The organism is Hymenobacter sp. H14-R3, assembly GCF_030063445.1.
GTDB lineage: Bacteria > Bacteroidota > Bacteroidia > Cytophagales > Hymenobacteraceae > Hymenobacter.
Window position 1 is genome coordinate 111994 of sequence record NZ_JASITD010000007.1, and the last position, 55607, is coordinate 167600.

Annotated in this window: 54 protein-coding genes (2 of these 54 only partly in view); 27 read left to right on the forward strand and 27 right to left on the reverse strand. The window is 61.1% G+C overall.

Annotated features, from left to right (window positions below; translation table 11 throughout):
- A protein-coding gene (locus QMK33_RS08825; RefSeq protein WP_283564213.1) for a DUF4126 domain-containing protein crosses the window boundary here: on the reverse strand, positions 1–253 show its 5' portion. 383 nt of this gene lie to the left of the window's left edge; the window shows 253 of its 636 coding nt (coding positions 1–253); its start codon is at positions 251–253; its stop codon lies beyond the left edge, outside the window.
- 64 nt (positions 254–317) lie between these two features.
- Here QMK33_RS08825 and QMK33_RS08830 point away from each other — a divergent pair, with 64 nt between their 5' ends.
- From QMK33_RS08830 to QMK33_RS08840, 3 genes are all read left to right on the forward strand, one after another.
- Positions 318–755, forward strand: coding sequence for a PaaI family thioesterase (locus QMK33_RS08830; RefSeq protein ID WP_283564214.1), 438 nt, complete (start codon positions 318–320; stop codon positions 753–755).
- Positions 756–903: 148 nt separating this feature from the next.
- Complete coding sequence (locus QMK33_RS08835; protein WP_283564215.1) at positions 904–2346, forward strand: ATP-dependent DNA helicase; 1443 nt, start codon at positions 904–906, stop codon at positions 2344–2346.
- 176 nt (positions 2347–2522) lie between these two features.
- The gene (locus QMK33_RS08840) at positions 2523–2951 is read left to right on the forward strand and encodes a DUF1573 domain-containing protein (protein WP_283564216.1); all 429 of its coding nucleotides are present in this window, start codon (positions 2523–2525) and stop codon (positions 2949–2951) included.
- A gap of 95 nt (positions 2952–3046) precedes the next feature.
- Here the strand turns inward: QMK33_RS08840 and QMK33_RS08845 are convergent, their stop codons facing one another.
- Positions 3047–3433 (reverse strand): DUF423 domain-containing protein, encoded by a 387-nt coding sequence (locus tag QMK33_RS08845; RefSeq protein ID WP_283564290.1) that lies wholly within the window; start codon positions 3431–3433, stop codon positions 3047–3049.
- Positions 3434–3511: 78 nt separating this feature from the next.
- Complete coding sequence (locus QMK33_RS08850; RefSeq protein WP_283564217.1) at positions 3512–4033, reverse strand: cytidine deaminase; 522 nt, start codon at positions 4031–4033, stop codon at positions 3512–3514.
- Between the two features lie 174 nt (positions 4034–4207).
- On the opposite strand from QMK33_RS08850, the gene QMK33_RS08855 reads away from it, so the two are divergent.
- Genes QMK33_RS08855 through QMK33_RS08870 form a run of 4 tightly spaced genes read left to right on the forward strand, consistent with a single transcriptional unit; the run spans position 4208 to position 8952 of the window.
- Positions 4208–5566, forward strand: a complete 1359-nt coding sequence (locus QMK33_RS08855; protein ID WP_283564218.1) for a saccharopine dehydrogenase C-terminal domain-containing protein — start codon at positions 4208–4210, stop codon at positions 5564–5566.
- Between the two features lie 12 nt (positions 5567–5578).
- Entirely contained in the window at positions 5579–6553 is a 975-nt protein-coding gene (locus QMK33_RS08860; protein WP_283564219.1) for a hypothetical protein, read from the forward strand.
- A gap of 1 nt (position 6554) precedes the next feature.
- The gene (locus QMK33_RS08865) at positions 6555–7250 is read left to right on the forward strand and encodes an ATP-binding cassette domain-containing protein (RefSeq protein ID WP_283564220.1); all 696 of its coding nucleotides are present in this window, start codon (positions 6555–6557) and stop codon (positions 7248–7250) included.
- Positions 7251–7305: 55 nt separating this feature from the next.
- Positions 7306–8952 carry an AMP-binding protein gene (locus QMK33_RS08870; RefSeq protein ID WP_283564221.1) on the forward strand — a complete coding sequence of 549 codons (1647 nt, stop codon included), beginning with the start codon at positions 7306–7308 and terminating at the stop codon, positions 8950–8952.
- 88 nt (positions 8953–9040) lie between these two features.
- Here QMK33_RS08870 and QMK33_RS08875 read toward each other — a convergent pair whose 3' ends face one another.
- From QMK33_RS08875 to QMK33_RS08905, 7 genes are all read right to left on the reverse strand, one after another.
- Positions 9041–9508 carry an SUKH-3 domain-containing protein gene (locus QMK33_RS08875; protein WP_283564222.1) on the reverse strand — a complete coding sequence of 156 codons (468 nt, stop codon included), beginning with the start codon at positions 9506–9508 and terminating at the stop codon, positions 9041–9043.
- A gap of 33 nt (positions 9509–9541) precedes the next feature.
- Positions 9542–10285: a tRNA1(Val) (adenine(37)-N6)-methyltransferase gene (locus QMK33_RS08880; protein WP_283564223.1), complete on the reverse strand. Its 744-nt coding sequence runs from the start codon at positions 10283–10285 to the stop codon at positions 9542–9544.
- A gap of 328 nt (positions 10286–10613) precedes the next feature.
- Complete coding sequence (locus QMK33_RS08885; protein ID WP_283564224.1) at positions 10614–10931, reverse strand: hypothetical protein; 318 nt, start codon at positions 10929–10931, stop codon at positions 10614–10616.
- A gap of 80 nt (positions 10932–11011) precedes the next feature.
- Positions 11012–11599 (reverse strand): hypothetical protein, encoded by a 588-nt coding sequence (locus QMK33_RS08890; protein ID WP_283564225.1) that lies wholly within the window; start codon positions 11597–11599, stop codon positions 11012–11014.
- Positions 11600–11644: 45 nt separating this feature from the next.
- On the reverse strand, positions 11645–12100 hold the full coding sequence (locus QMK33_RS08895) for a ribonuclease H family protein (RefSeq protein WP_283564226.1): 456 nt from the start codon (positions 12098–12100) through the stop codon (positions 11645–11647).
- A gap of 129 nt (positions 12101–12229) precedes the next feature.
- Positions 12230–13330 (reverse strand): aminotransferase class V-fold PLP-dependent enzyme, encoded by a 1101-nt coding sequence (locus QMK33_RS08900; protein ID WP_283564227.1) that lies wholly within the window; start codon positions 13328–13330, stop codon positions 12230–12232.
- Positions 13331–13438: 108 nt separating this feature from the next.
- The gene (locus tag QMK33_RS08905) at positions 13439–13918 is read right to left on the reverse strand and encodes a type II 3-dehydroquinate dehydratase (protein WP_283564228.1); all 480 of its coding nucleotides are present in this window, start codon (positions 13916–13918) and stop codon (positions 13439–13441) included.
- Positions 13919–14134: 216 nt separating this feature from the next.
- On the opposite strand from QMK33_RS08905, the gene xerD reads away from it, so the two are divergent.
- From xerD to QMK33_RS08925, 4 genes are all read left to right on the forward strand, one after another.
- Positions 14135–15034: a site-specific tyrosine recombinase XerD gene (gene xerD / locus QMK33_RS08910; RefSeq protein ID WP_283564229.1), complete on the forward strand. Its 900-nt coding sequence runs from the start codon at positions 14135–14137 to the stop codon at positions 15032–15034.
- A gap of 69 nt (positions 15035–15103) precedes the next feature.
- Entirely contained in the window at positions 15104–16351 is a 1248-nt protein-coding gene (locus QMK33_RS08915; protein WP_283564230.1) for a tol-pal system protein YbgF, read from the forward strand.
- Positions 16352–16411: 60 nt separating this feature from the next.
- A complete protein-coding gene (locus QMK33_RS08920) occupies positions 16412–16702 on the forward strand; it encodes a hypothetical protein (protein WP_283564231.1) in 291 nt (96 codons plus the stop codon).
- Between the two features lie 94 nt (positions 16703–16796).
- Positions 16797–18524, forward strand: coding sequence for a DUF6044 family protein (locus tag QMK33_RS08925; RefSeq protein ID WP_283564232.1), 1728 nt, complete (start codon positions 16797–16799; stop codon positions 18522–18524).
- A gap of 32 nt (positions 18525–18556) precedes the next feature.
- On the opposite strand, the gene QMK33_RS08930 is transcribed toward QMK33_RS08925, so the two are convergent.
- Entirely contained in the window at positions 18557–18991 is a 435-nt protein-coding gene (locus tag QMK33_RS08930) for a hypothetical protein (RefSeq protein WP_283564233.1), read from the reverse strand.
- Between the two features lie 148 nt (positions 18992–19139).
- Between QMK33_RS08930 and QMK33_RS08935 the strand changes: the two genes are divergently transcribed.
- The 7 genes from QMK33_RS08935 to QMK33_RS08965 all read left to right on the forward strand — a co-directional run bounded on the left by QMK33_RS08935 (position 19140) and on the right by QMK33_RS08965 (position 28458).
- Positions 19140–22133: an FtsK/SpoIIIE family DNA translocase gene (locus QMK33_RS08935; protein ID WP_283564234.1), complete on the forward strand. Its 2994-nt coding sequence runs from the start codon at positions 19140–19142 to the stop codon at positions 22131–22133.
- A gap of 156 nt (positions 22134–22289) precedes the next feature.
- Complete coding sequence (gene lolA1 / locus QMK33_RS08940; protein ID WP_283564235.1) at positions 22290–22934, forward strand: outer membrane lipoprotein periplasmic chaperone LolA1; 645 nt, start codon at positions 22290–22292, stop codon at positions 22932–22934.
- Positions 22935–23142: 208 nt separating this feature from the next.
- Complete coding sequence (locus QMK33_RS08945; RefSeq protein ID WP_283564236.1) at positions 23143–24459, forward strand: DUF2851 family protein; 1317 nt, start codon at positions 23143–23145, stop codon at positions 24457–24459.
- Positions 24456–25742, forward strand: a complete 1287-nt coding sequence (locus QMK33_RS08950; protein WP_283564237.1) for a hypothetical protein — start codon at positions 24456–24458, stop codon at positions 25740–25742. Before QMK33_RS08945 ends, QMK33_RS08950 begins: the two co-directional genes overlap by 4 nt.
- Before the next feature lie 84 nt (positions 25743–25826).
- Positions 25827–26459 (forward strand): DapH/DapD/GlmU-related protein, encoded by a 633-nt coding sequence (locus QMK33_RS08955; protein ID WP_283564238.1) that lies wholly within the window; start codon positions 25827–25829, stop codon positions 26457–26459.
- Positions 26460–26554: 95 nt separating this feature from the next.
- Positions 26555–27496, forward strand: coding sequence for an oxygen-dependent tRNA uridine(34) hydroxylase TrhO (gene trhO / locus QMK33_RS08960; RefSeq protein WP_283564239.1), 942 nt, complete (start codon positions 26555–26557; stop codon positions 27494–27496).
- Positions 27497–27588: 92 nt separating this feature from the next.
- Positions 27589–28458, forward strand: coding sequence for a nucleoside phosphorylase (locus tag QMK33_RS08965; RefSeq protein ID WP_283564240.1), 870 nt, complete (start codon positions 27589–27591; stop codon positions 28456–28458).
- A gap of 255 nt (positions 28459–28713) precedes the next feature.
- Here the strand turns inward: QMK33_RS08965 and QMK33_RS08970 are convergent, their stop codons facing one another.
- Both QMK33_RS08970 and QMK33_RS08975 read right to left on the reverse strand, forming a co-directional pair.
- Positions 28714–29019: a hypothetical protein gene (locus QMK33_RS08970; RefSeq protein ID WP_283564241.1), complete on the reverse strand. Its 306-nt coding sequence runs from the start codon at positions 29017–29019 to the stop codon at positions 28714–28716.
- Positions 29020–29119: 100 nt separating this feature from the next.
- Positions 29120–30136 (reverse strand): acyl-CoA reductase, encoded by a 1017-nt coding sequence (locus QMK33_RS08975; RefSeq protein WP_283564242.1) that lies wholly within the window; start codon positions 30134–30136, stop codon positions 29120–29122.
- Between the two features lie 132 nt (positions 30137–30268).
- Here QMK33_RS08975 and QMK33_RS08980 point away from each other — a divergent pair, with 132 nt between their 5' ends.
- Positions 30269–30619, forward strand: coding sequence for a 4Fe-4S binding protein (locus QMK33_RS08980; protein WP_068333075.1), 351 nt, complete (start codon positions 30269–30271; stop codon positions 30617–30619).
- Between the two features lie 144 nt (positions 30620–30763).
- On the opposite strand, the gene aat is transcribed toward QMK33_RS08980, so the two are convergent.
- Positions 30764–31426 (reverse strand): leucyl/phenylalanyl-tRNA--protein transferase, encoded by a 663-nt coding sequence (gene aat / locus QMK33_RS08985; RefSeq protein WP_283564243.1) that lies wholly within the window; start codon positions 31424–31426, stop codon positions 30764–30766.
- A 502-nt stretch (positions 31427–31928) separates the two neighbouring features.
- Positions 31929–32186 carry a hypothetical protein gene (locus QMK33_RS08990; RefSeq protein WP_283564244.1) on the reverse strand — a complete coding sequence of 86 codons (258 nt, stop codon included), beginning with the start codon at positions 32184–32186 and terminating at the stop codon, positions 31929–31931.
- 110 nt (positions 32187–32296) lie between these two features.
- On the opposite strand from QMK33_RS08990, the gene QMK33_RS08995 reads away from it, so the two are divergent.
- From QMK33_RS08995 to QMK33_RS09005, 3 genes are all read left to right on the forward strand, one after another.
- Entirely contained in the window at positions 32297–34927 is a 2631-nt protein-coding gene (locus QMK33_RS08995; RefSeq protein WP_283564245.1) for a valine--tRNA ligase, read from the forward strand.
- A 93-nt stretch (positions 34928–35020) separates the two neighbouring features.
- Positions 35021–35824 (forward strand): alpha/beta hydrolase, encoded by an 804-nt coding sequence (locus QMK33_RS09000; RefSeq protein ID WP_283564246.1) that lies wholly within the window; start codon positions 35021–35023, stop codon positions 35822–35824.
- 71 nt (positions 35825–35895) lie between these two features.
- Positions 35896–38034 carry a S9 family peptidase gene (locus QMK33_RS09005; RefSeq protein ID WP_502867054.1) on the forward strand — a complete coding sequence of 713 codons (2139 nt, stop codon included), beginning with the start codon at positions 35896–35898 and terminating at the stop codon, positions 38032–38034.
- A gap of 70 nt (positions 38035–38104) precedes the next feature.
- On the opposite strand, the gene QMK33_RS09010 is transcribed toward QMK33_RS09005, so the two are convergent.
- Entirely contained in the window at positions 38105–38317 is a 213-nt protein-coding gene (locus QMK33_RS09010; protein WP_283564247.1) for a hypothetical protein, read from the reverse strand.
- A gap of 137 nt (positions 38318–38454) precedes the next feature.
- Positions 38455–39933: a dihydrolipoamide acetyltransferase family protein gene (locus tag QMK33_RS09015; RefSeq protein ID WP_283564248.1), complete on the reverse strand. Its 1479-nt coding sequence runs from the start codon at positions 39931–39933 to the stop codon at positions 38455–38457.
- Between the two features lie 635 nt (positions 39934–40568).
- On the opposite strand from QMK33_RS09015, the gene QMK33_RS09020 reads away from it, so the two are divergent.
- Positions 40569–41018, forward strand: coding sequence for a DUF4890 domain-containing protein (locus QMK33_RS09020; protein ID WP_283564249.1), 450 nt, complete (start codon positions 40569–40571; stop codon positions 41016–41018).
- Between the two features lie 184 nt (positions 41019–41202).
- On the forward strand, positions 41203–42036 hold the full coding sequence (locus QMK33_RS09025; RefSeq protein WP_283564250.1) for an IS982 family transposase: 834 nt from the start codon (positions 41203–41205) through the stop codon (positions 42034–42036).
- Between the two features lie 40 nt (positions 42037–42076).
- On the opposite strand, the gene QMK33_RS09030 is transcribed toward QMK33_RS09025, so the two are convergent.
- A complete protein-coding gene (locus tag QMK33_RS09030) occupies positions 42077–42367 on the reverse strand; it encodes a hypothetical protein (RefSeq protein ID WP_283564251.1) in 291 nt (96 codons plus the stop codon).
- 289 nt (positions 42368–42656) lie between these two features.
- Here QMK33_RS09030 and QMK33_RS09035 point away from each other — a divergent pair, with 289 nt between their 5' ends.
- The 3 genes from QMK33_RS09035 to QMK33_RS09045 all read left to right on the forward strand — a co-directional run bounded on the left by QMK33_RS09035 (position 42657) and on the right by QMK33_RS09045 (position 45583).
- Positions 42657–43370, forward strand: coding sequence for a hypothetical protein (locus QMK33_RS09035; protein WP_283564252.1), 714 nt, complete (start codon positions 42657–42659; stop codon positions 43368–43370).
- Positions 43371–43474: 104 nt separating this feature from the next.
- Positions 43475–45286, forward strand: coding sequence for an ABC transporter ATP-binding protein (locus QMK33_RS09040; protein ID WP_283564253.1), 1812 nt, complete (start codon positions 43475–43477; stop codon positions 45284–45286).
- 36 nt (positions 45287–45322) lie between these two features.
- Positions 45323–45583, forward strand: a complete 261-nt coding sequence (locus QMK33_RS09045) for a hypothetical protein (RefSeq protein WP_283564254.1) — start codon at positions 45323–45325, stop codon at positions 45581–45583.
- A gap of 388 nt (positions 45584–45971) precedes the next feature.
- Here QMK33_RS09045 and QMK33_RS09050 read toward each other — a convergent pair whose 3' ends face one another.
- From QMK33_RS09050 to paaD, 9 genes are all read right to left on the reverse strand, one after another.
- Complete coding sequence (locus QMK33_RS09050; RefSeq protein WP_283564255.1) at positions 45972–47135, reverse strand: TFIIB-type zinc ribbon-containing protein; 1164 nt, start codon at positions 47133–47135, stop codon at positions 45972–45974.
- A gap of 19 nt (positions 47136–47154) precedes the next feature.
- Positions 47155–48165, reverse strand: coding sequence for an SPFH domain-containing protein (locus QMK33_RS09055; protein WP_283564256.1), 1011 nt, complete (start codon positions 48163–48165; stop codon positions 47155–47157).
- A gap of 88 nt (positions 48166–48253) precedes the next feature.
- Positions 48254–49012, reverse strand: a complete 759-nt coding sequence (locus tag QMK33_RS09060; RefSeq protein ID WP_283564257.1) for an enoyl-CoA hydratase/isomerase family protein — start codon at positions 49010–49012, stop codon at positions 48254–48256.
- A gap of 133 nt (positions 49013–49145) precedes the next feature.
- The gene (paaZ, locus tag QMK33_RS09065; protein ID WP_283564258.1) at positions 49146–51209 is read right to left on the reverse strand and encodes a phenylacetic acid degradation bifunctional protein PaaZ; all 2064 of its coding nucleotides are present in this window, start codon (positions 51207–51209) and stop codon (positions 49146–49148) included.
- Positions 51210–51304: 95 nt separating this feature from the next.
- Positions 51305–52513: a 3-oxoadipyl-CoA thiolase gene (gene pcaF, locus QMK33_RS09070; protein WP_283564259.1), complete on the reverse strand. Its 1209-nt coding sequence runs from the start codon at positions 52511–52513 to the stop codon at positions 51305–51307.
- Positions 52514–52719: 206 nt separating this feature from the next.
- The gene (locus QMK33_RS09075; protein WP_283564260.1) at positions 52720–53160 is read right to left on the reverse strand and encodes a PaaI family thioesterase; all 441 of its coding nucleotides are present in this window, start codon (positions 53158–53160) and stop codon (positions 52720–52722) included.
- The gene (locus QMK33_RS09080) at positions 53157–54317 is read right to left on the reverse strand and encodes a 3-hydroxyacyl-CoA dehydrogenase NAD-binding domain-containing protein (RefSeq protein ID WP_283564261.1); all 1161 of its coding nucleotides are present in this window, start codon (positions 54315–54317) and stop codon (positions 53157–53159) included. Before QMK33_RS09080 ends, QMK33_RS09075 begins: the two co-directional genes overlap by 4 nt.
- Positions 54318–54422: 105 nt before the next feature.
- Positions 54423–55205 carry an enoyl-CoA hydratase-related protein gene (locus QMK33_RS09085; protein WP_283564262.1) on the reverse strand — a complete coding sequence of 261 codons (783 nt, stop codon included), beginning with the start codon at positions 55203–55205 and terminating at the stop codon, positions 54423–54425.
- A 129-nt stretch (positions 55206–55334) separates the two neighbouring features.
- Positions 55335–55607, reverse strand: partial view of a 1,2-phenylacetyl-CoA epoxidase subunit PaaD gene (gene paaD, locus QMK33_RS09090; protein WP_283564263.1) — the 3' portion only. It continues 270 nt past the right edge of the window; only the last 273 of its 543 coding nucleotides appear in the window; its start codon lies beyond the right edge, outside the window; the stop codon is at positions 55335–55337.

The following is a 55607-nucleotide window of genomic DNA, read 5'->3' on the forward strand; positions in this document are numbered from 1 at the left end:
TAAGCGTGTCGAGCAGGTGGTCAAACAGCGGCACGTAGTAGCCCGCCAGTTCGGCCACGGTGGCGGTGGCCAGCATCAGCAGGGCCGGCCAGGTGCTTAGCCAGTCGAACCCCGGCGAGGGGGGCAGCCAACCCATCCGGTGCGCCACGCTGGCCGCCAGCAGCGGCACAAACACCCGAAAGCCGCTGCACGCGGCCAGCCCCAGGCCCAGCGCGCCGGCCACGAGGTACTGCATTGTCGATACGTGTTCCATGGCAAAGGCCGCGAGGTAAAAGTGCGCCCGGAAGGTACACCCGGCCGGTATCTTTGAAGCACCTATGACTACCACCACCCCCGAACCTACCGCCGACCTCGAAACCCGCATTCGCGAAAAGCTGAAGCGCCAGTACTTTATGCACCTCATCGGGGCCGACCTCACCCGCATCGAGCCCGGCCGCATTGAGGCCGAGCTGGCGCTGGGCCAGCAGCACCAGCAGCAGCGCGGCTTTGCCCACGGCGGCCTGGTGGCCACCATGGCCGACCTGGCGGCGGGCTTCGCCGCCCTCACGCTCGTGCCCGAGGGCTGCGGGGTGGTTACGTCCGACCTGAAAATCAGTTACTTGAACCCCGGGGTGGGCTCCCGAATTAAAGCCATTGGCTGGGTGTTGAAAGCTGGGCGGCGGCTGCACTTCTGCGAGGCCGAGGTGTGGTGCGACAACGTGCTCATTGCCAAGGCCTCGGCCACAATGGCGGTGATTGAGCCCCCTGTTAGCTAACTTCCCCACTGCGTCAGCCAGTCCTGAATTTCCTAAAACTGTTGTGCTGAGCTTGCTTTCTTAACAGGAAGAAGCTGTCCTTATAAACAGCTGATTATCAAGTTTATAAGCTGTTGCGGGCCTTTAGCATAGCCATCCTTGTTACTTCGTGCTCACTACCAGATTCCCTTCCGTCCGCGACTACTTTCCCTTCGAGCCCACCGAGGACCAGGCCGAGCTATTCGTGCAGCTCGACGAGTTTTTGCGCGACCAGCTGCCGGGCCGCAAGGTGTTTGTGCTGCGCGGCTATGCGGGCACCGGCAAAACCACCGTGGTAAGCGCCCTGGTGCAGTGGCTGGCGCGCATGCAGCGCCGCTACACCCTCATGGCGCCCACCGGCCGCGCCGCCAAGGTGATGAGCGCCTACGCGGGCGTGCCGGCCAGCACCATCCACAAAAAAATATACCGCCAAACCAGCGGCGCGCCTAGCGAGCGCCTCAGCTTTCAGCGCCAGCCCAACCGCACCGAGGAAACGCTCTTCATTGTGGATGAGGCCTCTATGATTTCCGATGAGAAAGCCTTCGGCGAGAATGGCTTGCTCGACGACCTCATGGGCTTCGTGTTTGAGAAGAGCACCAACCGGCTACTGCTCATCGGCGATACGGCGCAGCTGCCGCCGGTGGGCCAGCTGCTGAGCCCCGCCCTCGACCCCGAGCTGCTGGCCCACCGCTTCCGCGCCCGCGTCGATGGCGTGGAGCTGCGCCAGGTAATGCGCCAGGCCGAGGCCTCGGGTATCTTGGTGAATGCCACTGAGTTGCGCGAGGAACTGCGGCAGGAGGCGCCCAATATCCAGCTGCACACCAAGGGCTTCAACGACATGTTTAAGATGGGCGGCGACAAGCTGGAGGATGGCCTGCGCTGGGCCTACCGCCACTTCGGGCACGAAAACACGACCATCATCTGCCGCTCCAACCGCAACGCCAACCAGTATAACCAGCTGATTAGGCGCACGTTGTTTGAGGCTGAGGAGGAGATTGAGGCCGGCGACTACATCATGGTGGTGCGCAACAACTACTTCTGGCTGCCCAAGGAGTCGGAAATCGGCTTCCTGGCTAATGGTGACTTCCTGGAAATCAAGAAGATAATCCGGCGCGAAGAAGTGTTTGGCTGCCGCTTTGCCCAGGCCCGCGTGCGGCTGGTGGATTACCCCGACGAGCCCGAGCTGGAGGTAAAGCTGCTGCTCGACACGCTGCACACCGAAACCCCGTCGCTGCCGCGCGACCAGAACGAGAAGCTCTACCAGGAAATACTGGCCGACTACGCCCACCTCGAAAAAAAAGCCGAGCGCAACGCCGAAATGCGCAAAGACCCGTACCTCAATGCGTTGCAAATAAAATTTGCCTACGCCCTCACCTGCCACAAGGCGCAGGGCGGCCAGTGGCAGGCCGTGTTCGTGGACCACGGCTTCATCAAGCCCGACGAGCCGGTGGGCGGCGAGTTTGCGCGCTGGCTCTACACGGCCATCACGCGGGCGTCGGAGCGGCTGTTTTTGCTCAACTTTCAGCGCCGGCTGCTGGCCAGCGGCGAAATAGTGGAGGAGGACGAAGCGTAGCGCCCCCACCTATTTTGCACCCGCGCGGAATTGAATGCCCCGCAACGGCGTTTGCCCCGCGGCGGCCGGCTTCATCCGGCGCCCAGCCTCACCGCGCTAGTTTGGCCGCAGATTTGCCTAAGCCGACTCAGCGCGTAAATTTGTTTTCTCCCCCATAACCTAATTTTTACACTGTCATGACGAAGATGCTTTTGCTGGCCCTGTGCCTCACGTTTGCGGGCACCGCAGCCCACGCCCAGGCCATGAAGCCTGCCAAATCGGCTGTGAAAGCGGCCGGCCCCCAGGTCGAGTTTATGGAAGTGAAGTACGATTTCGGCACCATTAAGCAGGGCGATATCGTGGACCACGTGTTCAAATTCAAAAACACCGGCACCCAGCCGCTGGTGATTTCCAACATCGGCGTAAGCTGCGGCTGCACCACGCCTTCGTGGACCAAGGAGCCCGTGCAGCCCGGCAAAACCGGCACCATCTCGGCCAAGTTTAACTCGGCTGGCAAAATGGGCATGCAAACCAAAGTGCTGACCATTGACTCGAACTCGGCTGGTGGCAGCACCACCGTTTCGCTGGTAGGCGAGGTGAAAGAAGCCGCTACGGCCTCGAAGTAAGCTCTTAAAACCCACGTAAAAAGGGGGCGCTGACCAATTGGTTAGCGCCCCCTTTTTACGTGGGTTTCATACATAATTAACTGATTGGCAGTTGATTATGCTTGCAGCTTGCTGATGGCCATTAGCAGCCACAGCCAGCCGGCAATCAGCAGGAGCCCGCCCAGCGGGGCCACCGCCCCAAACTTGGTAATGCCCGTGAAGCAGATGGCGTAGAGCGAGCCGCTAAACACCACAATGCCGCCCAGCCACAGGGTGGCCACGGTGCCCAGCGGGCCGCGCAGCTCGGGCCGGGCCACGGCCAGCACGCCCACCGCCAGCAGCGCCAGCGTGTGAAAAAACTGGTAGCGCACCGCCGTTTCGAAGGTTTCGAAGCGGCCGCTGGCTTCGAGCATGGGCCGCAGGCCGTGCGCCCCAAAAGCGCCGATGCCCACGGTGATGGCACCCAGCAGGGCCGCAAGCTGAAGAATGAGACGAGGATTCATGAAAAAGGGAGTAATAGGGGAAATTACCCCAAAGAACGTCATGCGCAGCATGACGTTCTCTCTCATAAAATAGTACTGCTATGCCCGCGCCGGCAAGTCGGTGGCCGAGAAGTGAAACGGCAGCAAATCGGCCAGGCTGTCGAAGCGCAGCACGGTGCCGCTGAGGCTGGGCAGTAGCAGCCAGATGGGCTCGCCCTGGCGCATTTCGTACTCCAGCATCACCTGGCGGCAGGCCCCGCAGGGCAGGGCCGGCGAAAAATCGCCCTCGGCCGGCCGGCCGGCCACCGACATGCCCACGATGCGCGGCGGCGGCGAGGGCCGGCTGCCCGCCAGCCCAAACAAGGCCGTGCGCTCGGCGCACAGGCCCGAGGGGTAGGCCGCGTTTTCCTGGTTGGTGCCCTGCACGAGGCTGCCATCGGCCAGCAGCAGCGCGGCCCCCACGTGAAAGTGCGAGTACGGCGCGTAGGAGTGGGCGGTGGCGGCGCGGGCGGCGTCCCACACCTGGCGCTCGGCGGGATTGAGCAGGTCGGGGGTGGCGAGCTCGTGGTAGCGCAGCGTGAGCTGGCGGAGCGTGGGAGAGTCGGTAACTAGAGCGGCCATGCGGCGGGAAAGGGAAATGGGGCGACAAAGAAAGGCAGGAATGAGGGAATTAGAAGTTAGAAGGAAGAAGGAGAAATCTGCGAGGAGGAATTAGGAAAAGGCGGAATGAGTAGATGTGTAGATTTCGCCTTACAAATCCTTCATTCCAAATTCCGGATTTCTACTTTTGCCCGCATGACTCTACCCACCCGTTTGCTACTGCTAGGGGCCGGCCGCTCGGCTTCGGCGCTCGTTCAGTACCTGTTGCGCCACGCGCCAGCCGAGCGCTGGTTTTTGACCGTGGCCGATGCCCAGCCCGCCCACCTGGCCCCGGTGCTGGCCGCCCACTCGCAGTATGCCCGCGCCGTGCCCTTCGATGCCCGTGCCCCCGCCCAGCTGCGCGAGCTGGTGAGCGAGGCCGACTTGGTTATCTCGATGCTGCCCGCCGCCCTGCACCTGGCCGTGGCCCAGGCCTGCCTGGAGTTTGGCTGCCACCTGGCCACGGCCAGCTACGTGAGCCCCGAGGTGCAGGCCCTGCACCAGCCCGCCGCCGCGGCCGGTCTGGTTTTCCTGATGGAATGCGGCCTCGACCCCGGCCTCGACCACATGTCGGCCATGCAAACCATCGCCGACTTGCAGGCCGCGGGCGGCCGCATCACCACCTTTAAGTCGTATTGCGGCGGGCTGGTGGCCCCCGAGAGCGAAGGCGACAACCCCTGGCGCTACAAATTCAGCTGGAACCCGCGCAACGTAATCGTGGCGGGCCAGGGCGGCCCGGCGCAGTATTTGCAAGATGGTGATTTACAGTTCATTCCGTACGAGGAGCTGTTTGGCCGGGCCGAGGTGATGGCAGTGCCCGGCCACGGCCACTTCGAGGGCTACGCCAACCGCAACTCGCTCACCTACCGCGCTGCCTACGGCCTGCACGATGTGCAAACCATGCTGCGCGGCACCCTGCGCCGCCCCGGCTACTGCGGGGCCTGGCAAGTGCTCGTCACGCTGGGCCTCACCGACGATACTACGCCGCTGGCTAATTCGGCCGCCCTGCCGTGGCGCCAGCTGGTAGCCGACTGCTTCCCCGAAGAAGAAATAACCGGCGACCTAGCCGCCCACCTGGCCCGCCGCCTGGGCCTCGACCCCCACGGCCCCGAGCTGGAGCGCCTGGTGTGGCTCGGCCTCTTCACCGAGCGCCCCGTGGGCCTGGCCAATGCCACCAAAGCGCAATTGCTGGAGCACTTGCTGGTCGAAAAATGGCAGCTCGGCCCCCACGACCGCGACCAGGTAGTAATGCAGCATCAGTTTGAGTATAAGTTGAATAACGAAAGCCGCCGCCGCACGGCCTCGCTCGTCGTAACTGGGGTCGATGCTACCCACACCGCCATGGCCCAAACCGTGGGCCTGCCGCTGGGAATGGCCGTGCGCCGGCTGCTGCGCGGTGAGGTGGCCGGCCGCGGCGTAGTTATTCCCACCACACCCGGCCTTTACGAACCCATTTTGCAGGAGCTGGCCGCCGACTACGGGCTGGTGTTTGAGGAACAAGACGAAGCAATTTAGGAAAATCTGAGCATGTCAAGTTCTTCACCCGTAGCTGCTTACCTACGCCTGCGCTTCATACTGCTGGGCCGGCTGCTGCGCGAAATAGGCTGGCTGCGGCTGGGGCTGGCCGGGCCGTTGCTAGCGCTGGGACTGCTGCAAACCCTTGATACTTTGTCTCGGCAGCCGCACGGCCTGTGGGCGGTGCCGCTGCTGGTGGGCTGGTCGGTGCTGGGCGCCCACCGGCAGCGGGCCGATGCCCAGTGGCTGGCCACCGCCGCGCCCGGCCACCGGCCCTGGCTGGCCGCCGAGTACGCCCTACTGGCGTTGCCGCTGGCGCTGGGGCTGCTGGGGCTGCGCGCCTACGGCCCGGCGGCCGCGCTGCTGGGGCTGGCCGCGCTGGTAGCCTGGGCGCCGCCCGCGCGCGCGCCGGCCGCTACTCGGCACCGCTGGCGCAGCCCGTTTCGCAGTGAGGCGTTTGAGTGGGTGGGGGGCGCGCGGGCCACGAAAGCCTTGTGGCTGTGGCCGTTGCTGGTGGGGCTGGCGGCGTGGCAGCGGGCGTCGGCGCTGGCGCCCATTGCGGCGCTGGTGGCTTGGCTACTGGTGGTGCTGGCCTGCTACGGCACGCCCGAGCCCGTGACCATGCTGGCGCTGGCGGCCCGCACGCCGCGGCAGTTTTTGCGGCGGCGGCTGGCGCTGGGGCTGGGCTACGCGGCGGCCACGGCGCTGCCCTTCTGGCTACTGCTGGGGGCGGGGCCAGCGGGCGGGGGCCCGGCGCTGGGCGTGGCGCTGTTCTGGCTGGCGCTGGTGGGTATGGTTATCCTCACCAAGTATGCGTTCTATCCCGTGGCCAGTCATATTCGCCTCACGCAGGGGGTGGTGCTGGCGATAGGCCTGCTGGGGGCGTGGCACCCGGCCTACCCGCCGCTTATGCTGACCATCGCGGCGGGGCTGGGGTGGCAAAGCCAGCGCCGTTTGCGGCAAGTGCTGGGCGATAGTGTTTTGTAATATGCTGGAAATAAACGATATCCACAAAGCCTACGGCCAGCATGAGGTGCTGCGCGGCGTGAGCCTGGCGCTGCGGCCCGGCACCATTCACGGACTAGTGGGGGCCAATGGGGCCGGCAAGACTACGCTCATCAACTGCCTCTACGGGCTGGAAAGCGGCTTTACGGGCACCGTGTGCGACACGGCGGCCCCGCGCCCGGTGCGCGAAACCACGGGCCTGCTGCCCTACGAGCCGTACTTCTACCCCCGCATTACGGGGCGCGAGTACGTGGCCTTTTGCCTGCAAGCGCGCCGCCAGCCCGTGCCCGACCTGCGCGCCTGGAATGCGGTGCTGGAGCTGCCCCTCGACCAGTTTGCCACCGAGTACTCGGCGGGTATGAAGAAAAAGCTGGCCCTGCTGGCGCTGCTCGTACAAGGATTCGACTACCTTATTCTGGATGAACCCTTTAACGGCCTCGACCTGGAAGCCAATCTCTTGCTCAAGGAAATTCTCAAGCGGCTGCGCGACCAGGGCACCGGTATTCTGCTGACGTCGCACATCCTGGGCACGCTCACCGAAGTGGCCGACGAGGCCACCGTGCTGGTGGGCGGCCTGGTGCAGCGCCACTACACCGCTGCCGAGTTTGGCACCCTCGAAGCCGACTTGCTGGCCGCCCTGCACGGCGAAAAGCTGGCCCAGCTGCGCGCGCTGCTGTAGCGGCCGCTGGGCCAGGGCAGTACCTTGGCGTTGTCTTTAGCCACCGCCCTGCCCCATGAATTCACCCGCCCTATCATACCTCAGTGGCCCCAGCCGCACGCCGCTGCTGGGCGAAACCATTGGTGAAAACCTGCGCCGCACCGTGGGCCTGTATCCCCAGCACGAGGCGCTGGTGGTGGCGCACCAGGGCTACCGGGCCACCTACCAGCAGCTGTGGGCCCAGACTACCCAGCTGGCCAAAGGGTTGCTGGCGCTGGGCGTGGCCGCCGGCGAGCGCGTGGGCCTGTGGGCCCCCAACCGCGCCGAGTGGGTCGTCACGCAGTTTGGGGCGGCGCGGGCGGGCGCGGTGCTGGTTAACATCAACCCCGCTTACCGGGCCGAGGAGCTAAAATACGCCCTCAACCAATCGGGCTGCCGGGTGCTGCTGCTGGCCGCCCGGTTTCGCCAAACCGACTACGTGCAGCTGCTGGCCAGCGTGCGCGCCGAGTGCCCGGCCCTGGCGCACGTCATCGTGCTCGAAGAGGGCTGGGAGGGCCTGCTGGCCAGTGGCGCGGCCGTGCCCGATGCGGCGCTGGCCGCCTGCGAGGCCGCTCTGCAATTCGACGACCCCATCAATATCCAGTACACCAGCGGCACCACCGGCTTCCCGAAGGGGGCCACGCTCTCGCACCATAACATCCTGAACAACGGCTACTTCATTGGCCAGGCGCTGCGCTACACGGCCGCCGACCGGGTGTGCATTCCGGTGCCGTTTTACCACTGCTTCGGCATGGTGATTGGCAACTTGGCCTGCGTGGCGCACGGGGCCTGCATGGTGGTGCCGGCCGAGGCGTTTGATGCCCTGGCCACCCTGCGCACGGTGCAGGCCGAGCGCTGCACCTCGCTCTACGGCGTGCCCACCATGTTTATCGCCGAGCTGGCACATCCGGAGTTCAACTCCTTCGATTACAGCTCCTTGCGCACGGGCGTAATGGCCGGCTCGCCCTGCCCCGAGGAGGTGATGAAGCAGGTGCAAACCCGCCTCCACATGCGCGAAGTCACCATTTGCTACGGCATGACCGAAACCTCGCCCGTATCGGCCCAAAGCTACCTCGACGACCCGCTGGCCAAGCGTGTGAGCACCGTGGGCCACGTGCACCCGCACCTGGAGCTGAAAGTGATTGACCCCGACACCGGCCACCTCGTGCCGCGGGGCACGCCCGGCGAGCTCTGCACCCGCGGCTACTCCGTGATGCTGGGCTATTGGAACAACCCCACCGCCACGGCCGCTGCCATCGACGCGGCCCGCTGGATGCACACCGGCGACCTGGCCACCATCGACGCCGAGGGCTACCTCAACATTGTGGGCCGCATCAAGGACGTTATTTTGCGCGGCGGCGACAACATTTACCCCCGCGAAGTGGAGGAGTTTCTCTACACCCACCCGGCCGTGGCCGATGTGCAGGTAATTGGCGTGCCCAGCCTGCGCTACGGCGAGGAGGTAATGGCCTGGGTGAAGCTCAAAGAAGGCCAATATGCTACTGGTGAGGATATTATGGTCTTCTGCCAAAACCGCATCGCCACCAATAAAATCCCGGTTTTCTGGAAGTTCGTGGACGGCTTTCCGATGACGGTGACCGGCAAAATCCAGAAGTACCTCATGCGCGAGCAGGCCGTGGCCGAGCTGGGCCTGCAAGCCGCCGCCGCCATCAAAACGGCGTAGCGCCGTACTGCGCTAAATCATGAATTTCAAACGAATATCTAATTGGTATGATGATTTCCAGCATCCTGATTAAACGGAATTTATCATCCTATTCCCATTCAAGGGTTTGTTCATTTAGCGTTTTCCCTCTGATTCCTAGTAAAATATTGCTTACACCTTCTGCAAACGAGTCGCCCGCGTAATGCAAATTATCCCCAACTTTATACATGCAAAAGTTCTCATCTATGCATAGCATGAGTGATTCGGTTGGGATGAAGCCAAGAGGATAAAGCTTCTTAGCAATCAGTGAAGCGTAATAATAAATAATGCCGTCTTCGCTACTTTCAAAATCAGCGTCCATCGGGTCAAAATCAATACTGAATCGCGAGAGTGTAATACCCGGCCCATTAGAGCGGAGATATAAGCCGCCAAACTCATTGAGAATAAGCATGATAGCATCAGAATATACTACGTCGTGCGGCAAGGGGAAAGTGCCGGCAGCGTTGCGCCCCTTGTACCAGCCCGCCTGCTCCAAAATTGCCTGCACAGTAGGCGAAAAAGAAAGCTGATTATCCATGGTAAAAGGCTGATTTAGTGACTGAAGCCCAGGTTAAAAGGCCAGGTAAAACCCCGCCAGCAACGCCCGAAAGTCTGCCGAATACGCCCCATCGGCGTCCTGAATCACCAACTCGCGCTGCGGCACCGCCGCCGGGGCCACGTGCCCAAACTCGCTGATGCAGCGCGTAATGCGCCCGCCCGGCCGGTGCCGCACGGCCAGCTGCGCCCGCAGTGGCAACTGGCCCGCAAGGGCCTCTTGCACAAAGTGTTGCATCTCGGGCGGCGGCAGCAGCACCGTAAGGGTGCCGCCCGGCCGCAGGTGCGCTGCCGCAAAGGCCACAATAGCGCCAAACGTGAGCGAGGCCGCGCCCGCGTGGCGCGCCGTGGCGCGGGCCGCATCGGGCGGGGCCAGGCTGCGCCGAAAAAACGGCGGATTACAGATAATGTGGCTGAACCGAAGGTCAGTGCCAACTACTGCCGGGGGCTGCGTGGCCGCGTAGGCCGCCAGGCTCAGTGGCCGCACGGCCATGCGGCTGGCCCAGGGGCTGGCCGCCACGTTGGCCGCCGCCTGGGCCGCCGCAAGTGGGTCAATCTCAATGGCTTCAATTGTAGCGGCCGGGGCACGCTGGGCGGCCATGAGAGCCAGCAGGCCGGTGCCGGTGCCCAGGTCGAGCACGCGGGTGGCCCCGGTGAGGTCGGTGGCCACGCCGAGCAGGCAGGCGTCGGTGCTCACCTTTTGGGCGCAGTGGCTTTGGGCGATGCGAAACTGCTGAAACTGAAAGTAGTCGTTGGGCAATTAGAAGCTAAGTATAATTTTTGTAAAATTCGGTTTTGCTGAAAATCGCAGGCTAATCAGTAAGCTGCCTTTCCAGGGCGGTGCCGATTGTTAGGGTAATCATGCTGGCAACCCAGAGGTAGTAACCATTCTCCAAAGAGGCTATTTTCGAGTATTCGCCGGATTCACTGGTTGCAATGGAATCTAGCAAGCAAAAGCTTAGGGCTAAGTACCCGTCGCTAATTAGTTTGTGTTATTAACACTTACCCGTTTTGTAGTCAAATAGTTGGTTATCAGCATGTAGCATCAAATTTTTGGAACGAACTCCGCTCGCTTTATCATAAACTAATTAGCGTCGGGTACTTATGAGGGTAGCAACAATACTTAAGTAAAACCCAGATGACTTCTGATTGAGTAAGAAAATAATTGCAATAAAAAATAGCGGATTAGCCAGCCAAATTAAAGTAGCGATTGCATTACCTTCTAAAATAGCCGACCAGCCGAAGAAAACCAGCATCTTGCTATCAGCCCAGGCATCGTAATCAATGCGGTCTATATAAAATGCTTGCTGAAAAAGCGAAGAAACGAATAGCCCACCACTCAACAAGATAACAGCTTTCTGCAAGACTGTTAGTTTAGTATTCCTAGCTGATTCGAAGTCTTCCATACAAAAGCTACTTAATAAATTCAGGCAGGTAATGCACTGCAGCAGCAAATAAATTTATTGGGTAAGATGATACGGGCAGATTAATCTTGCCAGTAGAAAAAGCAGTCGAACACGGTGTAAGGTCCGTCGCTCAACACGGTGGGCACAAAAATACCCGCCGGCGCGGGCTGCTGAAGCTCTTCGGGCGTAAGTAGCCCGTAGCGAAACTCCTGTAATACGGCCTCCACGTGCTGCCGGTCGGGCTGCCAAAGTGCTTGATTAATAGTATCTTGACTATCAGAATCTAAAAACCTGTGCCCGCCGCCAGTAAGCTGGCCCTGCTCGTAGGTCTTGCCCCAGTCGCTGCCCCCGTAAAACCAGTACGGAGTGAGCCGGGAAATATAGAGTAGTAAGCCAGTCGTTTCGTAGGTAACGCGTTGGTATTTAGCGAGCGTAACCGTGTCTGACCGGTCCTTTTTTGAAACCCGTACTTCCACGTAAGACGCAAAGCCGCTGCCGTAGCTGCTAAAGTCCGCTTCGAACAGGAGGGTGGCGCTACTGGATAAGCGGGCTAAGACCTTGCGAATGTAATTATCTGTCTTAGTGATACTTCCGCTGGTAAAGGGCGGAAAATCGCCCACTACCTTGTTGGCGACGATGCTGCGCAAGTAGTCCTCACAGAAAGGCATTAGGTGGGTATTTAGGCTTGAAAAAGAGCGGGTTAAGTGCTGGGTTTAGCCCAGCGCCTCGTACCCTTCATCCACCAGCAGGCCTTTGCCGAGGGCGCTTTGCACGGCCAGCACGTCGCAGCGCTCGTTTTCGGCGTGGCCAGCGTGGCCTTTTATCCATTTGAAGGAAACGCTGCGGTCTTTGTACACGCGCAAAAAGCGCCGCCAGAGGTCCTCGTTGGCTTTCTTGCCGAAGTCAGGTTTCTTAATCCAGTTGAAAACCCATTTTTTCTCCACCGAATCGACGACGTACTTGGAGTCGGACACGACCAAGATGGGGATTTCGGGGCGCGTCACGGCTTCCAGGCCCACAATCACGGCCAGCAGCTCCATGCGGTTGTTGGTGGTGCGGCGGAAGCCCTGGCTAAGTTCCTTTTCGTGGGGGCCGTAGCGCAGAATGGTGCCGTAGCCGCCGGGGCCGGGGTTGCCGCGCGACGAGCCATCGGTGAACAGCGTTATCACTTGTTTATCAATATTTTATGAACGAAGGATTGAGGTGTCAGGCCGTGCGGTAGGCTTCAGCTTGCCGGTTTTTTAAGTGCAACGCAAGCGATGCCAAAACGACCAGCTAAAGCTTACCGCACCGCCTGTTTACTTCACTTCCTCGCTGCGGATTTTCTCAAAAAACTGCACCAGCGCCTCAAATGCGGCATCGGGCACGGCCGGGAAGTTGGCAATGCGCAGGCTAGTGGCTTTGTAGTCGCCGTAGCCCGAGCCCAGCTGCAAGCCGGCCTCGTCGCGGGCGCGGCGCTTCACCTCCTCCACAACGGCGGCCGGGCCTTGCAGGCCGATGACGGTGGTGGAGCGGGCGTCCACGTTTTCGATGAGCGGGCGCAGGCCCAGGGGCTGCACCTGCTCGAAGTAGTCGTAGAGCTTCTGGGCGCGCTCGGTCAGGTGCGGGGCAATTGTTTTGATGGGCTCGCGGGCTTGCAGCACGCGGCTGAGCAGGTAGATGCCCAGCACGTTGGGGGTGTGGGTGGTCTGGTAGTTGAGCATTTGCTTCACCATGCCATTGAGGCTGTTGTAGTGCGCGTTGTCGCCCACTTCGCGGGCGCGGGCCACGGCGCGGGGCGAGAGCACCATGATGCCCAGGCCGGCGGGCAGGCCCAGGCACTTCTGCACCGAGCCGTACCACACGTCGGCCTTGATGAACTTGAGGGCCACGCCGCCCAGCGACGAGGTGGCATCTACGGCCAGCAGCGCCGGCCCCAGGCGGTTGAAGGTGTTGAGAATGAACTGGTCGCGCAGTTGGGTAGCGGTACTGGTTTCATTCTGGGTAATGCACACCAAGTCAGTCTCTTCGGAGTCGAAGGGCAGCGTGGCCGGGTCGGGCACGTCGTTGATGTCAAACTTGAGCCCGGTGCAGCCGGGGCGCAGGGCGCGGGCGTAGTCAAACCACTTTTGCCCAAACGACCCGTTGTAGAGGTGAAATGAGCGGCGCGGCGTGAGGCTCTGGGCCAGAATTTCCCAGCACTCGGTGGCCGACGACGTGAACAGGATGGTATAGTCTTGCGGAATGTTGAGCTTGAGGCGGGCCTGGTCGAGGCACAGGCGCACGAGCGAGATGAAGCGCTCGGAGCGGTGCGGCGCCGACAGCCAGCCTTCCTCAAACGCGTCGGCCAGGTACTGGCGCACGTCGGGGTACACGGCCGAAGGGCCGGGATTGAAGGTATACGTCGGGAGGGTTGCCATGCCGCAAAGGTAGGGGCGGCGGTAAGCTGGCAGGTGGGTAAATGCGTAAGCGCGCAAAGTGCCGGCGCGGGCCCCTCACGCATTTACGCACTTACTCATTTACCGCTATTACCGCCGGAAGCCCATTGGCCGCGGGCGCTGGCCCAGCAGGTAGTGCAGCGCCAGCCGGTAGCTTTCGAGCCCAAAACCCGTGATGCTGCCCACGCAGTGCTTGCCAATGAAGCTCGTGTGCCGGAAGTCTTCGCGCGCGGCCAGGTTGCTGAGGTGCACTTCTAGTATGGGCACGCCCGCGCCGGCTATGGCAGCCACGGCATCGCCCAGCGCCACGCTGGTGTGGGTGAGGCCACCCGCGTTTAGCACGATGGCCTGGCTGGCCCCGTCGTGGCCGGCCTCGCCCCAGCCGGCGGCGGCGTGCAGGCGGTCGAGCAGGGCGCCCTCGTGGTTGCTTTGGAAGGAGGTGAGCGTGAGGTCGGGAAAATCGGCTTGCAGCTCGGGCAGGTAGTCTTCAAACGAGCGCGTGCCGTAGATGTGGGGTTCGCGGCGGCCCAGCAGGTTGAGGTTGGGGCCGTTGAGAATCAGGATATTCATACTGGTGAATTGTAGAAGATAAAAGGCAGCTCAGCCAGATAAAACAGCGGCTAAGCCAGTGGGTGGCCCCGCCGGGCGAGAAAAAATGACCCGCAGCGGCCGGCCCCGTACTTTGTGCCCTACAAACTACGGCAAATGCAACTTGGAGGTCTGTTAGCTGCCCCCAATGTCAGTTGGCCAGTGGCACAATGCTCTTTCGCTACCTATTCCCACCCAATGACCTGGCCGCAAGCAATAAAGCAATTTGACGGCTACCTGCGCCTGGAGAAGTCGCTCTCGCCCAACTCGGTAGAGGCCTACCGGCGCGATGTGCGCAAGCTGCACCAGTGGCTGGAGCTGGAGCAGCTAAAGGCTGGCCCGCTGCAAGTAACCACGCGGCTACTGCGCGATTTTCTGGCCGCCCTCACCGAACTGGGCTTGTCGAGCACGTCGCAGGCCCGCACGCTCTCGGGCATCAAGGCCTTCTACGAGTTCCTCATCATGGAGGACCTGCTCAAAATTGACCCCACCGACACGCTGGAGTCGCCCAAGGCCGGCCGCCACTTACCGGATACCCTTTCGTACCCCGACGTGGAGAAGCTGCTGGCTGCCGTTGACCTCAGCACCAGCGAAGGGCTGCGCAGCCGGGCCCTGCTGGAAGTGCTCTACTCGTCGGGCCTGCGCGTTAGTGAGCTGTGCGACTTGAAGTTATCTAATCTCTATTTTGATGAGGGCTTTATGCGGGTGCTGGGTAAGGGCAACAAGGAGCGGCTGGTGCCCATTGGCCGTGAGGCCGTAAAGCACCTGCATTTTTACCTGGGTGGCGTGCGCCAGCACCTCACGGTGCAGCCGGGCAACGAAAATGTTGTATTTTTGAGTATGCGCGGGCGGCAAATATCCCGGATTACTGTTTTTACGACCATTAAAAAGCTGGCTGAACTGGCCGGCCTGCGCCAGACTATTAGCCCGCACACGCTGCGCCATTCCTTCGCCACTCACCTGCTCGAAGGCGGGGCCGACCTGCGGGCGGTGCAGGAAATGTTGGGCCATGTCTCCATCACGACCACCGAAATTTATACTCACCTCGACCGCGACCACCTGCGCCAAGTGATGACGGAGTTTCATCCGCGCAGCTAAACTATTTATAAAACACTAATAATAAGTAATTTATAAAAATACATTTACCGTATGCGCTTTATTTACTTTTTGACTCGCTGGCTGGCAGTTGTGGGCTTGCTGGCCGGGCTGCTGGCCTCGGGGGCCTTGCGGGCCCAAACGCTGCCGGCCGTGCCGGCCATGCGCGAAGTGGCGCTCGACAGTGTGCAGGTGGCCCCGCAAGCGGTGGACATTTCGGGCTGGCTGCTGCTGGACAAAGACATTCAGCTGGAGCTGGGTGGTGCGGTACAGAATATGTACAATTTCAAGTTTGATAAGGCTGAAAAGCAGTTTCGGTCGCTACGCCGCCGCTACCCGCAGCACCCCATGGCGTATTTTCTGCTGAGCATGAGCAACTGCTGGAAAATGATGCCCAACAGCGTGGCCGACACCCGCTACGACAAGGTATTCCTGGCCTATGCCGACACGGCCGAGGCCAAGGCCGAAGCGCTTTATAAAGCAGATAAGCACAACTACGAGGCCTGCTTCTTCCTCTCGGCTACCTACGGCCTGGAGTCGCGCCTGCACGCCGAGCGCCACAACTGGCGCAAGGCCACCGTGGCCGCCCGCCGGTCGCTCAACTACCTCGACAAGAGCAGGGAAGCCAATGGCTTAAGCACCGAATTCCTGTTCGGCCAGGGCCTATTCAACTACTACGCCGTGTGGATAGGGCAGGAGTACCCCTGGCTGCGGCCGGTGCTGTTCTTCTTCCCCAAAGGCAACCGTGAGCAGGGGCTGGCGCAGCTGCGGCAGGTGGGCCGGTCGGCCTTTTATACCGGCACGGAGGCCAACTCGTTCCTAATCAGTATTTTGGATAGCGACCGCGAGCGCCAGACCGCCGCGGCCTACCAGCTGGCGCAGCAAATGGCGACGAAGTTTCCGGATAATCCCTACTTCCAGCTCAACTATGCCAAGCTGGCCTTCAAGCAGGGTTTTCTAGTAGAAAGCGAACAGGCCTGCCTGTCGGTGCTGCGCAAGTATGCCGTTGGGCAGGTCGGCTACGAGGCGTATAGCTGCCGGCCGGCAGCCTACATCATGGGCTACCTGATGCAGCACAAGTATCGCGACGTGCCCCAAGCCAAGAACTACTTTGAGCGCTGCGTGGTGTACTCCGAGCAGGCGGGCACCACCCGACGCGGCTACTACGTGTTTGCCCAGGCCAGCCTGGCGCGCCTGGCCGTGCGCGAGCGCGACGAGCCCGCCGCCCGCCGCTACTACCGCATCATTGTGGACAACACTGAAACTGGCCAGGTCGAGTACGAGGAGGCCAAGGCCTGGCTGCGCACCCACCGGCAGTAGCCTGCTGGCCAAAGCTGTATGGAAAGATACTGCCCTCGGGAACTGGTTGTTAGCGCGCTGATGAGAGGTAAAGAGCAGCGGCTGAACTACTTGGTGCAGCCACCAGCCAACGCAGAAGTAGTTACGTATGGCACGGTAGCCGTTATTGTTAGAAATGGCCATTTTTTGGTCAGTATTCAGGAAATAAAGGATTTGCCGGGCGTCTTTCACTTGGAAGCGGGGTACGATACCGATGAGCTGCATACCCTGCCCAACCTGGCGGCCGTCGAGCACCTGCTGGAAACCCGCCTGGGCCGGCGGCTGGCCGAGCTACGGCCAGCGAAGGGGCAGCGGCATTTTGGCAAAGAGTAGGCGGGGGTAATCCTGGCGGGGTATCTCCTGGCTGCCGGCCCCGCGCGGCGGCCGCACCCACTTACTTTGCGGGCATTATCCACTACCGCACTCGTTGAAACCCCTCCGCCTTGCCCTGCTGGGCCTCTTGCTTTTTTTGTTGCCCGTGCTGCTGCTGGGTCGCCACGGCTACGTGCTCATTCACGACAACCTGGACACCGAAATCAGCCTGGTCTACCTGCTCACCAAGCTGCACCTGGCCTTTGCCTACGGCACCGGGGTGCTGGTGCCCCAGCTCATGAACGGCCTGCCGCGCAACGCCCTGCGGCCCGGCCTGAGCGGTACGGTACTCATTTTCAGTATTTTTCAGAATCAGCCGCTGGTGGCCTACCTGGTGCACCAGGTGCTGGTGCGGGCGCTGGGGCTGCTGGCTATGTACTGGCTGCTGCGCCGCTACGGCCTGGCGCGGCCCGAGCAGTGCGGCCTGGCGGCGGCCGTGGCGCTGGCCTGGGCCACGCTGCCCGCCTACAGCATCTACGGCCTCACGGTGCTGGGGCAGCCGGCGCTGCTGCGCGCCGCCCTCGATTTGCGGCAGGGCCGCAACCGCAGCGTAGCCTGGCTGGTGTGCGCGGCGTTTCCGCTGTGGTCGATTTTTGTGTACGTGGGGCCTTTTATTGCCGTGGTGTGGGGCGGGCTGCTGCTGCTCGATGTGATACGGCGCGGCCGGGCGGCCTGGGCCAGCGCGGCGCGCGGCGCGGCAGGGCTGGCTTTGCTGCTGGGCATGTACGTGGTGGTAGAGTGGCCGCTGTTCTACTCGCTGCTGGTGGCCAAGCAGTTTGTGTCGCACCGCGAGGAGTTTGACTTTGTGCGGCTGCTGCCGCATGGGGTAGGGGCGGGGCTGAAGGAGGCGCTGCGCTACTTCTGGCTGGGGCAGTACCACGCCAGTCCGTTTTTTCGGGGGGCGGTGCTGCTGGCGGTGGGCGTGGTGCTGGCCCGGTTGGCCCCGGCGCGGCGGCAGCAACTGCGCCGCCAGGTGGGCGTGGTGCTGCTGGTGCTGGCCGGGGTGGCGCTGTTTTGCGGGTTTGCGCCGCAGCTGGCGATGCTTTATCAGAAGCAATTACCGCTGCTTCATGCCTTTACGCTCAATCGTTTTCATTTCCTGATGTCGCTGACGTGGTTTGGGCTGCTGGCGCTGGCCCTGCGCGAGCTGCCGGCCACGCCCGCTGCCCAGCGCCTGGGCTACGGGCTGGTGGCGCTGCAATTTCTGGTGGCGCTACCGCTCAACTCCGAGTATATCAATAATTTACGCATTATTGCCGGCCGGCCCAGGGCCGATGCGCCCAGCTACGCTGCCTTTGTAGCGCCTGGCTTATTCAACCAAGCCAAGGAATTCATCTTTCGGCAAACCGGGCAGCGGCCCGCGGCCTACCGGGTGGCTAGCCTGGGCTTGCCGCCCGCCGCGGCGCAACTCAACGACTTTTACACCCTCGACAGCAATCAGAATAGCTATCCGCTGCCCTATAAGCACGCCTTCCGACCGCTCATTGCCGGCGAATTGGCCAAGAGCCCGGCCCTGGCCACGTACTTCGACGCCTGGGGCAACCGCTGCTACCTCATGTCGGCTGAGCTGGGGCGTAATTACTTGATTAGTAAAAAACTAGCTCAGCAGGTGCAGCATTATGCCTTCGATGCAGCGGCCTTTCGGCAGCTGGGTGGGCGCTACGTGTTTTCGGCCGTGCGCCTGGCCTGCCCCGCCGAAAGCGGCCTGCGCCTGCTCGGCGTGTTCGACAGCTCGGAGGCCTATTGGCAACTGCATGTGTATGAGGTAGTGGCCGGCCGCTAGCGCGCAGTAGCTGCTAGCTGGCTGGCAGGGGACTACGTATGGTGCGGGTAGAGCAGGCAGGTGCGCAGCCAGTCAGAAGCATCTTCAATGGTAGTAAAAACCTGTAAATCAACATAATTACCGAAGGGATTGCGGCTGAATAGGATGCCTAGGTCGGCCTCAGTGTGGGGCTGAGCTACGTGGGCGATGTAGCGCAGCCCCAATTGCGCCGCCTGCGGGGCCCACACGCGCCGGAGCCAGGCTATGGAATCAAACCACGGCCCCTTAATCTCGCTATTATCGTTGAGTAAACCTGCCACCGGGCCTTGGCAAAGCGGCTCCAGCGCGGCCAGCGCGCCCTGCTCGGCATCGGCTTGCGACACAAAGCCTAGCCACGTAGTTTGGAGCCAGCCTTCGGCCGTGTGGCATTCGGTGATGCAGTACGGGCGTCCGTTGGGGTGGTGCACAATGCGGGTAAGGGTTTCCATATTACAATGTACTGTTTAGTATAAAAGGACTATCAATGCAGGACGAAAGTAGGGGCTGCACAGTTGCGGTTGCACTTATTGGCTCAGGTAGTCACTCACCCAAAAACGGCGCGACTGGCGTAGATTTGACCTTTCTGTTTGCCCGCGCATGGCTACCAATAATTACCGAAACCCGACGAGTGGTCCCGCCGCCACCAACCGCCCGGTGCCTCCTGCCGAGCAAGGCGTGGCGCGCCCGGCGCGGGGCAACACGCCCCGCCCGGCCCCCGGCACCGCCCCCACGCCGGCCAAAGGAACCGCTCCTGCGGGCCGGGCCCGGGCCCAGGCGGCTCCCGCCCGGCCCGCTACGCCCCGCGGGCCACTGCTGGGGGTGGGCCAACTCACGGCATTTCTGCGCGACCGGCGCTTTCACCTGCTCATTGGGTTTGGGCTGCTGCTGGGCTCGCTCTACCTCACCATCGCCTTCACCTCGTTTCTGCTCAGCGGGCGCGCCGACCAGAGCGTAGTGGCCGCGCTCGGCACCGTATCGGTGAAGGAAGCCGGCCAGGAGTCGGGCAACTGGCTGGGCCTGCTCGGGGCCTGGCTAGCCGAAAAATTGATTTACCGCGGCTTCGGGCTGGCTTCGTACGGGCTGATTCCGATTGTTTTTTTTCTGGGTTATAAGATTGTGTTTCGACGCGCGGCCGGTTCGGTGAGCTACGTGCTGGCGCTGGGGCTATTTAGCATCTTGTGGGTCAGCTCGTTGCTGGGCTACGTAGTGGTGCAGCTAGCCCAGCCCGGCGCCGCGCAGCTCGGGGCCGACCGCGCCCAGGCCCACCGCTACGACTGGCTGAGCGGTGGCGCGGGCTACGAGCTGGCGCTGTGGCTCGACTCGCTGCTGGGCTGGGGCACCGTGCTGCTGCTGGCCTTCGGGCTCATCATGTTCGTGGTATTTTTCTTCAACGTTACCAGCCTCAACCTGGGCCTGGGCGGCCGCGATGACGAAGACTACGAAGGCGAAGAAGGCGACGCCGAAGCTCCCGCGGTAGCCGTAGTAGCCGCCGCGCCCGCAGCCGTTCGCCCGCCCAAAGCCCCCGCTCCCCGCCCCACTGAGGCCGAGTTTGAGCCCGCCCCGGCTCCCAGCCGCGAGGCTGAGTTTGAGCCTGCCCCCGCGCTGCGCCCCAGCCCGCTCAAAGCACCGCAACCCATCAGCACCAGCTTTGAGGTAGTAGGCGCGGGCGACGATGACGACGACAAGCCAGAACCTGCGCCCACGCCCGCGCTGGCCCTCACGGGCCCGGTGGCAGCCGTGGCGCTGGCCGTGCCGGCCGGCGCTACCAGTGCCGTGGCGTTGCCGATAGCGGTGGCCTCAGTGGCGGCGGCTGCCGTAGCCGCAACCGGGCCCACTTTTTCCTTTGAATTGCCAACGGCCGAGCCGGAAGCCGCGTCCGCGCCGCCCGTGGCGGCCAGCATCCCGACGCCGCTCTCGCTGGCCGACCTAGCCGATGGCCCGGTGCCGCTGCGGGCGCCCACTCCGGCTTCCCGCCTGGAAATTACGGTGCCCAACCGCGACGACCTCGACCCCAACGCTGGGGCCGACATCGCGGCCGTGGCCGATGAGGACGAGGACGCCGACGTTATGCCCGATGTCAACTACGACCCCACGCTCGACCTCTCGCGCTACCATTTCCCGACCCTGGAGCTGATGAATGACTATGGCGTGGCCAAGGCCCAGGTAACCAAGGAGGAGCTGGAGGCCAACAAGGACCGCATTGTGGAAACGCTGGGGCACTACAACATCTCCATTGCCAGCATCAAGGCTACCATCGGGCCCACGGTAACCCTTTATGAAATCGTGCCTGAGGCTGGTATCCGCATCTCCAAAATCAAGAGCCTGGAAGATGATATTGCCTTGAGCCTGGCCGCGTTAGGTATTCGCATTATCGCGCCCATTCCGGGCAAGGGCACCATCGGCATTGAGGTGCCGAACGCCAAGAAGGAGATGGTGAGCATTCGCTCGGTGCTGGGCAGCGAGAAGTTTGCCCGCACCGAAATGGACCTGCCCATCGCCTTCGGCCGCACCATCACCAACGAGGTATTTGTGGCCGACCTGGCCAAAATGCCCCACTTGCTCATGGCCGGGGCCACTGGCCAGGGTAAGTCGGTGGGCCTGAACGTGATACTGGCCTCGCTGCTCTATAAGCGCCACCCGGCGCAGCTCAAGTTTGTGCTCGTTGACCCCAAGAAGGTGGAACTGAGCATTTTCAACAAGATTGAGCGCCACTTCCTGGCCAAGCTGCCCGACACGGAGGAAGCCATCATCACCGATACCAAGAAGGTGGTGAACACGCTGAATTCGCTGTGCATGGAGATGGACCGGCGCTACGACCTGCTGAAGGAAGCCGGCTGCCGCAACCTCAAGGAGTACAACCTCAAGTTTGTGGAGCGCCGCCTGAACCCCAAGAAGGGCCACCGTTTTCTGCCCTTTATCGTGCTGGTAATCGACGAGTTAGCTGACTTGATGATGACGGCCGGCAAGGAGGTCGAAACGCCCATTGCGCGCCTGGCGCAGCTGGCGCGGGCTATTGGTATTCACCTTATTGTGGCCACCCAGCGCCCCAGCGTGAACGTGATTACGGGCATCATCAAAGCTAACTTCCCGTGCCGGATTTCTTTTAAGGTGACCAGTAAAATCGACTCGCGCACCATCTTGGATACCGGTGGGGCCGACCAGCTCATTGGCCAGGGCGACATGCTGTTTTCGGCCGGCTCCGACCTCATTCGGGTGCAGTGCGCCTTCATCGACACGCCCGAAGTAGACCGCCTCTGCGACTATATCGGCGAGCAGCAGGGCTACGCCGATGCTTACCTGCTACCCGAAGTAGCCGGCGCCGAAGGCGACGACGGCAGCGGCCAGGACGAGATGGACCCCAACGACCGCGACTCCATGTTTGCCGAGGCGGCGCGCTGTATTGTGCTGCACCAGCAGGGCTCTACCTCCCTCATCCAGCGCAAGTTGAAGCTCGGCTACAACCGCTCGGGCCGCCTCATGGACCAGTTGCAGCAGGCTGGTATCGTGGGGCCGTTTGAGGGTAGCAAGGCCCGCGCCGTGCTCATCCCCGACGAGTACCAGCTGGAGCAATTGCTGAACTCCATGAAGTAGTGCGGACGCTGGAAGTCGGCGCGTGGTATTGTTGAACAACTGTTGAACAACGATACTGCGCGCCGACTCCCAGCAGCCACGCTACTTCGGCTTTTGGCCCCGCTTTTGCGTATGTAGCCTTGTCCGGCTTTAAGCTGCCGGGCTTTCCTTCGCATCATGACCAAGCAAATCTCCCTCTTGGCGCTCGCCGCCACCCTTGCCCTGCCCGCCGCCGCCCAGCAAGACCCCAAAGCTGGCAAAATTCTTGATGCCGTAAGCGCTAAGTACACGGCGCTCAAGTCGTTTCAGGCTGGTTTTACCCAAACCCTGGAAAACCCCGCCGCCAAGCTCAAGCAAAATATTAACGGCGACGTAACCGTGAGCGGCCAGAAATACCACCTCAAAGCCAACGGCCAGGAGGTGCTCAACGACGGCAAAACCACCTGGACCTACCTCAAAAATGAGAACGAGGCCAACGTCTCGGAGACGGACCCGAACAACCAGGACATGTCGCCGGCCCAGATGTACTCGATGTATAAAAAGGGCTACAAGTACAACTACGTGAAGTCGCTCAAGGACGGCGGCGTAACCAGCGACCTCATCGAGCTAACGCCCGAAGACCGCAAAAACGACGTGTTCAAGGTGCAGCTCATCGTAGGCACGGCCGACAAAGCCATTCACAGCGTGAAGACGTTCAAGAAAAACGGCACCCGTACTACGTTCACCCTCAAGAACTTCAAGCCTAATGTGCCCGTCTCGGCCAGCACGTTTGCCTTCGATAAAGCGCAGTACCCCGGCGTTAAAGTAGTGGACCTGCGCTGAGGGGTAGGGTAAGCTTTAGCTTGCCAGCAACTGCCCTAGGCCGCTGTACTCAGCGCCAAACTCCCTCCTGCATATCTGATTTCAGCAACGGCCCGCTTCTTCTGAAGTGGGCCGTTCTATTTTTACGCGCTAGCTGAGAGAATGACGTTGGGCTGGGAGGCTGATTCTGTTGGCTGGCGGCAAGCTAAAGCTTACCCTATACTTTTTTATGCGCGAAGATTTCCTCCACTACGTCTGGCAGCACCAGTACTTCGATAAAGCCGACCTGCGCACCACGGCCGGCGAGGAAATCCAGGTGCTGCGCCCCGGCCAGCGCAACGCCGATGCTGGGCCCGATTTTCTCAACGCCCGCCTGCGCCTCGGCGATGTGGAGTGGAACGGCGCGGTGGAAATCCACCTGCGCGCTTCGGATTGGCAACGACACAACCACCAGGTAGATGCGAAATATGACCAGGTAATACTGCACGTAGTGCTCACGGCCGACACCGACATTTTTAGAACCAATGCCAGCCTGATTTCGGCGCTGGCGCTGGCCCCGCGCCTGGCCCCCGACCTGCTGGCCCGCTATGAGGCGCTGGTGGCGGCCCCGCCCGCCGCGCCGCTGCCCTGTGCCCCGCTGCTGGGCCAGGTGCCGCAGTTGGTGCGCACGATGATGACCGAGCGTGCCCTGCTGGAGCGCGTGGAGCAAAAAGCCGATGCCATTGCCATGCTACACGGCCACCTGGCCGACGACTGGGAAGCCACCGCCTACCACGCTCTTATGGCGGCTTTCGGCTTCCAAAAAAACAGTGAGCCGCTGGCCCGCCTTGCCAAGGCCGTGCCGCTAGCTGTGCTGCGCCGCCACCGCCACGACGCCCGCCAGCTAGAGGCGCTGCTGTTTGGGCAGGCCGGCTTTCTGGTTGACAATGAGGAGACTGCGCAGGACGAGTACATCCGCGACCGGCGGCAGGAGCACGAGTTTTTGCGGCACAAGTACGGGCTGGCCGAGGCCGCGTTGGCCACCCACGAGTGGAATTATTTACGGCTGCGGCCCGCCAACTTCCCGGCCGTGCGCCTGGGGCAGCTGGTGGGGCTGCTGCACCGCCGCCCGGCCCTGTTCGACGCCCTGCTCACGGCTCAAAGCGTGGCCGCCCTCAGCGAGTTTTTTGCCGAGGCTCCGGCTCCCGCGTACTGGCAGCAGCACTACCGGCCCGGCCGGCCGGGCAAGGTGCCGGCCTTGGGTAAGAGTAGTATCAACCTGCTCATTACCAATGTAGTAGTGCCGCTACGTGTGGCCTACGCCCGCCACACTGGCCAGCCCGCGCTAGTCGAGAGCAGCGTGAGCTTATTAATGGAGTTGCCCGCCGAGCACAACCAGTACACCGACCTCTACCAGGCCCTGGGCTTTGAGCACCGCACCGCCGCCGACTCGCAAGGGCTGCTGGCGCTGCACAAGGGCTACTGCGCGCCGCGCCGCTGCCTGCACTGCGCCATTGGTGGGCGGCTGGTGGGTGGGGGCGTGGCCCGCTTGCCCCGCGACCGATGAGGTTAGCACTGGGCTTATTACTTAACGTATTGCTGCTAAGTGGCTTTCTGGTTTGGCTGCGCGCCGAATACCAGCGGGCCGGCGCGCCGCTGCGCCGCTGGCTGCTGCCGGCCCTGGGGTGGCGGCTGCTACTCACGGCCGCCAGCACCTACCAGCTCAGCCCCGATGCCCGGCAAGCTCAGGGCGCCGCCCTGCTGTTGACAAAAGCCCTGTGGGCGCAACCGGGCCAGGTGCTCACCACGCTGCAAGGCGCTAGTTTTCTGATTGAGGGGCAGCAGCTTACGTATTATCAATGGTCCAATACCTTGTTTTTCATTAAGGTGCTGGCGCTGCTAAACCCGGCATCGAGTGGGGCGGTGTGGCTTAATACGTTGTACTTGAGTATGTTATGCTTTGTGGCTTGCTGGAGCCTGGTACGCACGCTGGCGCGAGTGCTGCCGGCTACGCCGGCGCTGGCTGGCGTGGTGGCCTTCCTGTTGTGGCCCACCGTGGTGTGGTGGACGGCCGGCCTCACCAAAGAAACGCTGGTGGTGGGGGCCGGGGCCGGGCTGGTGGCCCTGGCGTTGCGGGGGCTCTACGGTAGCCGGCTGGCCCGCCGGGTGCCGCTGCTGAGCCGGGTGCTGCTGGGCTTGCTACTGGCCTGGCTGATGGTACGGATGCGCTATTTCTTCGCCCTGCCCTTGCTGGGCGGCCTGCTGGCGCTGGCGGCCGTGCGGCTGGCCACGCGGCGCGGCTGGCTGAGCCAACGTTCTTTAGCCCAGGCCGGTAGCCTGCTGCTACTACTAGCGCTGGCTGGGGCGAGCGCCGTGGCGCTGGGCGGCGAGCATCTGGCCCTGAGCTACTTCAGCCACGAGGTGAATGCCAATTACCAGCACGGCTTGCTGACCTCGCCCGGCCGCCCCCACCTGGCGTATGCCGACTGGCAGCCCACGCCCGCGGGCCTGCTGCGCCACGCGCCGCTGGCCGCCGCCCAGGTGCTGGTGCGGCCCTGGCCCGGCGAGTCGGCCCAGCCGCTTTACATAGGGGCTGAGCTAGAGAATATATTGATAATGAGCTTACTAGTAACTGCGCTGGTAGCAGTATGGCGCGGCCGCACCGGCCAGCTGCCGGTGGCCCTGGTGGTCGTGCTGGCCGCGTATTGCCTGCTGCTAGCCGCCTTCATCGGCCTAAGCACGCCCAACCTGGGTACCCTGCACCGCTACCGCGTGGCCCTGCTGCCCTGGCTGCTGCTGCTGCTGCTGCAAAACGATTACGCCCGTAGGTTAATGAAGAATTTGGAATGAGGAATTTGGAATTCATGGGCGGGAGAAATTCTTCATTCCGCATTCTAAACTCCCAATTCTCCCCTGTCGTACCTTTGTCTACTTATGGAAAACCCCGTTATCATTCTCGGCGCGCAGGCCGTGGGCACCGCCGCGCTGGATGCTTTTTTGTCTAATGATGTGGTCGTGTATTGTATCCTCGACGACGACCCCAAACTGCACAGCACTGAGCTGCTCGACGTGCCCGTGATGGGCAACACCGACGATGGCGAGCTACTGAAGCTACTCGGTAAAAAGTGCGAAGTATTTGTGGCTACCGAAGATGCCGCCAGCCGCCGCAGCCTCACCAAAATGCTGCGCGACGAGTACGAGGTAGTGCCCGTGAACTCCATTCACCAGCGCGCCAGCGTATCGGTGCACGCCGAAATTGGCCACGGTAACTACTTCGGCCCCAATGCGGTAGTGGCCGCCACGTCCAAGCTGGGCGAAGGCATTCTGGTGGGCCCCAACGCCGTGATTGAGGGCCAGGCCACGGTGGGCGACTACGCGCAGATAGGGTCGGGTGCCCAGTTGGGCGTGGGCGTTAGCATCGGGGCTGGGGCCTTTATAGGGCCCGGCGCAGTGCTGGTAGCCGGCGTGAAAGTGGGCGACAAAGCCCGCGTGGGCGCTGGCTCGGTAGTGGTGGCTGACGTGGCCGCCGGCCAAACGGTGTTCGGTAACCCGGCGGTAAAGGTTTAATTAGTTAGCTGTTAGCCCGTAGCTGTTAGCTTTTCTGTTGCGAGGCTACTGGTAAAAAGATAACAGCTAGCCGCTACTGGCTAACAGCTAAAAAAATGTATCAAGTCCTTCTCTATTACTGCTATACGCCCCTGGCTGACCCTGAGCAATTTCGCGACGAGCACCACCGGCTGTGCCTCGACCTGGACTTGCGTGGGCGCATTATTGTGGCCGCCGAGGGGCTGAACGGCACCGTGTCGGGCAGCCGCGAAAGCTGCGCGGCCTACATGGCCGCCGTGCAGGCCGACCCGCGCTTCGCCGCCCTGGAATTCAAGATTGATGAGGTCGAGGCGCACACTTTTCAGAAGCTGCACGTGCGGCTGAAGGACGAGATTGTGCACAGCAGCCTGCGCCACGTGCGGCCCCACGAAAAAACGGGCCAGCACCTTACCCCGCAGCAGTTCAAAGACTTGAAGGACCGCGACGACGTGGTGGTGGTCGATGTGCGCTCCGATTACGAGTACAACCTCGGCCGCTTCAAAAACGCCGTAACGCTGGATATCGAGAACTTTCGCGACTTCCCCGAGCGCGTTGCGCGCTTGCAGGAGTTCAAGGATAAGAAGATTCTGACGTACTGCACCGGCGGTGTGAAGTGCGAGAAAGCCAGTGCCTTTTTGCTGGAGCAAGGCTTCGAAAACGTGTACCAGCTGCACGGCGGTATTATCAAGTACGGCCATGAGGTGGGCGGTGAAGACTTTGACGGTCAGTGCTATGTGTTTGATGGCCGCGTGGCAGTGGATGTAAATACCGTGAACCCCACCGTTATTTCGCGTTGCCACCACTGCCAGCACCCTTCGCCCCGCCTCATCAACTGCGCCAACCCGCAGTGCAACGCCCACGTGCCCCTCTGCGAAAGCTGCGGCACGCTGCTCGACGGGGCCTGCTCCGCGGCCTGCGCCGAGCACCCCGACAAGCGGCCGTATGACGGCACGGGCACGTATCCTAAAATCAGCAACCACTACACACCCGCGCAGGGGCTGGCTTCGTACAGAGCGTGAATATGTGGTAAGCTTTGGCTCGCCGTGCTACCGTTTGCGCACGTATAATTCCTTTTCAACTTACGGCAAGCTAAAGCTTACCGCACACTGCTATGATTCCCGAATCAGAACTCATTCTGAACCCCGACGGCACGATTTACCACCTCAATCTGCTGCCTGACCATATTTCCGATACCATCCTCACGGTGGGCGACCCGGCGCGGGTGGCCCAGGTGAGCCGGCACTTCGACTCCATTGAGTTTGAGGGCACGCACCGCGAGTTTGTGACCCACGTGGGCTACTACCGCGGCAAGCGTCTCACGGTGCTGAGCACCGGCATGGGTACCGATAACATCGACATCGTGATGAATGAGCTCGATGCGCTCGTCAACATCGATTTCCTCTCGCGCACCGTGCGCCCCGTTGAGGAGCGCCTGAGCCTGCGCATTATCCGGCTGGGTACCAGCGGCAGCTTGCAGGCCGAGGTGCCGGTGGGGGCCATGCTGGCCACCCAGCACGCCATCGGCCTCGATTCGCTGATGCAGTTTTACCCCTTCATGGAGACTGGCTTGGAGACGCTGGTAGCCAAGGACTTGCAGCAGCATCTGGGTCTGCCTTTCGCGCCCTACGTGGTGCGCGGCTCCGACCTGCTGCGCGAGCAGCTAGCCGCCGACCTGCTCATTGGCAACACCGTAACCTGCCCCGGCTTCTACGGCCCGCAGGGCCGACGCCTGCGCCTCGACCTGCGCACGCCCGACTACATGCAGCGGCTGCAAGACTTCCGCCACGAAAGCCCGGAGGGGGATTTCCGCCTCAGTAATTTCGAAATGGAAACCGCTGGTTATTACGCACTTGGCCAGCTATTGGGCCACGAGGTGCTGAGCCTCAACGCCATCGTGGCCAACCGCGCCACCGGTGAGTTTGCCAAAGACGCCGGCGATATAGTAGACAAAATGATTGCCCGCACGCTAGCCCTTATTTAGAGCAACGCAACACCGCAGAATCAATCCAGACCGCAGATTCCAACGGATTTAACGGATTACGCAGATACGCCGCTAAAGCGGCTGGCTAGCCAGCTATCCATATCAACGCCAAACACCAAAAAGGCTACCTTATAGGTAGCCTTTTTGGTTGAATATAGATACCAAATACCAGCTAGTCAGCTGCTCTAGCGGCGTATCTGCGTAATCCGTTAAATCCGTTGGAATCTGCGGTCTGGATTGATTCTGCGGTTTTACCTAGTAGAAGTCGAAGCCCAGCACGGCGCGCAGGGGCAGCATAATACCAGCTTTGAGCGTAATATATTCATTATGAGTGCCCCACACGGCGGTTTGCACCCGCTTTGGCTGGCCATCGGCAGTTTGGAAGAAAATATCCAGCTTACCGTGGTAGGCATTGCCGAGACGGCAGGCGCGCTCGGCATCGGCGCGGCGGCGCTCTAGCTGGGTTTGGTCGGTTAGCACGTCTTCTTGCGGAAAGCGCAGAGTGGGAATAACCTCTTTCTCAACGGTTTCGACGGGATGGTCGGTGGTGGGAGCAAACATAAACGGAGCAGCGGGGGATGAATAAGCGAGCGAAAAGACCAGTTGCGGGGGCAACGGCGCTGTTAATGTACCGACTTCGGGCCAGTTGGGGTGGTTGGGTTTACAGTTCGGTGGCTAAAAACTCCATGGTATCGAGGCCGTCGGCGTAGTCGGCCACGCTGGGGCTTTGGGCGCGGCCAAAGGGTACCGAGCCGGCAAAGCGCCCGCCCGCCGACACGAGGCACTGGGTTTGGGCGGCCACGTTGGTAAGCTGGTCGAGCAGGTCGATTTCCTGCGTGTAGGTGCTGTAATGCAGCACCGAGATGGGCGACACGAGCGCCGTTTGCGCTGTGAGTAGCAGGAAGCCGGTGTCGAGATGCGGTACCGCGTTCACCAGCAAAATGCTCTTGTTGTAATCGTAATTGTTCTGATACTTGTGGTGGTTGAGCACGTGCTGCCAGGGCTGCAAGGCATCGAGCAGGGGCACAAAGTCGTAGCCCTCGGGCACGTAAAGCTTGCTCACGTTGCGGCAGCCTAAGCCGTAGTATTGGAAAATATCGGGGCCCAGGGCAGCCAGCTCTTCAGCCGTTTCATCGCCCGTGAGAATAGCCAGGCTGGTGCGGTTGCGCCGAATGATGTGCGGCCGGCTCTTGAAATAAAACTCGAAGTAGCGCGCTGTATTGTCCGAGCCGGTGGCGATGAAGGCATCGGCCGCGTTGAGGCGCTCCACAACGTGCAGGTGCTCAGCAAATAGTGGCTCAATTTCGAGCAACTGCTGGCGCAGCCACAGCATAAGCAGGGTATCGTCTTTGCTGAGCTTGGCCAGCAGCGTGTGGCCGCTGAGCAGCACGCACAGCAGGTCGTGGAAGCCCACCATGGGGATGTTGCCGGCCATTACCACGCCCACCTGGCGCGGGGCGGCGGGCTCAGCGGGATAGCGGCTGGCCCACTGACTGAGGGCGGGCTCAGCCAGCAGGTGCACGATGCCAGCGAGGGCGGTGCGCACGTTGGGCAGGTCGAACCAGGCGTTTTGGTTGCGGGCCCGAAAGGCTAATTCAGTGATTTCGGCCTCGGTGAGCGAGGCGAGGTGGTGGCCCAGCGCGGCGAAAGCGGCGAGGCGGATAGTGCGGTTCAACATGAAGAAAAGGAAGCGGGAAGGCAGAATGAGCCGTACTTTTGAGGGTCCGAATCAGCCTGGGTCGGCGTTTTTACGTACAGCCGGGCAGCTTTGAACAGCAAAATTACTCACTAGTATAAGGAGACGACGGCAATGGCCATCATGATAACCGACGAGTGCATCAACTGTGGTGCCTGCGAACCGGAATGCCCCAACACCGCCATCTACGAGGGCGGTGCCCAGTGGCGCTGGGCCGATGGCACCACCCTAAAGGAGGTGCAAACCATCGACGGCCACCTGGCCGGCGGCACCGAGCCCCAGCGCCCGGTATCCAACGAGTACTACTACATCGTGACCGATAAGTGCACCGAGTGCGTAGGCTTCCACGAGGAGCCGCAGTGCGCCGCCGTGTGCCCCGTCGATTGCTGCGTAGACGACCCCGACCACCGCGAAAGCCGCGAGCGCCTGACCCAAAAACAGCAGTGGCTGCATAAAGCCGCATAGCATTGTAGCGCGGATTTTGCAATCCGCGTTTTGCCAAAAAGAACGTCATGCTGAAGGCAATGAAGCATCTCGCCCGCATCGATTGGATTAGTAACCCAACGATTCAAGTGAGATGCTTCACTGCGTTCAGCATGACGCTCTCTTTTAATCAGCGTCAAACAACTGCCGACCCGCGTTCTGCTCGTTCACTAGCAGGGCCAAAAACTCGTCCCGCGACACTTCCTCCGCGCCCAGCACCACCATGTGCGGCGTCAGCTGCTGAATATCGAAGAAGCTGGCCCCGCGCGCCCGCAGGTGCCTGGCCAGCGCCAGCACCGCCAGCTTCGAGGCATTGGGCCGGTGGTGAAACATGCTTTCACCCGCAAACACGCCTCGCACGGCCACGCCGTAGAGGCCGCCCACGAGGGTGTCGCCCTCCCACACCTCCACGCTGTGGGCGTGGCCGGCGGCGTGTAGCTCCGTATAGCCGCGCACCAGCTGCGGGGTAATCCAGGTGCCGGCCTGGCCGGGGCGCGGTTGCGTTTGGCACGCCCGCATCACCTCTCCAAATGACTCGTCGAAGCTGATGTGCCACGGCGACTGCCGCTGCGCCCGCGCCAGGCTGCGGCCCACGTGCAGGCGGGCCAGCCGCAAAATGCCCCGCCGCGGCGGGCAGAACCAGGCCAGCGGCAAGTCATCTACCGGCCACGGAAAAATGCCCTGGCTGTAGGCCGCCACCAGGTTTTCGACGGTGGGCTGGCCACCTAGGAGCAGCAGGCCGTCGAGGTCGTCGCGCGCGGCGGTGGGTGGGGGGAAGGTGAGGGGCATTAAGTTGCTGTACACTAAATCTTATTACTAGTGTAAGCTACTTGTACTGATATATCATATAATTATTTTGGTCAATATTTTCGCTGCCCAAAGGCCATGTCCCCGCCCATTTTATTGTTTTGTAAAAACTATTCACTGAAATATAAACGAAAGCTTTGTAGCTGTCGTCTCCATCTATTGGCATTAAGCATTTGTATATCCTAGTGTACTTACTTGTGGAGCTATTTTGAGTATTAATTATTCTGTATATGTGGTCTTTATATTTAGGCGAAGAATTTATATCCGAAATCTTTTTTAATTTCTCGTCTATTATAATCTTGAGCCCCGAAATGCCTGTTGACGACTGAGTATGGGCATCTTCAACAATATCAACGTGATTTGGGTAATAAGTTCTTGTTTGTCCTAAAGCATTCAAAGAATAAATGATAAGCAGCGTAATTAAAATTGAGAAATTCATTTTCGTGACTTAAAGATTGAGAAAGTGTGAAAAACGGGGGGCTTCTTATTTGTTCTTTTTGTACCATTCTTCTGCATTTTCAGCCCATTGAAAATCTCGGCTTTTGTCTCGAAATACTTCGGTTTTAACCAATAAATTAACTTTCATTAGATGTAAATGATATTTGTCTCTTTTAGCTTGGTTAAGTATTATAGTTACTTGCTCTGGTGTGTCAGCAGTTTTGTGTGGCTGCTGGACCCCATCGCTATCAGGGATGGTAACGATAAAATACGATTGTAAATCAGCGACATTCATTTTGGACATTGTTTATCAGGTATTTATTTGTTAGGTGGTAAATGTACTGCTGAATCAAACCATCCACCGCCAATCCCGCCCGCCGTACTTTTGCCAGCTAGCAGCAGAACCCCGCAATAATGTCTCTCGCCAAAACCTATTCGCCCGCCGACGTTGAAGCCAAATGGTACCAGCGCTGGCAGGAGCAGGGCTTTTTTCAAGCCAAACCCAACCCTCGCAAGCAGCCCTATACCGTGGTCATTCCGCCGCCCAACGTGACGGGCGTGCTGCACATGGGCCACATGCTCAACAATACCATCCAGGACGTGCTGGTGCGCCGCGCCCGCATGCAGGGCAAGGAGGCCTGCTGGGTGCCCGGCACCGACCACGCCAGCATCGCCACCGAGGCCAAGGTAGTGGCCATGCTCAAAGAGCAGGGTATCAATAAGAAAGACCTGAGCCGCGAGGAGTTTCTGGAGCACGCGTTTGCCTGGAAGGAGAAGTACGGCGGCATCATACTGGAGCAGCTCAAGCAGCTCGGGGCCTCGTGCGACTGGAGCCGCACGCGCTTCACCATGGAGCCTAAGCTGACCGAGGCCGTGCTGCGCGTGTTCGTGGATTTGTACCGCAAGGGCCTCATTTACAGAGGGGTGCGTATGGTGAACTGGGACCCGCTGGGCGGCACCGCCATCTCGGATGAGGAAGTGATTGCCAAGGATACCCAGGCCAAGATGTATCACCTCAAGTACGAGGTGGTGGGCCAGCCCGGCCGCTTCCTCACGGTGGCCACCTCGCGCCCCGAAACCGTGATGGCCGACGTGGCCGTAGCCGTGAACCCCACTGACCCGCGCTACCACGACCTGGCCGGCCAGAAGGTGCGCATTCCGCTGCTGGGCCGCGAAATCCCGGTTATTCAGGACGAGTACGTGACGGTTGATTTCGGTACGGGCGCGCTGAAAGTGACGCCCGCCCACGACCTCAACGACTACGAGCTGGGTTTGAAACACAACCTGCCAGTCATTGATATTCTGAACGATAACGGCACGCTGAACGAAAAGGCGGAGCTGTACGTGGGCCAGGACCGGTTTGCGGCCCGCCGCAACATCGTGAAGGATTTGCAGGAAGCCGGCCTGCTCGATAAAATCGAGGAATACGCCAGCATTGTGCAGACTTCGGAGCGCACCGGGGCCGTGATTGAGCCCAAGCTGAGCCTGCAGTGGTTCCTGAAAATGGAGCACCTCGCCAAGCCCGCGCTCGAAGTGGTGGAGAATGACACCATTAAGCTGCACCCGCCCAAGTTTAAGAATATGTACCGGGCCTGGATGGAGAACGTGCGCGACTGGTGCATCTCGCGCCAGCTGTGGTGGGGCCAGCGCATTCCGGCCTACTACCTGCCCGATGGCTCGTTTGTAGTGGCCCAGAATGAGGCCGAAGCGTTGGAGCTGGCCCGTACCCAAACCGGTAACAACGACCTGCAAGCCAGCGACTTGCGCCAGGATGAGGACGTGCTCGATACCTGGTTTTCGTCGTGGCTGTGGCCCATCTCGGTGTTCGACGGCTTCGACGACCCCGACAACGCCGACATCAACTACTTCTACCCGACCAACGACCTCGTAACTGCCCCCGAAATCCTGTTTTTCTGGGTGGCGCGCATGATTATGGCCGGCCTAGAATTCCGCAAGGAAGTGCCCTTCAAAAACGTGTACCTGACTGGTATTGTGCGCGATGCGCAGGGCCGTAAGATGAGCAAGCAGCTCGGTAACTCGCCCGACCCGCTCGACCTCATCCGCGACTTCGGGGCCGATGCGGTGCGCACGGGCATGCTGTTTTCGTCGCCCGCCGGCAACGACTTGTTCTACGACCAGAAGCTGATTGACCAGGGCCGCAACTTCAACAACAAGCTCTGGAACGCCTTCCGCCTCGTAAAAGGCTGGGAAGTGGATAACGCGCTGCCCTTCGCTAACGCGCAGGCCGTGAGCTGGTTTGAGGCCAAGCTGGCCGAAACCGTGGCGGTACTCGACGAGCATTTCGAGAAGTTTCGGATGAGCGACGCGCTGCTGACGGTGTACAAGCTGCTGTGGGACGATTTCTGCGGGCAGTACCTCGAAATGGTGAAGCCCGCTTACCAGCACCCCATTGATGCCCAGACGCTTAGCGCTACCGTGGGTTTCCTCGAAACGCTGCTCAAGCTACTGCACCCCTTCATGCCCTTCATCACCGAGGAGCTATGGCACGAGCTGGCCGAGCGCGGCCCCAAAGACTACATCACCGTGGCCCACTGGCCCAAAGTGACCGCGCCCGCCAATAGCGCCGATACCCTGGCCGAAATGGACAAGGCCCTGGCCATTGTTGCCGGTGTGCGCAACGTGCGCAATCAGAAGAACTTAGGCCCGGTGAAGCAATTGGAGTTGGCCGTGAAAACCGACGACCAAGCCGCTATCCTAGCCTACGCGCCACTGGTGCGCAAGCTGGCTAACCTCAGCGACTTGTCGTTTGCCCAGGAAGGGCCGGCCGGTGCGGTGAGCTTCGTGCTGGGCGGCAACGAGTTTTTTATTCCGCTTGATATTCAGGTAGATGCCGCTACTGAGCGCGCCCGCGTGGCGAAGGAGCTGGAGTACGCCATTGGCTTCCGCGACTCGGTGAATAAGAAGCTGAGCAACGAGAAATTCGTGGCCAACGCCAAGCCCGACGTGTTGGAGCGCGAGCGCCAGAAGCTGGCCGATGCCGAGGCAAAAATTGCGGCCCTGGAGCAGGCGCTCAAGGCTTTATAGTAGCCTGAGTAAAGCTCAGAAAAACGGATTGGAACGCCCTGTGAATAGCTTCGCAGGGCGTTCTGTCGTTAGGCGCAAGCGCCACTAGCCGCCATGAAATACCTGCTGCTTTGGGTGCTCAGTATCGTATCAGTGCTGTACGTAGTGGCATGTGCCTGGCTTTATTTCCGGCAGGAAACGCTGTTGTTTTACCCGCGCAAGCTGCCCGCTACCTACCAGTTTCGGCTACCGGGCCGCTACGCTGAGCTTCCCATTATCACCTTGGATGGCGTGCGGCTGAGCGGCCTGCTCTTTAAGGCTGACGCACCCAAAGGCCTGGTTTTCTTCCTGCACGGCAACGCGGGCTCTCTGGCCGAGTGGGGCCAGCTGGCAGCCACCTACACGCGGCTAGGCTACGACGTGTTTATGCTCGATTACCGGGGCTACGGCAAAAGCACCGGTACCATTACCAGCCAGGCCCAGCTGCTGGCTGATGTGGAAGTATCTTACCAGCAAGTAGTTGCGAACCATGATGAAAGCCAGGTAGTTATTGCTGGCTACTCGCTTGGCACGGGGCCAGCTACGTGGCTGGCGGCGCGGCACCGGTCCCGGCGGCTGCTCTTGCACGCACCCTATTACAGCTTGGCCGATATGGCGGCGCACACGATTCCCGTCTGGCCGATTTTGCCCGGTTTTTTGTTGCGCTACCCAATGCCGACCAACGAGTTTATCCGGCAGGTGAGCGCGCCCATCGTATTGGTGCACGGCGACCACTACGAGCTGATTCCCTATAATTCTTCCGTCAGGCTGAAGGCGCTGCTGAAGCCTGGCGACCAGTTACTAACCATTCGGGGTGGGGGCCACAACGGCTTAACGGCAACGCCGCAATACCAACAAGCCCTACCTAACATCCTGTAAATACTAGTATTAATGCAGATAATACCTCATTGCTGCCTTTCTTTGGGGTCGTCAACCAAAACCTTTTCCGGATGAAACGACTCCCTACTCTTTGGCTTAGTGGCCTGGCTGGCCTCGCGGCGCTGGCCGCGCAGGGCCAGGCCACGCCCCCTTCTCCTATGCAAAATCCTCCCACCGTGGCTATTAAGGCCAAGCAGTTGGTGTCGCCCTACGGCACCCGCACCGATAACTACTACTGGCTCAACGAGCGCGAAAACCCCGAGGTGCTCGATTACCTCAAGGCTGAAAATACCTACTTCGACACCCAGATGACCCCCGTGAAAGGCTTGGAAGACAAGCTGTTCACCGAGATGAAGGGCCGCATCAAGGAGCAGGACGAGTCGGTGCCCTACCGCGACAACGGCTACTACTACTACAGCCGTTACGAGGCGGGTGGCGAGTACGCGCTGTATTGCCGCAAGGCCGGCAGCCTGCAAGCGCCCGAGGAAATTATTCTCCACGGCAACCAAATGGGCCAGGGCCACAGCTACTTCGCCATCGGCGGCTACGCCGTGAGCGACAACAACGAGGTGCTGGCCTTCAGCACCGACACCGTGAGCCGCCGCCTCTACACGCTGTGCTTTAAGAACTTGAAAACCGGCGAGTTATATCCCGAAAAAATCGCCAACGTGGAGGGTGCCGGCGTGTGGGCGGCCGATAACCAAACGGTGTTCTACGCCAAAAAGGACGTGAACACGCTCTTGCCCTATCAGGTATACCGCCACACCCTGGGCACCGACCCCAGCCAGGATGCGCTAGTGTATGAGGAAAAGGACAACACGTTCAGCCTGCACGTAAGCCGTAGTAAATCAAAGAAATACATCGGCATTGAGCTAGGTAGCGCGTTCTCCTCCGAGTACCGTTTCCTGGATGCCAGCACGCCCACTGGCGCGTTTACGGTGTTTGTGCCGCGCACGCCCGACCTGCTCTACGACGTGCAGGACGCCAACGGTAAGTTCTACGTGTTCACCAACTGGGAAGCGCCCAATTTCAAGGTGATGGCCGCGCCGCTCACCAGCACCGGCCGCGGCAGCTGGACGGAAGTAATTCCGCAGCGCGACGACGTGTTTCTAGAGCAAATGGAGCTCTTTAAGGACTACCTCGTGCTGAACGAGCGCGAGGAAGGCATTCGCCAGCTGCGCGTTATCAATTTTAAGGATGAGATTGGGCGCGTAGTCGATTTCCGCGAGTTGGCCTACACTACCTACATCGGCATCAATCCCGAGTTTGACACCCCGCAGCTGCGCCTCACCTACACCTCGTTTACCACGCCGGCCAGCACCTACGACTACAACATGGCCACCCACAAGCTGACGCTGCTCAAGGAGCAGCCCGTGCTCGGGGGCTTTGACAAAAAGAACTATGTTACTGAGCGTAAGTTCGTAACCGCGCGTGATGGCAAGCTTATTCCCATCGCCATTGTGTACAAGAAAGGCTTCCACAAAAACGGCCAGGGCCCGGTGCTGCAATATGCCTACGGCTCGTATGGCCTGTCCATGGACCCTACCTTTTCCTCGGCGCGCCTGAGCCTGCTCGACCGCGGATTTGCCTACGTGCTGTGCGGCATTCGGGGCGGGCAAGAACTTGGCCGCCAGTGGTTTGAAGATGGCCGCATGATGCGCAAGATGAACTCGTTCACCGATTTCATAGACTGCTCCGACTACCTCATCAAGGAGAAATACACTTCGCCCGCCAAGCTGTTTGCGCTGGGCGGCAGCGCGGGCGGCCTGCTCATGGGCGCGGTGGTGAATATGCGGCCCGAGCTCTACAAGGGCGTTATTGCGGCCGTGCCGTTCGTGGATGTGGTTACCACCATGTCGGATGCCAGCATTCCGCTCACCACCGGCGAGTACGACCAGTGGGGTAACCCCGCCGACAAGCCCGCTTACGACTACATGCTTTCGTACTCGCCCTACGACAACGTGAAGGCGCAGGCTTATCCCAATATGCTGGTAATCACGGGTCTGCACGACTCGCAGGTGCAGTACTTTGAGCCCGCCAAGTGGGTGGCCAAGCTGCGCACCACCAAAACCGATAAGAATCTGCTGCTCCTGCACACCGACATGGAAGCCGGCCACGGCGGCGCATCGGGACGCTTCAAGGCGCTGCACGACGTGGCACGTCAATACGCATTCCTGTTCCTGCTGCTCGACGAGCAGAAGGCGCTGTAGAACGGAGTGGTACTCCGTTTCCGGGCGAACGACAGGTGCAGCGATAAACGGAGTACCACTCCGTTCTACATTACTTAGCCGAAGGCGCGGTGGTCGAAGTGGCCTCCGCGCTTTTTTCGTCGGCGCTCAGCTGGGCTTGCAGTTGAAAGGTAACCTGTTCGCAGGCAGTACTTTGGCGCTGTGCCTCGGCCAGCGCATTCTGCGTGACGGTGAGCCGCCAGTAGAGGAAGAAAATGAGGCCCAGCGAAACGGCGAGGGTGAGGATAAAGAGCAGATTTTTCATGAAGAAGAGGTACTAAAAACGTCTGTCATGCTGAGCCTGCGAAGCATCCTGTCGCGCCAGAACAAGTCGTTCGAACGCGATAGGGTGCTTCGCAGGCTCAGCATGACAGACGTTTGTTAAGCAGCAAAAATTTGTAGTTATACCGTGGTGTTCGGGTCAAACTGCTCCAGGTAATCGGCCACTTTGCGCACAAACATGCCGCCGAGCGAGCCATCGACCACGCGGTGGTCGTAGCTGTGGCTCAGGAACATAAAGTGCCGGATACCGATGAGGTCGCCCTGGGGCGTCTCAATTACGGCGGGCTTCTTCTTAATGGCACCCACGGCCATGATGGCCACCTGCGGCTGCATGATGATGGGCGTGCCCATGACGTTGCCAAACGAGCCCACGTTGCTGAGCGTGTAGGTGCCGCCGGCCAGGTCTTCGGGCTTGAGCTTGTTCTGGCGGGCGCGGTTGGCCAGGTCGTTCATCTTCTTGCTCAGGCCGTTGAGGTTGAGTTGGTCAGCGTTGTGAATCACCGGCACAATGAGGTTGCCCGAGGGCAGGGCCACGGCCACGCCAATGTTGATGTCCTTCTTCTTGATGATGAAGTCGCCATCGACCGACACGTTGATGCCGGGGTAGTCCTGGATGGCGCGGGCCACGGCCTGGATGAAGATGGGCGTGAAGGTGAGGTTTTCGCCCTCGCGCTTCTTATACGCATCCTTGTGCTTGTTGCGCCAGTTCACCAGCTCGGTCACGTCGGCCTCCACAAAGCTCGTAACGTGCGGCGAAATACGCTTGGAATCGACCATGCGCTGGGCAATCATCTTACGCATGCGGTCCATCTCCACCAGCTCGTGGCCACCCGATACGGAGGGCGCGGGCTTGCTGGCGGCCGGGGCCGCTTGGCCATTTGTGCTGGCGCCGGGTGCGGGGGCTGCCTTGGCGGCCGGCTGCGGTACGGCGGCCGGCGTGGGTGCTGGGGGTGCTGGGGCTGCTGGCGCAGCAGCTACGGGTGCGGGAGCAGCCGCGGCTGGCTGTAGCGAGGGCTTGCCGCCCGCTACGTGGTCCAGAATGTCCTTTTTGGTTACGCGGCCGTCCTGGCCAGTGCCGGGCAGGCGCTCTAGGTCGCTCATGCTCACGCCTTCTTCGCGGGCGATGCTGAGCACCAGCGGCGAGTAAAAGCGGCCTTCCTGCACGGGGTGGGCGGCGCTGGCGGGGGCCGTAGCGGCATCTACCGGGTTGTTGGGGCCGGGCAGGTAGGGCACGCTCTCGTCGCCGGCGGGGGCCTTGTGCAGCGAGCGCACTACTTCGGGGGCCGTGAGGGGCGGGTTGGCGCTGGCCTCTTCCATGTTGTCGGTGTTGTTGTCGGCCGCAGGGGCGGCGGCGTTGGCATCAGTCTCGACAATGGCGATGGGCGCGCCCACGGCTACTACCTGGCCTTCCTGCACCAGTATTTCGGCCAGGATGCCGGCGTGCAGGGCGGGTACTTCGGTATCGACCTTATCGGTAGCTACTTCCAGCACCGATTCATCTTGCTCAATGGCGTCGCCAACTTGCTTGAGCCACTTCAACACGGTGCCTTCCATGATGGATTCGCCCATCTTGGGCATCGTCATTTCCACTCGGGCCATAATCAGGGGGCTGGGGGTCTTAAAAAACGTAGGGTGGGGTGGGAGGGAGTTTCGTGCCGCAAAGGTAGGCAGAAGCCAAAGGCCCCCGCACCGGCTGGGCGCACGGGGCGCGGTGAGTAACCATTACCACCACCAGCGGCCAGCTGTCTCCCTAACGATTATCGCCGAAAAACCGCCGAGCGGCGGACCCCTAGTCAGTTTTCAATCGGTGAAAAACGGCCGTTGGTCGGGGCTTGGGCGGCGCTGGCGCGAAAGTGGGCTGGTGGGCCAGGTTTGTGGTCGCTCGTTTGCAAAGGGACGGTTACCCCACTGCTACCAGCTTGGTAACCTCTACAATTTAATTCATAAACTTTCTGAAAAATAGTATATTAACTACTTTTTCGCTGCCGCCCTGTTCGCCGTTCCTGCCACCGCTCACAACCGCGACAACCGTTACCAGCAGGGCCCCGGCAGCAACAACAGCTACGGCTACGACCGCAACCACCGCGCAACGCCTTAGGAGCGCACCCGCTGGGAAACTCAGCATCGCCGCCCCTAACCGCTAAACCCCGCGCCCCGGCCGGTGTCTAAGCAGCACCGGCCGCCGGCCAATATTTCCTAAATTATCACAACTCACTTTATTTAAAGTACTTACCATGAAAAAGTTTCTGTTGCCCCTGCTGGCGCTTGCCCTTTCTGCTACTGCCGCTTCGGCCCAAGTGGCCCCTGGCCAGGATGCCACCCGCTCGCAGCGCACCCCCGAAGAAATGGCTTCCCACCAAACTCAGGGCCTCACTAAGCAGCTGGGCCTGAGCGCCGACCAGTCGGCCAAAGTGCAGCAAATTATGCTGACCCGCGACCAGGATATGCTGGCCATGCGCAGCCAGACGCAAGCCGGCCCCGGCGACCGCAAGCAAATGCGCGCCCAAATGATGGCCGGCCGCACCAAGTACGACGACCAGCTCAAGGCCGTGCTTACCCCCGACCAATTTACCAAATACACTGCCATGCAGGCCAACCGCCGCGAGCGCGGCATGGGCATGCAGGACGGCAAAGTGAAGCAGAAAGACGGCAAGGTGAAAATCAAAGCCAAAACCGATAGCTAGTTTTTAGCTTGCTACTTAGCAAAGAAGCCCCGCACCAGTTTGGCGCGGGGCTTCTTTGTGAGCCAGTTGATGGCAGTTTTTGCTAGCTAACCCAAGTTGCGAGATAGGGTGCGGTCACAAAAAAGTCTGTTCGGCGTGAACAGGCTAGGTTTGAGGTATTCGACCCCCTCAACTCCACCCGACCATGCGCGAACAGACCGTTGCAATGTACTGCGTACTTGATGATTTAATCCGCTTTACGCGCCCCGCCGGCACGCCGCCCCCGGCTTCGGGCCGGCGCTTGACCGATGCCCAGGTGCTAACCACGGCCCTGGTGGCCGCCCGCTTTTTTGGGGGCAACCTAGTGGTCGCCAAGCACTACATGGCGCAGCATTGGGGGCAGAATCCACTGGACAAGAGCGGCTTCACCCGGCGCTTGCACGCCCTCACCGATACGCTCCGCTCCCTGTTCGCCACGTTGGGCGACGTGCTCAAACATCTGCACACTGAGGCCCGCTACGTACTGGACTCGTTTCCGGTAGCCGTGTGTCATAACACGCGCATCCCGCGCTGTAAGCTCCTGACGGGCAAGGCCTATCACGGCCGCTGCGCCAGCAAGCGCAGCTGGTTCTATGGCCTCCAGGTGCAAGTGGTGGCCACCAGCGACGGTATTCCGGTCGAGTTTTATATCCACGCGGGCGCCGAGTCGGAGCAAACCGGCCAGCGTGGGCTACCCCTCGACCTACCCGAGGGCAGCGTGCTTTACACCGATGCCGGCTATACGGACTACGCAGCCGAAGACCTCTTTAACGAGGCCAGCGGCAGCCAGCAGCAGACGGCGCGCCGCAAAAACAGTAAGCGCCCGCATCATCCGGCGCAAGTCTTTCTGCTCCAGTACTTTCGCAAAGGTATCGAAACCTGCTTTAGTCAACTTACCGCGCGCTTTCCCAAGCAGATTCACGCGGTCACGGCCGCCGGCTTTGCTCTAAAGATTACCTTATTCATTTTTGCACATGCTTTGCACCAAGCTGGCCTATAGCCCGCAACTTGGGTTAGCTAGTGTACTGATAGCAAGTAACTTAAAACAAACCGCTGGTGTGGCCATGCTTGCGCGGCGTGTGGGTCGAGTTCTTATGAGCGCGGTGCCGGGCCGTAATCTGCCGGCGGCTGCCAAAGTGGAGGAAGCTAAGGGCTCCCTTGCGCTCGCGGCTGTGGTAGCGGTAATCGGTGTACACGGGCACGTGGTTGCCGCGCGTGAGGCGCTGGCCGCGCATGGCGCTGGGCGTGCGCCGGGCGGCGCTGGAGCCGGCCGTAGCCGCCGAAGTTGCCAGGCCAAGCAGGCAAAAAAACAGGAGGGCAATCCGCAACATAGGGTAGGGGGAAAAGGAGGAAATCGGCTGCGCGCCATCGCGCAGCGCCACGGGCAACGCGTTGCTGCCGCGCTTTAAACTGCCGGCTCGTGCTATTTAGTGCATTGGGACGATTCTATTCGACGCATCGGGCTCCTTAATCGCCGAATCCGGCCACGGGCGGGCCGGCATATGCCAGCCCGTGGTGGGCTACAGGCCGCATATTTTAAGGGGCTGATGGCGAGCAACTGCTCATCGCTTTCATATATTCGCAACTGGCGGGCGTTCATTGCTCGGCCATTTTTTTCTTGTGAAACACATCCACTACTTATTCCTGGTTGGGGCGGCCCTGCTGGCCGGCTGCCACCGCGATGCCGAGCGCATTTCCTACGACCTGACTGGCAAATACACGGCCGTGTCTGTCATTACGGCCGCCAATCCCATTGCCATGTATACGGCCGCTGGGCAGGTGACAAGCCAGCCGGTAATAACCCGGTTCCTGGCCAAGCGGGCGTGGCTGGATACGTACTTCTCGGCCACCGATGCGCCCGTTGCCAACAACGGTACGCTCACCCTGACGTTCCGGGGCAACAACCGCGCTACGCTGCTATCGGCCGCCCCTGGTTACGCTACCGATAGCATCCGTGCGGAGGTCACCGACCAGCAACTGACTTCCTTTCGCCTGCAAAATCTGGATTCGGCAGCCAATTTCACCAGCACTACTTACTGTCCTCGCCCCGCGGAGCTAGCGGCTTATATAAAGGACGCATACCCCGGCAAGAAATGCATAAATACGTCGCCAGCTACGGGCTACGGGCAGTATTGCCAAACGCGGCCCGTACGCATAATCGGTGCCCACGGCAACCAGCTATACGTGCCGTATTTCAGCTGGCTGGTGGAGGGTGGGCGCTGTAGCCTGGCCTCTGGGGGCGAATGGAATACCTTCAACCGGGCCGTGCTCAGCCACTTGGTAGCCGGTGACACGATAGTGGTGCAGGAGCGCGAAATTGCCCTGAAAAGGTAGCCGCGCTGGCCTCCCCATAACCCCCGGCCTGCGTGCAACCCCAGAGCCAGCCGGAAATAACCGGTTGGCTTCTGTGCTTTTTACCTAACTGGTTGTGCTTCCCCATGAGCCTTTGGCAAATAATTCAACGTCTGCTGCCCTTCGTGCAGCCCTACCGTAAGCTGGTTATCAGCACGTTGCTGCTCACGCTGGTGGGCTCGCTGGCCGCGCAAGTCAACCCCTTCGTGCTGCGCTACACCGTCGATACGGTGCAGGACCTGCTCAATAGAGGGCAAGGGCTGGCCGCTGGCTGGCAGATGCTGGTGTGGGTGAGCGCCCTGCTGCTGGGTAAGGAGCTGATTAATACGGGCATCACGTTTGGCCAGAAATACTACGGCGAGAAAATCCGCATCAGCGTGTCGGGGGCGCTGGCTGAGGCCGCCGTAACCAGGATTCTGGGCTACGAGCTCGGCTTTTTCACCGCCAGCGATAACCAGACCGGCAAGCTCCAAACCCGCATCGACCGGGGCGTGGAGAGCCTGATGAAGCTGGTGCAAAACTTCTTCATCGACATTCTGCCGCTCTTTGCCAATGCGCTAGTGGCGCTGGGCGTCATGTTTTACGCCAACCTTTGGGTGGGCCTGGTGGCCACGTCCATCCTGCCCGTGTATTTCTGGCTGAGCTACCGGCAGGCCGACCGCCTCAACGGTACCCGCCGCGCCCTGCGCGCCCTGCGCGAAGAAAAAAACCACGGCCTCATCAGCATCATCGACAGTATTGTGGTGATAAAGAGCTTCGTACGCGAAGCCTACGAGGGCGACAAGCAGCTGGCCGTGCAAGATAAGCTGGAAGCCGCTCAGCTGCTCACCCGCAAAACCAACTTCCGCTACGACGGCCTCAAGTCATTTTTTGAGCAGATTGGCGTGGTGGCCATCATCGTGCTCACCGCCTACCTCGTGCTGGCCGGCCAGATGAGCACCGGCGCCATCATGTTTCACGTGCTGCTGTTCAACAACGTGTCGGCCCCCATCGGGCAGCTGCACCGCATTTACGACGAGATGAACGAGGCCCTGACCCGCGCCGAGGGCTTTTTCGCCATCCTCGACGCCGACGACCAGACCGAGCGCCCCGGCCCGCTACGCCCCGCGCACCTGGAAGGCCGCTTCGAGCTGCGCCACGTCAACTTCACCTACCCCAGCGGCACAGCCGCCCTGCACGAGGTGAGCATGACCATCGAGGCCGGCAAAACCACCGCGCTCGTGGGCCTCAGCGGCGCGGGCAAGAGCACGATTATCAACCTCTTGTGCGAGTTCTACCGCCCCGACAACGGCGGCGTGTTTCTCGATGGCCAGCCGCTGGCCCAGTACGACACGCCCGCCCTGCGCCAGCAAATTGGCCTGGTGCTCCAGAAAAACCACATTTTCAAGGGCACTATCGAAGAGAATATCCGCTACTGTAACTTCAACGCCACCCAAGCCGAGCTAGAAGCCGCCGCCCGCCAGGCCTACCTGCACGACCAGATTCTGGACCTGCCCAAGGGCTACCTCAGCGACGCGCAGCAGCTATCCGGTGGCCAGCAGCAGCGCATCGCCATTGCCCGGCTTTTCCTCAAAAACCCGCCCATCATCTTCCTCGACGAGCCCACCGCCAGCATCGACGCCATCGCCACCGAGCAAATCAAAAACAGCCTCGACGCCATCAAGCAGGGCCGCACGGTGGTCATCATCTCCCACAGCCTCGCCCAAATCGTGGATGCCGACTGCATCTGCGTCATGAAAAAAGGCGAAGCCGTGGAGAGCGGCACCCACCTGGAGCTCTACGAAAAGCGCGGTACCTACCGCGAGATTTTCGACGCCTCGGCCCGTAGTCTCAATATCGAGAAGCTGGCTAAATCAATGGCCGATGACGGCGACGAGGTGCTGGATACAGCGCTGTGAGGAGAGGCAATAGTACCATTAATAAGTTCCTAAATAATGTTAGCATCTGTCTCTTCTTTTGCCATTCACAACAGTTCTGAGAGTAGCATGACGCTCATACACGAGCCGGAATGCTTTGAATATGAGCTGCTTCCAGGCGAGGAAGCTATTATTGAGTTTGACTCGGGCAAAGAGAGTATTTACCTACGCTGGTATGGTACTGAAGCGGGTAGCACTGCTGTTGCTATTCTCGGCGAAAACAGCTTGTATAGTGTTTACAGTAAAGGGGTTAATGTATTTGAGAAATACCTTGGGTAGGCATCTGGAATCCCGAGCAACCATTCTCGCCCGAAAAGTGTATATTTGTCACAGTCAAGACGAAACAAGGGCCGAACCTCGCGGCCCGGCCCTTGCCTTACTTAATCCAATGAATGGCAGCCGATAGGGCGCCACCACTCATTAGAAGCCCCACGAGCCATTTTACTAGCTCTGGGGGTATGCGGAAGCTGAACCTCAGTTCAAAATCCGCCTTTGCACGTTTGTCTCTCATGTTGGAGAAAGAAGTTAGGTGCTTGACCACCTGCTTCTTTGAAACCCCGGTTGTGCCAACAGCCGGGGTTTCGTCTTTTTAAGGACTTGCCGAGGTGAGGTGGATTAACCGTGCAACGCGCCAAAGATAGGCCGCGCGGTGTGCTAGGAGGGGTTTTTATGGCTGATAATCAGTCGATACGCTCGTAGCAGTCTGGTACTGATTCACGAAATAGTAAACGGCACCCGCCAATAGCAAGCCTAGCAACACGAGAAACGCGATTTTCCACGGCGAGTAGGGGTGCGAGCCGCTCACTTTGCCGGTTTGGCCATTGACGAGGAAGTGGTAGAGCTTGCCCTGGTAGAGGTAGGCGCACACCCAGAGCGGCAGCAGCAGGTGCTTGAACGACTCCTCGGTGAGGGTGGTGCTCACCCGGAGGCCGCGCTGCTCGTCGCCGCCCAGCGCCTGCTTGCAGCTGTCGTGCTCCTGCTCGCGGAAGGTGGTGCGGGCTTCTTCCAGGCCCTCGGCCAGGTCGATGCTGTACACCTCGGCCTCCCAGCCCAGCAGCACGCGGGCATCATAATCGACCACGGCGGCGAGGTCGTAGTCATCCAGCACCGCCTCGACGTGGTTTTGCTGGTTGGCCAGGCTGCGCGAGGCCAGCGTGAGGAGGTCGTCGTAGAAGTGCTCGTGGGTGCCGCTACGGCTGCTCCAGTCGGTGCGGCGCTCCTGGCGGGTGGTGGGGCGGCCCTGGCTGTCGGTGCTGCTCACCGATACGTAGTAGTGGTCGCCGCGCTCGCCCCGCCATTCGGAGTACGCCTGCGCATCAAACGTCCAGAAGGGCAGGTAGATACCGTGCAGGTTATCGAGCACCGCGCCGCTTTGCAGCTTGTTGGGAGCCAGCCACTTGCCCGCCAGCCAGGTGCGGAAACTCGTGGTAGCGGCCGGCCGCTCCAGCCGAAAGGGCAGCACCCCGGCGGGCTCGATGAGCCGGGTGCGCTGGGCCTCGGGATTGATGGCCCGGCTGCCGCAAAAGCCACAGCTGAGCGTGGGCTGCTCGGCGTTGACGCGGGTGCGCGAGCCGCAGCTGGGGCAGCTGAACAGCAGCTGCTCGCTCACGCGGTCGGCGGGCAGCTCGGCGCTGGCAAGCTGGGCGCTGAGCGGGCGCTCGGCCAGCTTGGCTTGGCTGAACGTCAGGGCCTGGGTAGCGCCGCAGTGCCCGCAGGCCAGCTGCTGGGTTTCGGCCTGAAACGTGAGGTTCGACCCGCAGCTAAGGCAGGGCGCGCGCAATAAGTCACGCTCGCGCAATTCGCGCAGGGCGTTTTCGGTAGCAACATCCATGAGGGCCGGCGCGATAGAGTTATAGGCGGGCCAGTAGCTCGGCCTTTTTGGCGTCGAACTCGGCTTCGCTCAGAATGCCATCGGCCTTGAGCTGGCCCAGGTCGCGCAACATGGCTACAATCTGCTCGCGGTTGGGGCCGGCGGCGGGAGCGGGGGCGGGGGCGGGGCTGGCTGGGGCCGCGGCGGGCGCGGTGGCGTTACCCAGCATGTTGCCCAGGCCGCCCAGCAGCACGGCGGCTCCGCCGATGCCGGCTTCCTGGCCGGCCGCTTTCTCCACGGCTATGCCGGCCTGAAACTGCTGAAACCGGGCCATGTCGCCGGCCATGTTCATTTGGGTGGTTTTATCGAGGAAGGCTTCGACCTCGGGGGGCAGGCTGGCGTTTTCGAGGTAGAAGCGGGTGAGCTCCAGGCCGTAAGCACCGAAATCGTCTTGCAGCAGCGGGCGCAGGCGCTCGCCCAGCTCCTGGTAGTTGCGGGCCAGGTCGAGCACCGACACGTTAGCCTCGGCCAGGGTATCCGAAAACTTGTTGACGATGGCCGAGCGCAGCTGCCCCTCCACGTCGCCCACGCGCACCACCGACGCCGTACCCGCAAACTCGGTCAGGAACTTGGTGGCCTCGCGCACGCGCAGCGCAAATGTGCCAAACGCCCGCACCCGCACCTGCTTGAACTCGGGGTCGCGCAGGATAACGGGATTGGGCGTGCCCCACTTCAGATTAGCAAACTGCTTGGTAGCCACGAAGTAAACATCGACCTTAAACGGCGACTCGAAGCCGTATTTCCAGCCGCGCAGCGTGGTGAGCACCGGCAGGTTGGCGGTGGCCAGCACGTGGCGGCCGGGGCCAAACACGTCGGCCACGCGCCCCTCATCCAACAAAATGGCCACCTGCGACTCGCGCACCACGAGCTGCGCGCCGTTTTTGAGGTTGTTCTCGTTGTCCGGAAATTTCCAAATGAGCGTGTCCGACGAGTTATCAACCCAGTCGATAATCTCGATTAATTCGTTGCGGATAAAATCGAAAAGCCCCATGAGTAGCCAGTGAAATAGGAGGAAAACGGGCGCAACCTAAGCAGGAAAGCCGCTACCTGACTCGCCGGCCCACCCCCAGTTATTACAGCTACTTGCCAATAGCCGCCCGCGTAAACTCCGACAGCACCAGCCGGCCGCTGATGGCGGCGCGCTCCACAAGCAGCGTGTCCCAGTGCGCGGTGCCGGCCCACAGCACCTGCTTGAGCTCACGCATGGCGTCGGGCGAGGAAGCGGCCAGGCGCTGGGCCAGCGCCAGCACGGCTGCGTCGAGGGCGGCGATATCGGGCAGCACCTCGGCGTAGAGGCCGCGGGCGGCGGCCCACTCGGCCGAGCGAAACTCGGTGGCATCAATGGCCAGCTGGCCGAAGGCAGAAGCGCCGATTTTTCGCTCCACGGCCGGGCCCACCACGAAGGGGCCGATGCCCACGGCCAACTCGCTGAGCTTCACGGCCGCGTGGGTGGTGGCCAGGCAGTAATCGGTGGCCGCGGCTATACCCACGCCGCCGCCCACGGCCTTGCCCTGCACCCGCCCGATAACCAGCTTGTTGCAGGTGCGGCAGGCATTTATGACGTGCGCAAAGCCGGAGAAAAACGCCAGCCCCTGCGCCGCATCGGCCACGGCGCGCAACTCATCGAAACTGGCTCCCGCGCAAAACGTGCGCTCGCCCTCGCTTTGCAGAATGATGACCTTGGTGGCGTCGTCGTGGCCGGCCTTGGTGATGGCGGCGGCCAGCTCAGCTAAGATATTGCTGGGCAGTGAGTTATGGGCGGGGTGGAAAAACGTGACGGTGGTGATGCCAGCGGCATCGGTAGCGGCCGTAACGTGGCCGGCGGAGAGAACACTCATAGGAAGTAGAACAGTACGTTACAAAAAAACGTCTGTTATGCTGAGCTTGCGAAGCATCCTATCGCGCCGGAACAAGTCGTTCGGACCCGGTAGGATGCTTCGCAAGCTCAGCATGACAGACGCTCAGCATAGGTTAGGCTTGGTGCAGTTTCTTTACCATCGTCAAAATGGTCGCCACCGCCACGGTGTCGCCGGTTTCGTCGGTTACGGTTACGAGCCAGCGCACGATGCCCTTAGCGATGTCGGTTTCGTCGCGCTTTTCCTGGCCCACTTTCTCCTTCACCGTGAGCTGCACGCCGATGGTGGTGCCGGGGTACACGGGCTTGGTAAAGCGGCACTCATCGAGGCCGTAGTTGAGCAAAACGGGCCCCTTACGCGGGTCCACGAACATGCCGGCAGCCTTCGATAAAATGTAGTAGCCGTGCGCCACGCGGCCGGTAAAGAGCGTGCCTTCCAGCGAGGTAGCATCGACGTGGGCGTAGAAGTTATCGCCCGAAATGCCAGCGAAGTTGCTGATGTCGGCCTCCGTTACGGTGTGCTTGTGGGTGGTGTAGGTTTCGCCGATTTCTAACTCCTCAAAGTAACGCTGGAAGGGGTGCTTGTCGTACTCAACCTGCTTAGCACCAGTCTGATACACTTCCGTGATGGCCGTAATCATGCTGGGCGAGCCCTGCAAGGCTACGCGCTGCATAAAATGCTCCACGCCCCGGATGCCGCCCATTTCCTGGCCGCCGCCGGCCCGGCCGGGGCCGCCGTGCACCAGTTGCGGCAGGGGCGAGCCGTGGCCGGTGCTTTCCTTAGCCATCTCGGCGTTGAGCACCAGAATGCGGCCGTGGTGGGTGGCCGCGCCCAGCACAAAATCCTGGGCCGTGCGCGGGTCGTTGGTAGCCAGCGAGCACACTAGCGAGCCCTTGCCGAGGTTGGCCAGCGCCACGGCTTCGCCCAAATCGTGGTAAGGCATGAGCGTCACCACGGGGCCGAAGGCTTCCAACTCGTGGCTATCCAAGTGCTTGAATGGCTGGTCGTTGCGTAGTACGATGGGCGAGATAAACGCGCCCTTGGCTACGTCGGCCCCGCGCTCCTTACCGATAATCTCCACGTTTTCGAGGTCGCCGTACACGATGGGCGTAGTTTTGGCGAGCTGGCGCACCTGCTCGCGCAGGCGCTCGGCCTGCTCGCGGCCGGCCAGCGCGCCCATGCGCACGCCCTCGGCCTGCGGGTGGCCGATGGTGGTCTGCGCCAGCGCTTTACCCAGGGCAATCTGCACATCTTCGAGCAGCTCGGCGGGCACGATGGCGCGGCGAATGGCTGTGCATTTCTGCCCGCACTTGGCCGTCATTTCCTTGCGCACCTCCTTGATAAAGAGGTCGAACTCGGGCGTGCCGGGCCGGGCATCGGGCCCCAGCACGGCGGCGTTGAGCGAGTCGGCCTCCAGCGTAAACGGCACCGCCTCGCTAATAATGCGCGGGTGGGCGCGCAGCTTTGCGCCGGTGGCAGCCGAGCCGGTAAACGTCACCACATCCTGGTACGTCACGTGGTCCAGAATGCCCTGGCCCGAGCCCACCACCAGCTGCAAGGCCCCATCGGGCAGGATGCCGCTGGCGATAATCTCGCGCACCACGGCCTCGGTAAGGTAGGCGCCGGGCACGGCGGGCTTCACCACGGCGGGCATGCCGGCCAGCAGGTTCACCGCGATTTTCTCCAACATGCCCCAAATGGGGAAGTTGTAGGCGTTGATGTGCACGGCCACGCCCTCCTTGGGCACCAGCAGGTGCTGAGCCATAAAGGTGCCGCCCTTGCTCAGGCCCACCGGCTCGCCCTCCACGTAAAACGGCTTATCCGGGAATTTGCGCCGCAGCGAGGCGTTGGCAAACAGGTTGCCGATACCGCCCTCAATGTCAATCCACGAGTCGGCCCGCGTGGCCCCCGAGCGGTAGCTCAGCTCGTAGAAAAGCTCCTTTTTTTCCTGCAAATGGAAGGCCAGCGCCTTCAGCATCCGCCCGCGCTCGTGAAACGTCATGCGGCGCAACGCGGGGTTGCCCACGCGCCGGCCGTAGGCCAGAATCTGCTCAAAATCAAAGCCTTCGGTATTGGCCAGGGCAATGACTTCGCCGGTGCTGGCATCGCGCAGCTCGTGCGGGTCGGAGCCGCCAGGCTGCCAGCGGCCAAGGGTGTAGTTTTCGAGGGTGGGCGTCATAGCGGGGTGGGAGGGTAGCGTGGACTCTGCGAGTCCGCGCGTGGGTAGTTAGTTTACAATCAGTTGTTCAGCCGCGCGGACTCGCAGAGTCCACGCTACACGCGCTCAATAATCACGGCGTAGCCTTGCCCCACGCCGATGCACATCGTCACCAGCGCGTAGCGCTTTTGCTGCTGATGCAGCTCCAGCGCGGCGGTATTGAGCAGGCGCGCGCCGCTCATGCCCAGCGGGTGGCCCAGGGCAATGGCCCCGCCATTGGGGTTGATGCGCGGGTCGTCATCGGCCAGCCCAAAGGCGCGGATACAGGCCAGCGACTGCGCCGCAAAAGCCTCGTTGAGCTCAATAATGTTGATGTCATTCAGCGTCAGCCCCGCTTTCTTGAGCGCGAGGTGGCTGGCTGGCACCGGGCCGATGCCCATGAGGCGCGGCTCGACGCCGGCCACGCCCATACTCACGATGCGGGCCTTGGGCACTAGGCTGTGGGTTTTGATACCGGCTTCGGAGGCGAAGAGCAGGGCGGCGGCCCCGTCGTTGAGGCCCGAGGCGTTGCCGGCCGTTACGGTGCCGCCGGCTTTGCGGAAGGCGGGGCGCAGCTTAGCCAAGCCTTCCAGGGAAGTATCGGGCTTGATGAATTCATCGGCCGCAAACAGCACGGGCTCGCCCTTGCGCTGTGGAATGGGTACGGGCATGAGCTCGGCGCTAAAGCGGCCCCGCTGCTGCGCGGCGGCCGCTTTTTGCTGCGAGGCGTGGGCAAATTTATCTTGGTCCTCGCGGCTGATGTGGTACTGATCCACCAGGTTTTCGGCGGTTTCGCCCATCGCGTCGGTGCCGTAAGCAGCCTGCATGGCGGGGTTTATAAAGCGCCAGCCGAAGCTCGAATCGGCCATCTGGGAGTCGGTGCCGAAGCCTTTGCTGGGCTTGGAAATCACTAGCGGGGCGCGGGTCATGCTCTCGACGCCACCGGCTACAAACAGGTCGCCGTCGCCGCTCCGAATGGCGCGGGCAACCGCAATACCGGCGGATAATCCACTGGCGCACAAGCGGTTAATGGTTTCGCCCGGCACCGAGTAGGGGAGGCTGGCCAGCAGCGCGGCCATGCGGGCCACGTTGCGGTTGTCTTCGCCGGCCTGGTTGGCGCAGCCCATAATCACGTCGGCAATGCCAGCGGGGTCGGCCGTGGGGTTGCGCGCCAGCAGCTCGCGGATGGTGAGGGCGGCGAGGTCGTCGGGGCGCACGGCGGCCAGTGTGCCGCCAAAGTTGCCGATGGGCGTGCGCACCCCGTCGATGAGATAAGCTTGAGTCATTAGGGCGTTTTTCGTTTCTTGTTGTTCGTTTTTTCTCAGATAGTGGAGTTGTTCAGCTAGCGAAAAACAAAGAGCAAACCGTATCTCTAAAACAGATTTTCCTGATAGAATTAAAAATTAAAAAATGACGAATTAAAAATCTGATTGCCAAATTTTTAATTCATCATTTTTTAGTTTTTAATTAACACAAAAGGATTGGGCTAAATTTAAGCGGGATTATTCTCCGTGCTAGTACGATAGGCCGTGCCTTTGAACAAGGCCAGTCGCAAGCCATCTTGGTTACGAATACCCACCTCGTACACGCCTACGCGGTGCTTAAGGCTGGCCTCGGTAGCCTCCACGGTGATGATATCGCCGGGCCGGCCGGCCTCCAGGTAGTCGATGGTAACGGTGAGGCCCACGCTCTGGCGGCCGTGGGTGTTGCAGGCTATGGAAAACGCCGTGTCAGCCGCTGCAAACGTGACGCCGCCGTGCACCATACCGAAGCCGTTGAGCATTTCGGGGCGCACCGGCAGGCGCAGGCGGCAGTAGCCGGGCCGCACTTCCTCCACAATTACCCCCAGCCACGCGCTGAACGGGTCGCGGGTAGTGAGCCAGTTTTGCACGGCGTGGTGGGGCTGGTGGTCGTGGTTGGCAGAAGCACTCATGTAGTCAGAAAGAATTGATTGTCGCGCGCCAACCGGCGCAGCAGCACGCTGGCGCGGTAGCGGTCCTCGTGGTAATCGTGGTAGAGGGTATCGAGGGTAGCCAGCACGGTGGCCGGCTCCAGCTCGTCGGCCCAGGCCAGCAGGCCCTTGGGGTAATTGACGCCGGTGGTCATGGCCAGCTCCAAGTCTTGGGCGGAGGCCACGCGCAGGTGCAGCGCCTCGGCGGCCTCGTTGATGAGCATGGCCAGCACGCGCTGCACAATGCTGTCGCCCAGGGTTTTATCGCGGTTAGGCTCGGGCTGGCTGGCCCCGGCGGCGTAGTTGTAGAAGCCGCGCCCGGCCTTGCGGCCGTAATAGCCAGCCTCAAACAGCCGCCGCTGCGTGAACGAGGGACGGTAGCGCGGGTCGTAGAAAAAGGCTGTAAATACCGATTCCGTTACCCGGTAATTGACGTCGTGGCCAATAAAATCCATGAGCGCAAACGGCCCCATACGGAAGCCGCCCAGCTCGGTCAGGGCCCAGTCTATAGTGGCGATGTCGGCAATGCCTTCTTCCAAAATCCGAATGGCCTCGCCGTAGAACGGCCGCGCCACGCGGTTCACGATGAAACCCGGCGTGTCCTGAGCCAGCACCGGGCGCTTGTTCCAGCTAGCCACGAGCGTCTTTATTTCGTCGGCCAGCCCGGCGCGGGTTTGCACCGCCGGAATAATTTCGACCAGCTGCATGAGCGGGGCCGGGTTGAAAAAATGGATACCCACGAACCGCTCGGGCCGCTGGCAAGCCGCCGCAATGGAGGTAATGGAAAGCGACGACGTGTTGCTGGCCAGCACGCAATCGGCGCCCACAATGCCTTCTATCTGCTTGAAAACCTGTTGTTTCACCGCCAAGTCTTCCACAATGGCCTCGATAACGAGGCCGCAGTCGGCGAAATCCTCCATATCGGCCGTGGGGTGCAGGCGGGTAAGGGCCGCCGCCGCTGCTTCCGGCGTCAGCTTGCCTTTCTCGGCCAGCTTGCGCAGGCTGGCGGCTATGCCCGCCAAGGCTTTTTCGAGGGCCACTGCGTTTTGGTCGAGCAGGCGCACGGGGTGGCCGGCCGTAGCCACTACCTGCGCAATTCCCGCGCCCATCGCGCCGCTGCCAATAATTCCGATGGTCATGGATTCGTTTTTCGTTATTGTTTTTTTGTTTTTCGTTGTGGAAGTTCTACATCTTTTGCCGGAAGGAGACGACAGACGAAAAATCAACAACGAAAAACGAGTAGTTTACTGGCCAGTGAAGGTGGGCTGGCGCTTTTCGAGGAAAGCGGTTACGCCCTCGCGATAGTCGGTGGTTTGGCCGGCGCGCAGTTGGTAGTCGCCCTCGGCGCGCAGCTGCTGGGCCAGGTCGTTGCCAAACGAGCGGTTGAGCAGGTGCTTGGTGTAGGCGAGGCCCTTGGTGGGTAGGTTGGCCATTTTGCTGGCCAGCTTGGCTACTTCCTGGTCAAAGCTATCATCAGCGAAAGCCTTGTAAATCATGCCCATCTGCACGGCTTCGGCGGCGCTTACCTTGTCGCCGGTGAGCATGAGCGCGCTGGCGCGCTGCATGCCCACGAGGCGCGGCAGAAAGTAGGTGCCGCCGCTGTCGGGTACCAAGCCTATCTTGCTGAAAGCCTGAATGAAAGCGGCCGATTCCTTGGCCACTACGATGTCGCAAGCCAAAGCCAGGTTGGCACCCGCACCAGCCGCCACGCCGTTTACGGCCGCAATAATTGGTTTTTCTAACTCCCTGATGAGCAGCACAATTGGGTTGTAATGCTTCTCCACTATCTCCGATACGTCGGGCGCATCGGGTCCCGTTATCTCAGCCAGGTCTTGGCCGGCGCAAAAGGCGCGGCCGGTGCCGGTGAGCACCACGGCCCGCACGCTGGCATTGGCCTGGCAGTCACGCAGATGCTGCTGCAAAGCCAGCGCCACGGTTTGGTTGATACTGTTGAATACGCTGGGCCGGTTGAAGGTTAGCGTAGCCACGCCGTCGGCGAAGGCGTAGAGAAGAGGAGAATCAGGCATAGAAGAGAGGATGTAGCGCGAAGCTTCCGCCTCGTGCGCGAGCGCAGCTCGTGTGAGTTGTTTGTCCAATGTGGCGCGGGACCGCCTGCTCGCTACGCTCGCGCACGAAGCGGAAGCTTCGCGCTACTGCTAGGCGTGGCACTTGAAATAATCGAACGGCTCGCGGCAATCGTCGCATTGGTACAGCGCTTTGCATGCCGTGGAGCCAAACTGGCTGACCAGATGCGTGTTAGCAGACTTGCAGAGCGGACATCGCACGGCCGTATCCTTGCCAAACAGGTTGAGCACGTGGCCGGTGGCCGTGCCATCAATGGGCGGGGCGATGCCGTAAGCTTCGAGCTTGTCGCGGCCGGCCTGGCTCATCCAGTCGGTGGTCCAGGCCGGGCTTATCTGGTTGGTGAT

What these genes read in the sequence shown, in the direction of transcription:
- QMK33_RS08955 (WP_283564238.1), top strand. Translation starts at nt 25,827, where the DNA reads ATGGAAAACCCCGTTATCATTCTCGGCGCGCAGGCCGTGGGCACCGCC.
- QMK33_RS08980 (WP_068333075.1), top strand. Translation starts at nt 30,269, where the DNA reads ATGGCCATCATGATAACCGACGAGTGCATCAACTGTGGTGCCTGCGAA.
- QMK33_RS08920 (WP_283564231.1), top strand. Translation starts at nt 16,412, where the DNA reads ATGAGAGGTAAAGAGCAGCGGCTGAACTACTTGGTGCAGCCACCAGCC.
- trhO (WP_283564239.1), top strand. Translation starts at nt 26,555, where the DNA reads ATGTATCAAGTCCTTCTCTATTACTGCTATACGCCCCTGGCTGACCCT.
- QMK33_RS09045 (WP_283564254.1), top strand. Translation starts at nt 45,323, where the DNA reads ATGTTAGCATCTGTCTCTTCTTTTGCCATTCACAACAGTTCTGAGAGT.
- QMK33_RS09050 (WP_283564255.1), bottom strand. Translation starts at nt 47,135, where the DNA reads ATGGATGTTGCTACCGAAAACGCCCTGCGCGAATTGCGCGAGCGTGAC.
- paaZ (WP_283564258.1), bottom strand. Translation starts at nt 51,209, where the DNA reads ATGACGCCCACCCTCGAAAACTACACCCTTGGCCGCTGGCAGCCTGGC.
- QMK33_RS09080 (WP_283564261.1), bottom strand. Translation starts at nt 54,317, where the DNA reads ATGACCATCGGAATTATTGGCAGCGGCGCGATGGGCGCGGGAATTGCG.
- QMK33_RS09015 (WP_283564248.1), bottom strand. Translation starts at nt 39,933, where the DNA reads ATGGCCCGAGTGGAAATGACGATGCCCAAGATGGGCGAATCCATCATG.
- QMK33_RS08900 (WP_283564227.1), bottom strand. Translation starts at nt 13,330, where the DNA reads ATGGCAACCCTCCCGACGTATACCTTCAATCCCGGCCCTTCGGCCGTG.
- QMK33_RS08930 (WP_283564233.1), bottom strand. Translation starts at nt 18,991, where the DNA reads ATGGAAACCCTTACCCGCATTGTGCACCACCCCAACGGACGCCCGTAC.
- QMK33_RS08995 (WP_283564245.1), top strand. Translation starts at nt 32,297, where the DNA reads ATGTCTCTCGCCAAAACCTATTCGCCCGCCGACGTTGAAGCCAAATGG.
- QMK33_RS08975 (WP_283564242.1), bottom strand. Translation starts at nt 30,136, where the DNA reads ATGTTGAACCGCACTATCCGCCTCGCCGCTTTCGCCGCGCTGGGCCAC.
- QMK33_RS08845 (WP_283564290.1), bottom strand. Translation starts at nt 3,433, where the DNA reads ATGAATCCTCGTCTCATTCTTCAGCTTGCGGCCCTGCTGGGTGCCATC.
- QMK33_RS08860 (WP_283564219.1), top strand. Translation starts at nt 5,579, where the DNA reads ATGTCAAGTTCTTCACCCGTAGCTGCTTACCTACGCCTGCGCTTCATA.
- aat (WP_283564243.1), bottom strand. Translation starts at nt 31,426, where the DNA reads ATGCCCCTCACCTTCCCCCCACCCACCGCCGCGCGCGACGACCTCGAC.
- QMK33_RS08870 (WP_283564221.1), top strand. Translation starts at nt 7,306, where the DNA reads ATGAATTCACCCGCCCTATCATACCTCAGTGGCCCCAGCCGCACGCCG.
- QMK33_RS09075 (WP_283564260.1), bottom strand. Translation starts at nt 53,160, where the DNA reads ATGAGTGCTTCTGCCAACCACGACCACCAGCCCCACCACGCCGTGCAA.
- QMK33_RS08830 (WP_283564214.1), top strand. Translation starts at nt 318, where the DNA reads ATGACTACCACCACCCCCGAACCTACCGCCGACCTCGAAACCCGCATT.
- QMK33_RS09005 (WP_502867054.1), top strand. Translation starts at nt 35,896, where the DNA reads ATGAAACGACTCCCTACTCTTTGGCTTAGTGGCCTGGCTGGCCTCGCG.
- QMK33_RS08965 (WP_283564240.1), top strand. Translation starts at nt 27,589, where the DNA reads ATGATTCCCGAATCAGAACTCATTCTGAACCCCGACGGCACGATTTAC.
- QMK33_RS09085 (WP_283564262.1), bottom strand. Translation starts at nt 55,205, where the DNA reads ATGCCTGATTCTCCTCTTCTCTACGCCTTCGCCGACGGCGTGGCTACG.
- QMK33_RS08945 (WP_283564236.1), top strand. Translation starts at nt 23,143, where the DNA reads ATGCGCGAAGATTTCCTCCACTACGTCTGGCAGCACCAGTACTTCGAT.
- QMK33_RS08990 (WP_283564244.1), bottom strand. Translation starts at nt 32,186, where the DNA reads ATGTCCAAAATGAATGTCGCTGATTTACAATCGTATTTTATCGTTACC.
- QMK33_RS08935 (WP_283564234.1), top strand. Translation starts at nt 19,140, where the DNA reads ATGGCTACCAATAATTACCGAAACCCGACGAGTGGTCCCGCCGCCACC.
- QMK33_RS08855 (WP_283564218.1), top strand. Translation starts at nt 4,208, where the DNA reads ATGACTCTACCCACCCGTTTGCTACTGCTAGGGGCCGGCCGCTCGGCT.
- QMK33_RS08865 (WP_283564220.1), top strand. Translation starts at nt 6,555, where the DNA reads ATGCTGGAAATAAACGATATCCACAAAGCCTACGGCCAGCATGAGGTG.
- lolA1 (WP_283564235.1), top strand. Translation starts at nt 22,290, where the DNA reads ATGACCAAGCAAATCTCCCTCTTGGCGCTCGCCGCCACCCTTGCCCTG.
- QMK33_RS08850 (WP_283564217.1), bottom strand. Translation starts at nt 4,033, where the DNA reads ATGGCCGCTCTAGTTACCGACTCTCCCACGCTCCGCCAGCTCACGCTG.
- QMK33_RS09020 (WP_283564249.1), top strand. Translation starts at nt 40,569, where the DNA reads ATGAAAAAGTTTCTGTTGCCCCTGCTGGCGCTTGCCCTTTCTGCTACT.
- QMK33_RS08840 (WP_283564216.1), top strand. Translation starts at nt 2,523, where the DNA reads ATGACGAAGATGCTTTTGCTGGCCCTGTGCCTCACGTTTGCGGGCACC.
- QMK33_RS09025 (WP_283564250.1), top strand. Translation starts at nt 41,203, where the DNA reads ATGCGCGAACAGACCGTTGCAATGTACTGCGTACTTGATGATTTAATC.
- QMK33_RS09010 (WP_283564247.1), bottom strand. Translation starts at nt 38,317, where the DNA reads ATGAAAAATCTGCTCTTTATCCTCACCCTCGCCGTTTCGCTGGGCCTC.
- QMK33_RS09060 (WP_283564257.1), bottom strand. Translation starts at nt 49,012, where the DNA reads ATGAGTGTTCTCTCCGCCGGCCACGTTACGGCCGCTACCGATGCCGCT.
- QMK33_RS08875 (WP_283564222.1), bottom strand. Translation starts at nt 9,508, where the DNA reads ATGGATAATCAGCTTTCTTTTTCGCCTACTGTGCAGGCAATTTTGGAG.
- QMK33_RS09055 (WP_283564256.1), bottom strand. Translation starts at nt 48,165, where the DNA reads ATGGGGCTTTTCGATTTTATCCGCAACGAATTAATCGAGATTATCGAC.
- pcaF (WP_283564259.1), bottom strand. Translation starts at nt 52,513, where the DNA reads ATGACTCAAGCTTATCTCATCGACGGGGTGCGCACGCCCATCGGCAAC.
- QMK33_RS08970 (WP_283564241.1), bottom strand. Translation starts at nt 29,019, where the DNA reads ATGTTTGCTCCCACCACCGACCATCCCGTCGAAACCGTTGAGAAAGAG.
- QMK33_RS09030 (WP_283564251.1), bottom strand. Translation starts at nt 42,367, where the DNA reads ATGTTGCGGATTGCCCTCCTGTTTTTTTGCCTGCTTGGCCTGGCAACT.
- QMK33_RS08905 (WP_283564228.1), bottom strand. Translation starts at nt 13,918, where the DNA reads ATGAATATCCTGATTCTCAACGGCCCCAACCTCAACCTGCTGGGCCGC.
- QMK33_RS08890 (WP_283564225.1), bottom strand. Translation starts at nt 11,599, where the DNA reads ATGCCTTTCTGTGAGGACTACTTGCGCAGCATCGTCGCCAACAAGGTA.
- QMK33_RS09040 (WP_283564253.1), top strand. Translation starts at nt 43,475, where the DNA reads ATGAGCCTTTGGCAAATAATTCAACGTCTGCTGCCCTTCGTGCAGCCC.
- QMK33_RS08885 (WP_283564224.1), bottom strand. Translation starts at nt 10,931, where the DNA reads ATGGAAGACTTCGAATCAGCTAGGAATACTAAACTAACAGTCTTGCAG.
- QMK33_RS09000 (WP_283564246.1), top strand. Translation starts at nt 35,021, where the DNA reads ATGAAATACCTGCTGCTTTGGGTGCTCAGTATCGTATCAGTGCTGTAC.
- QMK33_RS08950 (WP_283564237.1), top strand. Translation starts at nt 24,456, where the DNA reads ATGAGGTTAGCACTGGGCTTATTACTTAACGTATTGCTGCTAAGTGGC.
- xerD (WP_283564229.1), top strand. Translation starts at nt 14,135, where the DNA reads ATGACCTGGCCGCAAGCAATAAAGCAATTTGACGGCTACCTGCGCCTG.